This is a genomic window from Enterobacter sp. Res13-Sevr-PEC09-46, from assembly GCF_015672585.1.
Lineage (GTDB): Bacteria > Pseudomonadota > Gammaproteobacteria > Enterobacterales > Enterobacteriaceae > Enterobacter > Enterobacter hormaechei_C.
On sequence record NZ_JADABR010000010.1, the window covers coordinates 115,344 to 170,174 of the forward strand.

Annotated in this window: 57 protein-coding genes (1 of these 57 cut by a window edge); 33 read left to right on the forward strand and 24 right to left on the reverse strand. The window is 58.5% G+C overall.

Features of this window, described 5'->3' with window-relative positions; translation table 11 throughout:
* From IMQ56_RS06010 to ftsY, 5 genes are all read right to left on the reverse strand, one after another.
* Positions 1 to 700, reverse strand: partial view of a 4-aminobutyrate--2-oxoglutarate transaminase gene (locus tag IMQ56_RS06010; protein WP_017693844.1) — the 5' portion only. 566 nt of this gene lie to the left of the window's left edge; 700 of the gene's 1,266 nt are visible here — the first part of the coding sequence; its start codon is at positions 698 to 700; the stop codon falls past the left edge of the window.
* Positions 701 to 836: 136 nt separating this feature from the next.
* On the reverse strand, positions 837 to 1,694 hold the full coding sequence (gene rpoH / locus IMQ56_RS06015; RefSeq protein ID WP_000159624.1) for an RNA polymerase sigma factor RpoH: 858 nt from the start codon (positions 1,692 to 1,694) through the stop codon (positions 837 to 839).
* 250 nt (positions 1,695 to 1,944) lie between these two features.
* Positions 1,945 to 3,000, reverse strand: coding sequence for a permease-like cell division protein FtsX (gene ftsX / locus IMQ56_RS06020; RefSeq protein ID WP_017384126.1), 1,056 nt, complete (start codon positions 2,998 to 3,000; stop codon positions 1,945 to 1,947).
* Complete coding sequence (ftsE, locus tag IMQ56_RS06025) at positions 2,993 to 3,658, reverse strand: cell division ATP-binding protein FtsE (protein ID WP_006812284.1); 666 nt, start codon at positions 3,656 to 3,658, stop codon at positions 2,993 to 2,995. The genes ftsX and ftsE overlap by 8 nt, the downstream gene beginning before the upstream one ends.
* A gap of 2 nt (positions 3,659 to 3,660) precedes the next feature.
* Positions 3,661 to 5,121 (reverse strand): signal recognition particle-docking protein FtsY, encoded by a 1,461-nt coding sequence (gene ftsY / locus IMQ56_RS06030; RefSeq protein WP_196063591.1) that lies wholly within the window; start codon positions 5,119 to 5,121, stop codon positions 3,661 to 3,663.
* A 127-nt stretch (positions 5,122 to 5,248) separates the two neighbouring features.
* Between ftsY and rsmD the strand changes: the two genes are divergently transcribed.
* A complete protein-coding gene (gene rsmD, locus IMQ56_RS06035) occupies positions 5,249 to 5,851 on the forward strand; it encodes a 16S rRNA (guanine(966)-N(2))-methyltransferase (RefSeq protein WP_015571477.1) in 603 nt (200 codons plus the stop codon).
* Entirely contained in the window at positions 5,835 to 6,116 is a 282-nt protein-coding gene (locus IMQ56_RS06040) for a DUF1145 family protein (protein WP_015571478.1), read from the forward strand. Before rsmD ends, IMQ56_RS06040 begins: the two co-directional genes overlap by 17 nt.
* A gap of 83 nt (positions 6,117 to 6,199) precedes the next feature.
* On the opposite strand, the gene IMQ56_RS06045 is transcribed toward IMQ56_RS06040, so the two are convergent.
* The gene (locus tag IMQ56_RS06045; protein ID WP_032103644.1) at positions 6,200 to 6,559 is read right to left on the reverse strand and encodes a DUF2500 domain-containing protein; all 360 of its coding nucleotides are present in this window, start codon (positions 6,557 to 6,559) and stop codon (positions 6,200 to 6,202) included.
* A gap of 129 nt (positions 6,560 to 6,688) precedes the next feature.
* On the opposite strand from IMQ56_RS06045, the gene IMQ56_RS06050 reads away from it, so the two are divergent.
* Positions 6,689 to 7,315, forward strand: a complete 627-nt coding sequence (locus tag IMQ56_RS06050; RefSeq protein ID WP_003861515.1) for a lysoplasmalogenase — start codon at positions 6,689 to 6,691, stop codon at positions 7,313 to 7,315.
* Between the two features lie 76 nt (positions 7,316 to 7,391).
* Complete coding sequence (gene zntA, locus IMQ56_RS06055; protein WP_196063592.1) at positions 7,392 to 9,563, forward strand: Zn(II)/Cd(II)/Pb(II) translocating P-type ATPase ZntA; 2,172 nt, start codon at positions 7,392 to 7,394, stop codon at positions 9,561 to 9,563.
* A 99-nt stretch (positions 9,564 to 9,662) separates the two neighbouring features.
* Here zntA and IMQ56_RS06060 read toward each other — a convergent pair whose 3' ends face one another.
* The 4 genes from IMQ56_RS06060 to tusA all read right to left on the reverse strand — a co-directional run bounded on the left by IMQ56_RS06060 (position 9,663) and on the right by tusA (position 12,929).
* Positions 9,663 to 10,949 (reverse strand): TRAP transporter large permease, encoded by a 1,287-nt coding sequence (locus tag IMQ56_RS06060; protein ID WP_015571481.1) that lies wholly within the window; start codon positions 10,947 to 10,949, stop codon positions 9,663 to 9,665.
* A 10-nt stretch (positions 10,950 to 10,959) separates the two neighbouring features.
* Positions 10,960 to 11,469 carry a TRAP transporter small permease gene (locus IMQ56_RS06065; protein WP_003861278.1) on the reverse strand — a complete coding sequence of 170 codons (510 nt, stop codon included), beginning with the start codon at positions 11,467 to 11,469 and terminating at the stop codon, positions 10,960 to 10,962.
* Positions 11,470 to 11,481: 12 nt separating this feature from the next.
* Positions 11,482 to 12,453, reverse strand: coding sequence for a TRAP transporter substrate-binding protein (locus tag IMQ56_RS06070; protein WP_196063593.1), 972 nt, complete (start codon positions 12,451 to 12,453; stop codon positions 11,482 to 11,484).
* A 233-nt stretch (positions 12,454 to 12,686) separates the two neighbouring features.
* The gene (gene tusA / locus IMQ56_RS06075) at positions 12,687 to 12,929 is read right to left on the reverse strand and encodes a sulfurtransferase TusA (RefSeq protein ID WP_000130627.1); all 243 of its coding nucleotides are present in this window, start codon (positions 12,927 to 12,929) and stop codon (positions 12,687 to 12,689) included.
* A 169-nt stretch (positions 12,930 to 13,098) separates the two neighbouring features.
* Here tusA and IMQ56_RS06080 point away from each other — a divergent pair, with 169 nt between their 5' ends.
* The 20 genes from IMQ56_RS06080 (at position 13,099) to acpT (ending at position 29,750) form a co-directional block, all read left to right on the forward strand.
* Positions 13,099 to 13,764, forward strand: a complete 666-nt coding sequence (locus tag IMQ56_RS06080) for a 7-cyano-7-deazaguanine/7-aminomethyl-7-deazaguanine transporter (RefSeq protein ID WP_003861274.1) — start codon at positions 13,099 to 13,101, stop codon at positions 13,762 to 13,764.
* 72 nt (positions 13,765 to 13,836) lie between these two features.
* Positions 13,837 to 14,394 carry a DcrB family lipoprotein gene (locus tag IMQ56_RS06085; protein WP_003861272.1) on the forward strand — a complete coding sequence of 186 codons (558 nt, stop codon included), beginning with the start codon at positions 13,837 to 13,839 and terminating at the stop codon, positions 14,392 to 14,394.
* A 135-nt stretch (positions 14,395 to 14,529) separates the two neighbouring features.
* Positions 14,530 to 15,579, forward strand: a complete 1,050-nt coding sequence (locus tag IMQ56_RS06090) for an AI-2E family transporter (RefSeq protein WP_003861270.1) — start codon at positions 14,530 to 14,532, stop codon at positions 15,577 to 15,579.
* A 125-nt stretch (positions 15,580 to 15,704) separates the two neighbouring features.
* Entirely contained in the window at positions 15,705 to 16,427 is a 723-nt protein-coding gene (locus IMQ56_RS06095; RefSeq protein WP_015571484.1) for a beta-ketoacyl synthase chain length factor, read from the forward strand.
* Positions 16,424 to 17,239, forward strand: coding sequence for a lysophospholipid acyltransferase family protein (locus IMQ56_RS06100; RefSeq protein WP_196063594.1), 816 nt, complete (start codon positions 16,424 to 16,426; stop codon positions 17,237 to 17,239). Before IMQ56_RS06095 ends, IMQ56_RS06100 begins: the two co-directional genes overlap by 4 nt.
* Positions 17,220 to 17,477 (forward strand): phosphopantetheine-binding protein, encoded by a 258-nt coding sequence (locus IMQ56_RS06105; RefSeq protein ID WP_003861263.1) that lies wholly within the window; start codon positions 17,220 to 17,222, stop codon positions 17,475 to 17,477. Before IMQ56_RS06100 ends, IMQ56_RS06105 begins: the two co-directional genes overlap by 20 nt.
* A gap of 11 nt (positions 17,478 to 17,488) precedes the next feature.
* Positions 17,489 to 17,740, forward strand: a complete 252-nt coding sequence (locus IMQ56_RS06110) for an acyl carrier protein (protein ID WP_003861262.1) — start codon at positions 17,489 to 17,491, stop codon at positions 17,738 to 17,740.
* The gene (locus tag IMQ56_RS06115; RefSeq protein WP_023304569.1) at positions 17,712 to 18,311 is read left to right on the forward strand and encodes a hypothetical protein; all 600 of its coding nucleotides are present in this window, start codon (positions 17,712 to 17,714) and stop codon (positions 18,309 to 18,311) included. The genes IMQ56_RS06110 and IMQ56_RS06115 overlap by 29 nt, the downstream gene beginning before the upstream one ends.
* The gene (locus IMQ56_RS06120) at positions 18,304 to 19,650 is read left to right on the forward strand and encodes an AMP-binding protein (protein ID WP_063151679.1); all 1,347 of its coding nucleotides are present in this window, start codon (positions 18,304 to 18,306) and stop codon (positions 19,648 to 19,650) included. Before IMQ56_RS06115 ends, IMQ56_RS06120 begins: the two co-directional genes overlap by 8 nt.
* Positions 19,637 to 19,987: a hydroxymyristoyl-ACP dehydratase gene (locus tag IMQ56_RS06125; RefSeq protein WP_017693835.1), complete on the forward strand. Its 351-nt coding sequence runs from the start codon at positions 19,637 to 19,639 to the stop codon at positions 19,985 to 19,987. The genes IMQ56_RS06120 and IMQ56_RS06125 overlap by 14 nt, the downstream gene beginning before the upstream one ends.
* Complete coding sequence (locus IMQ56_RS06130) at positions 19,978 to 21,669, forward strand: glycosyltransferase (RefSeq protein ID WP_196063595.1); 1,692 nt, start codon at positions 19,978 to 19,980, stop codon at positions 21,667 to 21,669. Before IMQ56_RS06125 ends, IMQ56_RS06130 begins: the two co-directional genes overlap by 10 nt.
* A gap of 3 nt (positions 21,670 to 21,672) precedes the next feature.
* The gene (locus IMQ56_RS06135; RefSeq protein WP_006812302.1) at positions 21,673 to 22,095 is read left to right on the forward strand and encodes a thioesterase family protein; all 423 of its coding nucleotides are present in this window, start codon (positions 21,673 to 21,675) and stop codon (positions 22,093 to 22,095) included.
* Positions 22,092 to 22,697, forward strand: a complete 606-nt coding sequence (locus IMQ56_RS06140) for an outer membrane lipoprotein carrier protein LolA (protein ID WP_063931884.1) — start codon at positions 22,092 to 22,094, stop codon at positions 22,695 to 22,697. The genes IMQ56_RS06135 and IMQ56_RS06140 overlap by 4 nt, the downstream gene beginning before the upstream one ends.
* Positions 22,666 to 24,987 carry an MMPL family transporter gene (locus IMQ56_RS06145; RefSeq protein WP_196063596.1) on the forward strand — a complete coding sequence of 774 codons (2,322 nt, stop codon included), beginning with the start codon at positions 22,666 to 22,668 and terminating at the stop codon, positions 24,985 to 24,987. Before IMQ56_RS06140 ends, IMQ56_RS06145 begins: the two co-directional genes overlap by 32 nt.
* Complete coding sequence (locus tag IMQ56_RS06150) at positions 24,984 to 25,562, forward strand: DUF3261 domain-containing protein (protein WP_180249435.1); 579 nt, start codon at positions 24,984 to 24,986, stop codon at positions 25,560 to 25,562. The genes IMQ56_RS06145 and IMQ56_RS06150 overlap by 4 nt, the downstream gene beginning before the upstream one ends.
* Position 25,563: 1 nt before the next feature.
* Complete coding sequence (locus tag IMQ56_RS06155; RefSeq protein ID WP_196063597.1) at positions 25,564 to 26,730, forward strand: beta-ketoacyl-[acyl-carrier-protein] synthase family protein; 1,167 nt, start codon at positions 25,564 to 25,566, stop codon at positions 26,728 to 26,730.
* A complete protein-coding gene (locus IMQ56_RS06160) occupies positions 26,730 to 27,203 on the forward strand; it encodes a 3-hydroxy-fatty acyl-ACP dehydratase (RefSeq protein WP_196063598.1) in 474 nt (157 codons plus the stop codon). The genes IMQ56_RS06155 and IMQ56_RS06160 overlap by 1 nt, the downstream gene beginning before the upstream one ends.
* A complete protein-coding gene (locus IMQ56_RS06165; RefSeq protein ID WP_196063603.1) occupies positions 27,197 to 27,928 on the forward strand; it encodes a 3-ketoacyl-ACP reductase FabG2 in 732 nt (243 codons plus the stop codon). Before IMQ56_RS06160 ends, IMQ56_RS06165 begins: the two co-directional genes overlap by 7 nt.
* On the forward strand, positions 27,925 to 29,154 hold the full coding sequence (locus IMQ56_RS06170; RefSeq protein ID WP_015571495.1) for a beta-ketoacyl-ACP synthase: 1,230 nt from the start codon (positions 27,925 to 27,927) through the stop codon (positions 29,152 to 29,154). Before IMQ56_RS06165 ends, IMQ56_RS06170 begins: the two co-directional genes overlap by 4 nt.
* Positions 29,155 to 29,156: 2 nt before the next feature.
* On the forward strand, positions 29,157 to 29,750 hold the full coding sequence (gene acpT, locus IMQ56_RS06175) for a 4'-phosphopantetheinyl transferase AcpT (RefSeq protein WP_015571496.1): 594 nt from the start codon (positions 29,157 to 29,159) through the stop codon (positions 29,748 to 29,750).
* Here acpT and arnF read toward each other — a convergent pair.
* The 8 genes from arnF to IMQ56_RS06215 form a co-directional block, all read right to left on the reverse strand.
* Positions 29,722 to 30,105, reverse strand: coding sequence for a 4-amino-4-deoxy-L-arabinose-phosphoundecaprenol flippase subunit ArnF (arnF, locus tag IMQ56_RS06180; protein ID WP_017693827.1), 384 nt, complete (start codon positions 30,103 to 30,105; stop codon positions 29,722 to 29,724). The two genes, acpT and arnF, sit on opposite strands and share 29 nt — an antisense overlap.
* Entirely contained in the window at positions 30,102 to 30,425 is a 324-nt protein-coding gene (gene arnE / locus IMQ56_RS06185; protein WP_015571497.1) for a 4-amino-4-deoxy-L-arabinose-phosphoundecaprenol flippase subunit ArnE, read from the reverse strand. The genes arnF and arnE overlap by 4 nt, the downstream gene beginning before the upstream one ends.
* Positions 30,425 to 32,068: a lipid IV(A) 4-amino-4-deoxy-L-arabinosyltransferase gene (gene arnT, locus IMQ56_RS06190; protein WP_023295562.1), complete on the reverse strand. Its 1,644-nt coding sequence runs from the start codon at positions 32,066 to 32,068 to the stop codon at positions 30,425 to 30,427. Before arnT ends, arnE begins: the two co-directional genes overlap by 1 nt.
* Positions 32,065 to 32,967 carry a 4-deoxy-4-formamido-L-arabinose-phosphoundecaprenol deformylase gene (arnD, locus tag IMQ56_RS06195; RefSeq protein WP_023295563.1) on the reverse strand — a complete coding sequence of 301 codons (903 nt, stop codon included), beginning with the start codon at positions 32,965 to 32,967 and terminating at the stop codon, positions 32,065 to 32,067. The genes arnT and arnD overlap by 4 nt, the downstream gene beginning before the upstream one ends.
* Positions 32,964 to 34,946, reverse strand: coding sequence for a bifunctional UDP-4-amino-4-deoxy-L-arabinose formyltransferase/UDP-glucuronic acid oxidase ArnA (gene arnA / locus IMQ56_RS06200; protein ID WP_015571500.1), 1,983 nt, complete (start codon positions 34,944 to 34,946; stop codon positions 32,964 to 32,966). Before arnA ends, arnD begins: the two co-directional genes overlap by 4 nt.
* Positions 34,943 to 35,926 (reverse strand): undecaprenyl-phosphate 4-deoxy-4-formamido-L-arabinose transferase, encoded by a 984-nt coding sequence (arnC, locus tag IMQ56_RS06205; RefSeq protein WP_045348748.1) that lies wholly within the window; start codon positions 35,924 to 35,926, stop codon positions 34,943 to 34,945. Before arnC ends, arnA begins: the two co-directional genes overlap by 4 nt.
* 1 nt (position 35,927) lies before the next feature.
* Positions 35,928 to 37,067 carry a UDP-4-amino-4-deoxy-L-arabinose aminotransferase gene (arnB, locus tag IMQ56_RS06210; protein ID WP_196063599.1) on the reverse strand — a complete coding sequence of 380 codons (1,140 nt, stop codon included), beginning with the start codon at positions 37,065 to 37,067 and terminating at the stop codon, positions 35,928 to 35,930.
* Between the two features lie 324 nt (positions 37,068 to 37,391).
* The gene (locus tag IMQ56_RS06215; protein ID WP_048219367.1) at positions 37,392 to 37,898 is read right to left on the reverse strand and encodes a phenolic acid decarboxylase; all 507 of its coding nucleotides are present in this window, start codon (positions 37,896 to 37,898) and stop codon (positions 37,392 to 37,394) included.
* 99 nt (positions 37,899 to 37,997) lie between these two features.
* Between IMQ56_RS06215 and IMQ56_RS06220 the strand changes: the two genes are divergently transcribed.
* From IMQ56_RS06220 to IMQ56_RS06230, 3 genes are all read left to right on the forward strand, one after another.
* The gene (locus IMQ56_RS06220; RefSeq protein ID WP_017384098.1) at positions 37,998 to 38,879 is read left to right on the forward strand and encodes a LysR family transcriptional regulator; all 882 of its coding nucleotides are present in this window, start codon (positions 37,998 to 38,000) and stop codon (positions 38,877 to 38,879) included.
* A 32-nt stretch (positions 38,880 to 38,911) separates the two neighbouring features.
* Positions 38,912 to 39,706 (forward strand): SDR family NAD(P)-dependent oxidoreductase, encoded by a 795-nt coding sequence (locus tag IMQ56_RS06225; RefSeq protein ID WP_017384097.1) that lies wholly within the window; start codon positions 38,912 to 38,914, stop codon positions 39,704 to 39,706.
* Positions 39,707 to 39,812: 106 nt separating this feature from the next.
* The gene (locus tag IMQ56_RS06230) at positions 39,813 to 40,475 is read left to right on the forward strand and encodes an HAD family hydrolase (RefSeq protein ID WP_003861228.1); all 663 of its coding nucleotides are present in this window, start codon (positions 39,813 to 39,815) and stop codon (positions 40,473 to 40,475) included.
* 60 nt (positions 40,476 to 40,535) lie between these two features.
* Here the strand turns inward: IMQ56_RS06230 and IMQ56_RS06235 are convergent, their stop codons facing one another.
* Positions 40,536 to 41,561 carry a TerC/Alx family metal homeostasis membrane protein gene (locus tag IMQ56_RS06235; protein ID WP_015571505.1) on the reverse strand — a complete coding sequence of 342 codons (1,026 nt, stop codon included), beginning with the start codon at positions 41,559 to 41,561 and terminating at the stop codon, positions 40,536 to 40,538.
* An 87-nt stretch (positions 41,562 to 41,648) separates the two neighbouring features.
* On the reverse strand, positions 41,649 to 42,848 hold the full coding sequence (locus IMQ56_RS06240; protein WP_045338634.1) for an NAD(P)/FAD-dependent oxidoreductase: 1,200 nt from the start codon (positions 42,846 to 42,848) through the stop codon (positions 41,649 to 41,651).
* Positions 42,849 to 43,076: 228 nt separating this feature from the next.
* Between IMQ56_RS06240 and pitA the strand changes: the two genes are divergently transcribed.
* A complete protein-coding gene (pitA, locus tag IMQ56_RS06245) occupies positions 43,077 to 44,576 on the forward strand; it encodes an inorganic phosphate transporter PitA (RefSeq protein WP_003861225.1) in 1,500 nt (499 codons plus the stop codon).
* 54 nt (positions 44,577 to 44,630) lie between these two features.
* On the opposite strand, the gene uspB is transcribed toward pitA, so the two are convergent.
* Positions 44,631 to 44,966, reverse strand: a complete 336-nt coding sequence (gene uspB / locus IMQ56_RS06250) for a universal stress protein UspB (RefSeq protein ID WP_003861224.1) — start codon at positions 44,964 to 44,966, stop codon at positions 44,631 to 44,633.
* A gap of 283 nt (positions 44,967 to 45,249) precedes the next feature.
* Here uspB and uspA point away from each other — a divergent pair, with 283 nt between their 5' ends.
* Positions 45,250 to 45,687 (forward strand): universal stress protein UspA, encoded by a 438-nt coding sequence (gene uspA, locus IMQ56_RS06255; RefSeq protein ID WP_003861223.1) that lies wholly within the window; start codon positions 45,250 to 45,252, stop codon positions 45,685 to 45,687.
* Positions 45,688 to 45,778: 91 nt separating this feature from the next.
* Here the strand turns inward: uspA and rsmJ are convergent, their stop codons facing one another.
* Both rsmJ and prlC read right to left on the reverse strand, forming a co-directional pair.
* Positions 45,779 to 46,531, reverse strand: a complete 753-nt coding sequence (gene rsmJ / locus IMQ56_RS06260; RefSeq protein WP_169811561.1) for a 16S rRNA (guanine(1516)-N(2))-methyltransferase RsmJ — start codon at positions 46,529 to 46,531, stop codon at positions 45,779 to 45,781.
* A gap of 7 nt (positions 46,532 to 46,538) precedes the next feature.
* Positions 46,539 to 48,581: an oligopeptidase A gene (prlC, locus tag IMQ56_RS06265; RefSeq protein WP_017693817.1), complete on the reverse strand. Its 2,043-nt coding sequence runs from the start codon at positions 48,579 to 48,581 to the stop codon at positions 46,539 to 46,541.
* Between the two features lie 208 nt (positions 48,582 to 48,789).
* Here prlC and IMQ56_RS06270 point away from each other — a divergent pair, with 208 nt between their 5' ends.
* From IMQ56_RS06270 to IMQ56_RS06285, 4 genes are all read left to right on the forward strand, one after another.
* The gene (locus IMQ56_RS06270) at positions 48,790 to 49,632 is read left to right on the forward strand and encodes a 23S rRNA (adenine(2030)-N(6))-methyltransferase RlmJ (RefSeq protein ID WP_196063600.1); all 843 of its coding nucleotides are present in this window, start codon (positions 48,790 to 48,792) and stop codon (positions 49,630 to 49,632) included.
* A 70-nt stretch (positions 49,633 to 49,702) separates the two neighbouring features.
* Positions 49,703 to 51,055, forward strand: coding sequence for a glutathione-disulfide reductase (gene gorA, locus IMQ56_RS06275; protein WP_017384179.1), 1,353 nt, complete (start codon positions 49,703 to 49,705; stop codon positions 51,053 to 51,055).
* A gap of 171 nt (positions 51,056 to 51,226) precedes the next feature.
* Complete coding sequence (locus IMQ56_RS06280; RefSeq protein ID WP_015571509.1) at positions 51,227 to 51,514, forward strand: hypothetical protein; 288 nt, start codon at positions 51,227 to 51,229, stop codon at positions 51,512 to 51,514.
* Between the two features lie 241 nt (positions 51,515 to 51,755).
* Positions 51,756 to 53,405 (forward strand): alpha,alpha-trehalase, encoded by a 1,650-nt coding sequence (locus IMQ56_RS06285; RefSeq protein ID WP_023304590.1) that lies wholly within the window; start codon positions 51,756 to 51,758, stop codon positions 53,403 to 53,405.
* Positions 53,406 to 53,462: 57 nt separating this feature from the next.
* Here the strand turns inward: IMQ56_RS06285 and IMQ56_RS06290 are convergent.
* Positions 53,463 to 54,831, reverse strand: a 1,369-nt coding sequence (locus tag IMQ56_RS06290; protein WP_196065226.1) for an STY4199 family HEPN domain-containing protein, incomplete at its 5' end; no start/stop codon positions are given.

The window sequence follows — 54,831 nt, forward strand, 5'->3', positions numbered from 1 at the left end:
AAATCCCGTGGGTATCGCACAGGGCACGCAGCGCCTGCATAAAATCAGCGGGCGCGACGTTGAACCCGCCCTCGCCCTGAACCGGTTCAATAATGATTGCCGCCACCTGATCGGGCGCGATATCGGCTTTGAAGATGCGCTCCAGGCTTTTTAGCGCTTCGGCGGTACTAACCCCGTGCAGGCTGTTGGGGAATTGCGCGTGGTACACCGAGCCGGGGAACGGGCCGAAGCCGAGCTTATAGGGCGCCACTTTGCCGGTCATCGCCATGGTCATAAAGGTACGGCCGTGGAACGCGCCGCCGAAGGTGATAATGCCGGGACGTCTGGTGTACGCGCGGGCGATTTTCACCGCGTTTTCGACCGCTTCCGCCCCCGTTGAGAAGAAGGCGGTTTTGGCTGGCCCCTCTATGGGTACGCGCTGGTTGATGCGCTCGGCAAGCGCCACATAACCTTCATAGGGGACGATTTGATAAGCGGTATGGGTAAAGGCGTGAAGCTGTTTTTCGATGGCGGCGATAACTTTAGGATGGCGATGCCCGGTATTCAGCACGGCGATCCCGGCGGCAAAATCAATATACTCGTTACCTTCCACGTCCCACACCGTGGCGTTTTCGGCTTTATCGGCATAGAAGTTACACATGACGCCGATACCGCGCGGCGTCGCCTGTAAACGCCGGTCGTTCAGTTCGTTATTTTTCACCCTGTCACCCTCTGAAAGTCGCCTGCTTAGCGCATCAGTAAGTGTTTGCCAGGGGGAAGAAATTCGCCAGAGCGGGCGCTAAAAAAACAAAACCCCCGAATTTGCATTCGAGGGTTCTCGGTGTACTTCGCGGAAATTACGCTTCGATAGCGGCGCGAAGTTTTTTCATGGCGTTTTTCTCAAGCTGACGCACACGTTCAGCGGAGACGCCGTAGCGGTCGGCCAGTTCCTGCAACGTGGACTTGTTATCTTCGTCCAGCCAGCGGGCACGGATAATATCCTGGCTACGCTCGTCGAGGCCTTCCATCGCGAAGGTCAGCTTGTTCGCCGCCTGGTCTTCCCAGTTATCCTCTTCAATGCCGTCAGCAAAGTTAGAGGTTTTATCCTGTAGATACAGAACCGGGGCCATCGGCTGGCTGTCGGACGCGTCGTCGTCGGCAGACATATCAAACGTCATGTCCTGCGCGGCCATACGGGATTCCATCTCGCGGACGTCTTTGCTGGAAACGCCCAGCTCGCGCGCCACCATTTCCACTTCATCCTGATTGAACCAGCCCAGACGCTGCTTGGTTTTACGCAGGTTGAAGAACAGTTTGCGCTGCGCTTTCGTCGTGGCGACTTTCACAATACGCCAGTTACGCAGGACGTATTCGTGAATTTCCGCTTTGATCCAGTGCACGGCGAAGGAGACGAGTCGCACACCCACTTCCGGGTTAAAGCGACGTACCGCCTTCATCAGGCCAATGTTACCTTCCTGAATCAGGTCCGCCTGCGGCAGGCCGTAGCCCGCATAATTACGAGCAACGTGAACAACAAAGCGCAGGTGAGACAGGATCAGCGTTTTAGCTGCTTCCAGATCGCCCTGGTAATGCAGCTTTTCAGCAAGCTCCTTTTCTTCCTCAGCCGTTAACATCGGCCAGGTGTTCGCAGCCCGGATGTAAGATTCCAGGTTACCAACAGGGGCTAAAGCTAAAGTTTGCATTTCTTTGGTCATTCATTCCTCTCAATGTTTCTTCTGGTCCAGGTTGTCCCCGTCAGGCAACAACCATGCCAAAGCGTTTGAGCAACGAGATTAGCATTCACTCTTTTATCAGACAGTGATTTTATCCACAAGTTCCAGGTGCAACAGTGAATAAATTACGCACAAAATGTGACATGAAGATGATTACAGGGGAAGAGACAACAGGGACGCTTTCCCTGCAAGCGAACATCTCGGTGCAGGGAAAGATTATATCACGCTTTTATTAGTCGGGAGTAAAGTGGCGTAAATGTTGAACCGTTGCCAGCCATGCCGCCACCCAGCCGATCATGGAGCACACCAGCAGCAACAGCAGGCACTCATCGAACCCTAAGCCACTGATATCAAACTTAGTTCCGAAAACCTGCGCCACTTCAGTCACGGCAGACGACAGCCGCATCACCAAAATTTCTGACAATATCAATGAAAGAAATGCACCAGAAAAACCTAATAACGCGCCGCCGTAAAGGAACGGGCGGAGGATGAAACCATCCGTTGCGCCAATCAGTTTCTGCACGTTGATGGTATCGCGACGAGCGAAGATGCTCAGGCGCACGCTGTTACCAATGACGAGGAACACCGCCGCCACCATCAGCACGCCGATCATCGCCGACACGCGTCCTACCAGCCCGGTCAGGGCGGCAAGACGGGCAAACCAGCTGTCGTCCATGCGCACTTCATCAATCCCGTTGATGCGGGTAATGCGGTCGCGCAGGGTGTTGAGCGAATCCGTGCCCTGGAAATCGAGTTTCGGGATCACCACCGCCACGGCGGGCAGCGGGTTCTCTTCAAGCATATCCAGCGCGCCGCCGAATCCGGACCAGTTGCGGAACTCACCCAGCGCTTCATCGCGGGAAAGATAGTTCACCTTCTCCACGCCCTGCTCGGCCTGAATCTGCCCCACCACCTGAGCCGCCGCGTTATCGTCGAGGGCTTTATCCAGATAAACGGTGATCTGCGGCGACGGATAGTACTGGGACGCCGCCTGGTTTACGTTTTTGTAAACCATGTAGCAGACGCTGGGCAGCGTCAGGGAGATGGCAATCACCATCACCGTCAGGAACGTCGCCAGCGGTTTGCTTTTCAGATCCTGCAACGCGCCCTGGAAGGCGTACCGCACCTGCTCGTTAAAGACGTTGGTTTTGCGGGAGTTCGGTTTCGGTGCCGCTTTGGCACGCTTAGGCGCATTGCGATTGCCGTCCCCGCCGCCCTGAGGCTTGCGGAAACGGTCAAACCGGTTGCTGAACTGCCGAATCTGGTTCATTGCATCACGCTTATTCACCGTGGCCTCCGTGCAAATGCCCGTCGCTCAGGGTCAGCATGCGGTACGAACGGCGGGAGATCAGCCCCATGTCGTGCGTCGCCATCAGTACCGTGACCCCCACGCGGTTAAATTCCTCAAACAGACGCAGGATCCCTTCAGAGAGGGCATCGTCCAGGTTACCGGTCGGTTCATCCGCCAGCAAAACGGCAGGCTTGTTCACTACCGCGCGGGCGATACCCACGCGCTGCTGCTCACCGCCGGAGAGCTGGATCGGGAAGTTCTTCGCTTTGTCCAGCAGCCCGACCTTATCCAGCGCCGCCGAAACGCGACGGCGGATATCATCGTAACTGGCGCCAGCAATAATCAGCGGGATCGCGACGTTATCGAAAACCGTGCGATCCATCAGCAGGTGGTGATCCTGGAAAATCATGCCAATCTGACGACGCAGGAACGGCACTTCACGGTTCTTAAGACGGCTAATTTCATGGCCGCTGAACCAGATTTTCCCGGCGCTTGGCCGCTCGATCCCACAGATCAGCTTGAGCAGGGTACTTTTCCCCGCGCCGGAATGGCCGGTCAGGAATGCCATCTCGCCTGGCTGGAGGTGGAATGTCACCCCCTGTAGCGCTTGTCTCCCGCCGAGATAGGCCTTGCTGACGTGTTCAAAGCGAATCATTGTTAGTCCTCTCGGGCAAATAGTGCCTCAATAAAGTCGTCCGCTTTAAACGGACGTAAATCCTCAATACGCTCGCCCACACCGATGTAACGGATAGGAATGCCGAACTGGTCGGCCACGGAGAAGATCACCCCGCCTTTCGCGGTACCGTCCAGCTTGGTCAGCGCGATCCCGGTCAGTCCTACCGCTTCATGGAACAGTTTCGCCTGGCTGATGGCGTTCTGTCCGGTGCTGGCGTCGATAGTCAGCATAATTTCATGCGGTGCATCTTCGTCCAGCTTCTTCATGACGCGAACGATTTTCTTCAGCTCTTCCATCAGGTGCGATTTGTTCTGCAAACGCCCTGCGGTATCCGCAATCAGCACGTCCACGTTACGCGACTTCGCCGCCTGGATGGCATCGAAAATCACGGACGCGGAATCCGCGCCGGTGTGCTGAGCAATAACCGGAATATTGTTGCGCTGGCCCCACACCTGAAGTTGTTCCACCGCTGCCGCACGGAAGGTATCGCCCGCCGCCAGCATCACCGATTTGCCCTGCTGCTCAAACTGGCGCGCCAGCTTGCCGATGGTGGTGGTTTTGCCCACGCCGTTGACGCCAACCATCAGGATAACAAACGGCATTTTGCCTTCAATATTAAGCGGTTCGTCAACTTTTGCGAGAATTTCACCCATCTCGTCTTTCAGCAGGCCGTACAGCGCCTCGGCGTCACGCAGCTGTTTGCGGCTCGCCCCTTCGGTCAGGTTGGCGATGATCTTCCGGGTGGTTTCCACGCCCACGTCCGCAATCAGCAGTTGCTCTTCCAGCTCCTCAAACAGATCGTCGTCGATCTTTTTGCCGCGGAACAGACTGATAAATCCGGAACCTAAGTTTTCTTTGGTTTTGAGCAGGCTGCGCTTCAGGCGCGCGAAGAAACCTTCTTTAGTCGGTTTTTCTTGCTCCTGAACGATCTCTTCTTCGGCCTGCGCTTCCACCGGCACGACGATGGCCGCTTCTTCAGCCGCTTCCGCCGCCAGCGCCTGGGCTTCCAGCTCTTCGTCGGTCAGCTCTGGCTCAAGGGCCGCTTCTTCTTCCACCGCCTCAACAATTTCAACGGTTTCCGCTTCGGCCTGCCACTCTTCGGCAGAAACCTCTTCAGCTTTCACCTCTTCCGGCAGCGGCAGCTCTTCGTGTTCGATAGCGGCCTGCGGCGCTTCGGTAAGGGTTTCAACGATAACCGGCTCTGGTTTTTCGCTCTCCTGAACCTGTTCAGTAACCTCAACCACCTCTTCGGCAAAGGATTCAATCTCTTCTTTGCTGTGGGCTGGCTCTTCCGCTTCGACAACCGCAGCGGTTTCGACAGGCGTTTCAGGCTGTGACGGCTCTTCTACAACCTGCTGTTCTTCGGTTTTCTGTTCTGTTTCTTGCTCTTTTTCACCGAAACCCAACCAGGAAAAGAAGCCACGTTTTTTTTGTTTTGCCATCTGCGACTACACTCCTCGCGGCGCTATATACAGGGAAGCTAAAAAAATGATGAAATAGTCTAACACTTTACTTAATTGACATCACCGCCCGCAATCGCAGGGCAATGGTTAACAGAGCTTTCCTGAGATGAAGAAACCCACCCGCGCCCCGGCCGGTCAAATTCGCATTATCGGCGGTCAGTGGCGAGGCCGGAAATTACCGGTGCCGGACAGCCCCGGTTTACGCCCCACCACGGACCGCGTTCGCGAGACGCTGTTTAACTGGCTCGCCCCGTCTATGGTAGACGCCAACTGCCTGGACTGCTTCGCCGGAAGCGGTGCATTAGGGCTGGAAGCGCTGTCGCGTTATGCCGCCAGCGCCACGCTGCTGGAGATGGAGCGCGGCGTCGCGCAGACGTTGCAGCAAAATCTGGCTACGCTGAAGGCAACCAACGCGAAAGTGGTGAATACCAACACGCTGAGCTTCCTCGCCCAACAGGGGACACCCTTCAACGTGGTGTTTGTTGACCCGCCGTTCCGTAAAGGGCTGCTGGAAGAGACATTATCGTTGCTGGAAAAAAATGGCTGGCTGGCAGACGACGCGCTGATTTACGTTGAAAGCGAAGTGGAAAATGGCCTGCCGCCCGTTCCCGTTCACTGGGATCTACACCGCGAGAAGGTCGCCGGCCAGGTGGCTTATCGTCTGTATCACCGTCAGGCACAAGGAGGATCCGATGCCAGTACTGATTAACGTAGGGCGCGTACTGATGCTGGGCGTCTGGGCATTTTTGATTTTGAATCTGGTGCACCCGTTCCCGCGTCCGCTGAATATCTTTATTAACGTGGCGCTGATTTTTACCGCGTTCATGCATGCCTTGCAGATGGTGATGCTGAAAAACGGTCTGCCGAAAGATGGCCCACCGATGACCGGCTGGCAGCAGCTGCGGGTGTTTATTTTCGGCGTGTTTGAGCTGCTGGTGTGGATGAAGAAGTTTAAGGCGCAGGTGAAGAAGTAGGCCCCTCACCCTAACCCTCTCCCAAGGGGAGAGGGGACGATTACACCCTCTCCCCTTGGGAGAGGGCCGGGGTGAGGGGAAAATTACAGCTCCGGTTCAAATCCTTCAAACCGCGATCCTTTGTAGCTCAGCGTGCCTTTCTCCCCCACCGTCAACTGGTGGTACTGCTGCGCCTCCAGGCGGAAGGTCATCTCCAGCCCGCCGGTTTCCGGCTTAAAGCTCGCTTCATAGCGTATCGTTGTGCCCGCAGGTGTCACCTGCTGCTGGCGGGAGCGGCGGTCGTTAAGCGGCTTCTCACGCTTGTTCGTCACCACCACGCGCTTTTGCATCAGCGGCGCGGCGTCATTGTCGGCCTTCTCACGGCGCTGCTGCACGAAGCGAAACGAGGCGGCAATGACGATAATCGCCACCACGATAATGAAAAACAGCGGCATCTTGCTCATTGAAAAATCCCATCAGATTATGCGGAATTCAGGATACCTCGCCTGCCCCGGCATTGCCAAACGCCCGCTCGCGTCACTACACTGGATCAGGAACTGATCATTCAGCCTCAACAGTTACAGGGAGTTAATATGCTTTGGTCATTTATCGCTGTCTGTTTTTCCGCATGGCTTTACGTCGATGCGTCTTACCGTGGCCCAGCCTGGCAGCGCTGGTTGTTTAAACCCGTCACGCTATTACTCCTGCTGTTGCTTGCCTGGCAGGCCCCGATGTTTAACGCCGTTAGCTATCTTGTCCTCGCGGGGCTGTGTGCTTCCCTGATTGGCGATGCCTTAACCCTGCTGCCGCGCCAGCGCCTGCTGTACGCCGTGGGGGCATTCTTCCTGTCGCATCTGCTCTATACCATCTACTTTGCCAGCCAGATGACGCTCTCCTTCTTCTGGCCGCTGCCGCTGGTGCTGCTGGTGATTGGCGCCCTGCTGATCGCGGTGATCTGGTCGCGTCTGGAAGAGATGCGTCTCCCGGTCTGTACGTTTATCGCCATGACGCTGGTGATGGTGTGGCTGGCGGGCGAGCTGTGGTTCTTCCGTCCGACCGCTCCGGCAATGTCTGCGTTCTTCGGTGCCGCACTGTTGCTGTTGGGTAATATCGTCTGGCTGGGCAGCCACTATCGTCGCCGCTTCCGTGCGGATAATGCGATTTCCGCCGCCTGTTACTTTGCCGGACACTTCCTGATTGTGCGTTCGCTGTATATCTAAATAACGCTTGACTCTGGAGTCGACTCCAGAGTGTATGCTGCGGTTAATGAGAAAATTATCATTACCGGAGACTGCCATGTCGACTCCAGAAATACCTAAAAAAGTTCCCCAATTCTCGGCACTTAAGCTCAGCCCGGTTCCGCCAAAAGAGGACTGCTGCTGCGAGGGCGCGTGCGAAACCCGGACCGAAGCGCTGCCTGAAAACGGCAATCACTACAGCTGGGTGGTCAACGGCATGGACTGCGCGGCCTGCGCCCGCAAAGTGGAAAATGCAGTGAAGCAGGTGCCGGGTGTGAACCACGTTCAGGTGCTGTTCGCTACCGAAAAGCTGCTGGTCAGCGCCGAAAACGACGTCAGCAGACAGGTTGAAGCCGCCGTCAGCAAAGCGGGTTATACCCTGCGCAGCGAAACGGCGCCCGCAGAAAAAACGTCCCCGCTAAAAGAAAACCTGCCCCTTATCACCCTCATCATCATGATGGCCCTGAGCTGGGGGCTGGAGCAAATCAACCACCCGCTCGGCAGCCTGGCGTTTATCGCCACCACGCTGGTTGGCCTGTTCCCGATTGCGCGTCAGGCGCTGCGTCTGATGAGAAGCGGCAGCTGGTTTGCCATCGAAACGCTGATGAGCGTGGCGGCTATCGGGGCGCTATTTATTGGCGCGACGGCGGAAGCGGCGATGGTGCTGCTGCTGTTCTTAATTGGCGAACGCCTTGAGGGCTGGGCGGCGAGCCGGGCGCGTAAAGGGGTGAGCGCGCTGATGGCGCTAAAGCCGGAAACCGCCACTCGCGTGATAAACGGTACTCGTGAAACGGTCGCCATCAACACCCTGCGCCCGGGCGACGTGATTGAAGTGCCCGCAGGCGGACGTCTGCCAGCCGATGGGACCCTCATTACCGCCACCGCGAGCTTTGACGAAAGCGCCCTGACCGGGGAATCCATCCCGGTAGCGCGCGCGGCAGGTGAAAAGGTGCCTGCGGGCGCCACCAGCGTCGACCGACTGGTGCTGCTGACGGTCCTTTCCGAACCGGGCGACAGCGCCATCGACCGCATCCTCAGGCTGATAGAAGAAGCCGAGGAGCGCCGCGCGCCGGTAGAACGCTTTATCGATCGCTTCAGCCGGATTTACACCCCCGCCATCATGCTGGTGGCGCTGCTGGTCACCGTCGTCCCGCCGCTGTTCTTCGGCGCGCCGTGGGAGGGCTGGATTTACAAAGGGCTGACGCTGCTGCTGATCGGCTGCCCGTGTGCGCTGGTGATATCCACCCCGGCGGCGATTACCTCAGGGCTGGCGGCGGCGGCGCGGCGCGGGGCGTTGATTAAGGGCGGCGCGGCGCTGGAACAGCTGAGCCAGATTCAGCACATCGCCTTCGATAAAACCGGCACGCTGACGGTTGGCAAGCCGCAGGTGACCGGCGTGTATCCGCAGGACATTAGTGAAGACGAGTTGCTTATACTGGCCGCCGCCGTTGAACAGGGCTCCACCCACCCTCTGGCGCAGGCGATTGTGCGTGAAGCGAAGGGGCGCGGGCTGAACATCCCTCCGGCAACCGCCCAGCGAGCGCTGGTCGGGTCGGGGATTGAGGCTGTGGTCGAAGGCAAAAAAGTGCTGATCGCCGCGGCAGGCGCGTACCCGAATCCACAGGTTGAGGCATTAGAGCAGGCCGGGCAGACGGTCGTTGCCGTGATGCAGGACGGTGTACCGATGGGCATGCTGGCGCTGCGCGACACCCTGCGTGACGATGCGAAAGACGCCGTCGACGCGCTGCACAGGCTGGGGGTACAGGGCGTGATCCTGACCGGTGATAACCCGCGTGCGGCGGCGGCGATTGCCGGCGAGCTGGGGCTGGAGTTTAAGGCCGGATTGTTGCCTGCGGATAAAGTCAGCGCGGTAACCGAGCTGAACGGTCATGCCCCGCTGGCGATGGTCGGGGACGGGATAAACGACGCCCCGGCAATGAAGGCTTCCACCATCGGCATTGCGATGGGCAGCGGTACCGACGTGGCGCTGGAGACCGCCGACGCGGCGCTGACGCACAACCGCCTGACCGGGCTGGCGCAGATGATAGATCTTGCGCGGGCGACGCGGGCTAATATTCGGCAAAACATCGGCATTGCGCTGGGTCTGAAGGGGATTTTCCTGGTCACCACGCTGCTCGGCATGACCGGACTGTGGCTGGCGGTACTGGCGGATACGGGGGCGACGGTGCTGGTTACGGCGAACGCGTTGCGGCTGTTGCGCCGTCGGTAAAAATGCCCGGTGGCGGCTACGCCTTACCGGGCCTACAACATCTCTGAACCGTAACCGTAGGCCGGGTAAGGCGTAGCCGCCACCCGGCATAAAACGGCGTCACTGCATCCCTAGCACCCCCGGCAACCACAATGATATCGCCGGGATGTATGTCACCATCCCCAGCACTACCAGCAACATACCGTAAAACGGCAGCATCGCCCGCACCACGTGCTCGATCTTCTGCTTACTCACCGCGCTCGCCACGAACAGCACCGACCCGACCGGCGGCGTGATCAGCCCAATCCCCAGGTTCACCATCATGATCATTCCGAAATGCACCGGATCGATCCCCAGCGAGTTGGTCACCGGCAGCAGTACCGGGGTCAGGATCAGGATGATCGGCGCCATGTCCATTAGCGTGCCAATCAACAGCAGCATGATATTGAGGTACATGAGGATCACGTATTTGTTATCGGAGAGCGACGTGAAGAATTCGGTGATGCGCATCGGCAGCTGCATGTAGGTCATTACCGCGCCAAACGCCGCGGCAAAGCCAATCAAAATCATCACGATGGTGACGGTTTTCACCGTGCGACACATCAGCTTCGGCAGTTCATTCCACTTGTAATCGCGGTAAATGAACATGGTGACGAAGAACGCCCACAGGCAGGCCACGGCGGCAGATTCGGTCGCCGTGAATATCCCGGACAAGATCCCGCCGAGGATAATCACCACCGTCATCAGCCCCCACAGGGCATCGAGCATGATTTTCAGCGCCTGCCTGAACGGGATTTTGTCCCCCTTCGGATAGCCGCGCTTGCGGGCGAAGCACAGGCAGAGCACCATCAGGCTCACGCCCAGCAGCAGGCCCGGCAGCACGCCCGCGATAAACAGCGTGGCGATGGAGACCGTTCCCCCCGCCGCCAGGGAGTAAATCACCGAGTTGTGGCTGGGCGGGATCAGGATCGCCTGCACCGACCCGCTGGCCGTCACCGCCGCCGCGTATTCGCGCGGATAGCCCTTCTTCTCCATCTCCGGGATCATCACGCTGCCGATAGACGCCGTATCCGCCACCGACGAGCCGGAAATCGCGCCGAAGAACGTTGATGCCACAATGTTCACCAGCGACAGCCCGCCGCGAATAAAGCCGACAAAAACGTACGCGAAGTTAACCAGCCGTCGGGCAATGCCCCCTTCCGCCATGATCGCCCCGGCAAGAATGAAGAACGGGATCGCCAGCAGGGTAAATTTATTCACCCCGCTGGTGATCTGGATCATCAACGCCTCCAGCGGCAGGTCAATCCACAGCGCGCCCGCCACGGCGCTTAAGCCGACGGCGAAGGCCACCGGCATCCCCAGCGCCAGCAAAATGGCGAGGGTGAATAACAAAACAAACGCATCCATTGTTCACCCCTTAACTGTGATTGCCGATCAGCACGACCGGACGGTTTTCCTGCGAGCCAAACAGCAGGCGTTCAAGCACAAACAGGATCAAAATGGCCGACCCGACAGGCAGCGGCAGATAGCTTTCGCCGGAGGTCAGGAGCGGAAACTCCGCCACCGGCTGCTCCCACAGCTCGACGCACAGCCAGTAGCTGTACCAGCACATCAGGCCTGAAATCAGTAGCATCAGCAGATCCACCACCCGCGCGCACACTCTTTGCAGCGACGCGGGCAGGCGGTCGGTGAGCATGTTGACCGCAATATGCGACCCGGCGCGGTAGCTCACCGCCGCGCCGATAAAGGTAAACGTCACCATGCAGATAATGGCGATCGGCTCCGGCCAGGATTCGCCGCGATTGAGCACATAGCGAGAGAAGATGCCAATGGGGATGACAATCGTCATCACCAGTAGCGAGAGACCCGCCACCACCATGGCGAGCAGGTACAGACGGTCCATCCACTTCAGGTAGAGTTCGGACATACGTACTCCGGCTTACTGAACGTCAGCGATGGCTTTCATCAGATCCTGATGCTTGTCGCCATACTGCGCACGCACCGGCTCTGTCGCCTTGATAAACACCGTTTTATCGATGTCGTGGAACTGCACGCCACCGGCCTTCATTTTCGCCAGCGCCTGGTCGTTATACGCATTCCACAGCTTGCGCTGCTCGAACTGCGCTTCGCGGGCCAGCGTCAGGATCTTTTGCTGTTCGTCAGCGCTCAGTTTGTCCCATTTCACTTTGGAGTAGAGCAGCATTTCCGGGGTGATGAAGTGGCCGCTCAGCGTGTAGTTTTTGGCGACCGGCATGTAGTTGTGGGCGATAAAGGTTGGCGGGTTGTTCTCCGCGCCGTCGATCACCCCGGTCTGCATGCCGCTGTAAACCTCGCTGACGCCCATCGCCACCGAGTTCGCCCCCATCGCTTTCAGCGTGGCCAGCGCCACCGGGCTGCCCTGCACGCGGATTTTCTTCCCTTTCAGATCGTCCGGTTTGACGATCGGCTCTTTGGTGATCAGGTTACGGGTGCCGGAATCCATCCAGCCAAGGAAGACCAGACGCGTTTTCGGGTTGGCGGTGAGTTTGTCGCCAATCTGCTTGCCGATATCCCCGTCGATCACCTTGTGCATGTGGTCTTCATCGCGGAATACGTAGGGCAGCGTAAACACTTCGATATCCGGCAGGATGGCGGCCACCGGCGCCATAGAGACGCGGATCATGTCGATCGCCCCCATCTGCGCCTGCTCAATCATCTGCTTTTCATCCCCCAGCACGCCGCCGGGGAAGACCTTAATCTCCAGCTTGCCATCGGTTTGTTGTTTGAGTTTTTCACCCATGTGCTGAACCGCCACCACGTTCGGGTAGCCTTCGGGATGCACATCGGCGGCTTTGATGGTCTGGGCAGAAACGGTGCAGGCAAAAGCAGACAGGCACAGCGCGGCCAGTAACGGCTTGAGGGTCGTTTTCATTAAGTCAACTCCAGGGTAGTGAGATAAGCATTAAAACGGTGTTTTAGTTTTTGACGCTTAAAAATTAGACTACGGCTGGAAAAGGGAGGGTGAAGCGCCTCACAAAAGCGCGAAATTTTGAAACGATGGTTCGAAATTGTGATGAGTACTTGTCGGGTGGCGGCTGCGCCTTACCCGACCTACTACACCCGTAGGCCCGTGCAAGCGAAGCGCCGCCGGGCATCAGGCCGCACTTACCCCTTACGAATCAAATACCGGTACGGCAAGGTCTCGGTTTGCTGCGCCACCAGTTCATGTTCCATAAAGGTACAAAAGCCGGGGATATCACGGGTGGTAGCCGGGTCATCGGCGACGATCAGCAGCGTTTCGCCGCTCTGCATGTTACGGACGGTTTTACGCACCATCATTACCGGCTCCGGGCAACGGAGGCCCTGAGCATCAAGCGTGTGGTCTGGGCTGGAAAACAGGTCGGTCATTTTCTTCTCGTTCAGGTAAAAACGGCTGTAGTTTACGCCCCGCTATCGCCAATGCAAACCAGGTTAACGATTGCGTGAAAATTAGCCATTGCAAAGTGTCGTCAAAGCAGTATCATGCGGCGGCTTTATTGGGTTCCCTCACCCCAAATATTAATCAAAAAGGTACAATATGAACTCCTTTACACAATCGCAGCGCGTCAAGGCGTTGTTCTGGCTTTCGCTATTTCATCTGCTGGTGATCATCTCCAGTAACTATCTGGTACAGCTCCCCATCTCCATTTTTGGTTTCCATACCACCTGGGGCGCGTTCAGTTTCCCGTTTATTTTCCTTGCGACGGATTTAACCGTGCGTATTTTTGGCGCACCGCTGGCGCGGCGGATTATTTTTGCGGTGATGATCCCGGCACTGTTTGTCTCCTACGCCATCTCCTCGCTGTTTTACATGGGCAGCTGGCAGGGCTTCGAAGCGCTGACGCACTTCAACCTGTTCGTCGCGCGTATTGCCACCGCCAGCTTTATGGCTTATGCCCTGGGGCAGATCCTCGATGTCCATGTGTTTAACCGCCTGCGTCAAAACCATCGCTGGTGGATGGCACCAACGGCCTCCACGCTGTTCGGTAACGTGAGCGATACGCTGGCCTTCTTCTTCATCGCCTTCTGGCGCAGCCCGGACGCCTTCATGGCAGAACACTGGATGGAAATCGCTCTGGTGGACTACGCCTTTAAGGTGCTTATCAGCCTGGTCTTCTTCCTGCCGATGTACGGCGTACTGTTGAATATGCTGCTGAAAAGGCTGGCAGATAAATCTGAAATCTCCGCATTGCAGGCAGGTTAAGGGTTCGCTTTATCAGTTGTGATAAGATGAACGAATGAGCCGTTATGGCCGTTTATCGAAAGGAAGAAGTCAATGCGCAATCTGGTTAAATATGTCGGGATTGGCCTGCTGGTTGTTGGCCTTGCAGCCTGTGATAACAGCGACACCAAAACGCCTGCTCAGGGCGCGTCAGCAGAAAGCAACGCCACCGGTCAGCCGGTGAGCCTGATGGATGGCAAACTCAGTTTCTCTCTGCCCGCGGACATGACCGACCAGAGCGGTAAGCTGGGCACCCAGGCGAACAATATGCACGTCTATTCCGATGCCACCGGCCAAAAAGCGGTGATTGTGATCGTCGGTGACGATACCAGCGAAGATCTTGGCGTGCTGGCCAAACGCCTGGAAGATCAGCAGCGCAGCCGCGACCCGCAGCTTCAGGTGGTCACCAACAAGTCTGTTGAACTGAAAGGCCACACGCTGCAACAGCTGGACAGCATCATCTCTGCCAAAGGCCAGACCGCCTACTCCTCCGTGGTGCTCGGTAAGGTGGACAATAAACTGCTGACCATGCAGATCACCCTGCCGGCAGACAATCAGCAGAAAGCGCAGACCGCCGCTGAAAACATCATTAACACCCTCGTGATCCAGTAATCGTTCACCAGGATGCCGTGGCCTCCGTCGCTTGCGCCGGGGGCCATTTTTTTGCCACGACTTTCAGACTAACACGCCAGACGAAGCCCATCCGGCGCACTACAATTAACACGCCCCCCGGAAAAAGGAATTCTTATGACTGCCAGCCCGCCCGACAAAGCCGGACTTCATATTTTATTAAAACTTGCCTGCCTGGTGGTTATCCTTGCGGGTATCCACGCGGCGGCGGATATCATTGTTCAGCTTCTGCTGGCGCTGTTTTTCGCCATTGTGCTCAACCCGCTGGTGACATGGTTTTTACGCCGGGGCATCAGCCGCCCGGTCGCGATTACCATTGTGGTGATGGTGATGCTGGTTGTCCTGACGGCGCTGTTCGGCGTGCTCGCCGCCTCGCTGAGCGAATTTTCCACCATGCTGCCGCAGTACAATAAAGAGCTGACGCGCAAGCTGGTCGATCTTCAGCGCATGTTGCCGTTCGTGAATCTGCATATCTCACCGGAACGGATGCTGCGTCGGATGGATTCCGAGAAGGTGATGACCTACGCCACCACGTTGATGACCGGGCTTTCCGGGGCAATGGCCAGCATTCTGCTGCTGGTGATGACGGTGGTGTTTATGCTGTTCGAAGTACGCCACGTGCCGTATAAACTGCGTTTTGCCCTGAACAATCCTCAGATCCACATTGCCGGCTTGCACCGTGCGCTGAAGGGCGTATCCAAATATCTGGCGCTGAAAACGCTGTTAAGCCTGTGGACCGGCGTGATCGTCTGGCTGGGGCTGGTACTGCTGGACGTGCAGTTCGCGCTGATGTGGGGCGTGCTGGCCTTTTTACTGAACTACGTACCCAATATCGGCGCGGTGCTTTCCGCCGTTCCGCCGATGATCCAGGCGTTCCTGTTTAACGGTTTTTATGAGTGCATGCTGGTAGGGGCGCTGTTCCTTGTCGTGCATATGGTGCTGGGTAACATTCTCGAGCCGCGCATGATGGGCCATCGTCTGGGCATGTCGACGATGGTGGTGTTTTTATCGTTACTGATCTGGGGATGGCTGCTGGGTCCGGTGGGCATGCTGCTCTCCGTGCCGCTCACCAGCGTCTGTAAAATCTGGATGGAAACCACGAAAGGAGGCAGTAAACTCGCCATTCTTCTGGGTCCGGGTCGGCCAAAAAGCCGTTTGCCGGGATAACCGGGTGGAAAGGGTCAAAAGTGACGTTTATTCGCCAGCGCGACGACAACATTGTACGATGTGCGCAGCAAATCGCGCTGGCGAAGAAAAAGTCACAGAAACAGGTTTATCGCGGACGCGCGTAGATGAAATTTACACTTACCCTTATCGACTGGCAGGCAAGAGCGCCAGGACTCAGCGATGCCGACGAATGGCAGGCATGGTCACGCCGGTCTGACGCCATCGATCCCGCTGCACCGCTGGCGAAACTGACCGATCTGCCGATGATGACCGCCCGCCGCCTGAATTCAGGCAGCAGGCTGGCCGTCGATCTTGGCCTGATGATGCTGCGCAAACACCGCATCGATGCCGTCGTCTACAGCAGCCGTCATGGGGAGCTGGAGCGCAATTTCCGTATTCTCCAGGCCCTGGCGGCAGAACAGCCCGTTTCCCCCACCGATTTTGCCATGTCGGTACACAACTCGGCGGTCGGCAATCTCACTATCGCCGCGCGTCAGCCTGTTGTCTCTTCGTCGGTTTCCGCCGGTATGGATACCTTCCAGCAGAGCTTGTGCGACGTGCTGAGCCTGCTGCATGCGGGCTACTCCCGCGTGTTGCTGGTGGATTTCGACGGTCTGCTGCCTGATTTTTATCACGCCGGGCTGCCGCCGCAGATGCCCGTCTGGCCCTACGCGCTGGCGCTGGTGATTGAGGCGGGAAATACGCTCAGTTGCGAAACGCACGTCAACCGCGCGCCTGAAGAGCCCGCGCTGCCGCAAAGTCTCCAGTTCCTGCGCCATTACCTGCGGGACGAGCGCCAGTTTACCCTGCCGGGCGAGCGCCTGCTGTGGCAATGGACGCGCCAATGAGAGGGTTACGTTCCCGCCTCGATCGGATATGGCGCATGCTGATGACCGGATTGTGCTTCGTCCTGTTCGGCCTCGGCGGGCTGACGCTGTCGCTGGTGTGGTTTAACCTGCTGCTGATTTTCCAGCGCGACCGCACTCAACGTCGCCGCCTGGCACGCCGCACTATTTCTGCCAGTTTTCGCCTGTTCCTCGCGGTGGTACGCGGTGCAGGGGTACTGGATTACCGTTTCAACAACCTGGACGTTCTGCGCGCCGAGCGGGGCTGTCTGGTGATTGCGAATCATCCCTCGCTGCTGGACTACGTTCTGCTGGCGTCGGTGATGAACGAAACCGACTGTCTGGTGAAAAGCGCGTTGCTGCGTAACCCGTTCGTCAGCGGCGTGATCCGCGCGGCTGACTATCTGATTAACAGCGAAGCCGACACGCTGCTTGCCGCAAGCCAGCTGCGTCTGGCCCAGGGCGACACCCTGCTTATCTTCCCTGAAGGCACCCGCACCCGGGTGGGGGAAGCCGTGACCCTGCAACGTGGGGCGGCGAATATCGCCGTTCGCTGCAACAGCGCCGTGCGCGTGGTGGTGATCCACTGTAGTGAACGGATGCTGGATAAACAGAGCAGCTGGTATAACGTGCCCCCCAACAAACCTGTTTTCACCGTGGATGTTCGCGAACGCATCAACATTCATGATTTTTATGATGCGAGTCAGCACGAACCCGCGCTGGCAGCAAGGCAGTTAAACCGGCATATGCAGCATCAGTTAACAACCGGTCTTCAATCTTTGTCAGGAACGAAAGATGCAAGCGCTCTATCTTGAAATTAAGAATCTCATTATCTCTACGCTGAATCTGGAAGAACTTACCCCAGAGGATATTGATACAGACGCCGCGCTCTTTGGCGACGGCCTCGGTCTGGACTCAATCGACGCCCTTGAGCTGGGGCTGGCGGTAAAAAATCAGTACGGCGTAGTGCTTTCTGCCGAAAGTGACGAGATGCGTCAGCACTTCTATTCCGTTGCCACGCTCGCGGCTTTTATCCATCAACAACGCGCCTGAGAATGACCGCTATGACAGAACAACAAACGATTTATCAGGAAGTCTCTGCGCTTCTTATTACGCTGTTTGAAATCGCCCCGGAGGATATTACCCCTGAGGCACGTCTTTACGAGGATCTGGACCTCGACAGCATTGATGCCGTCGATATGGTGGTGCACCTGCAAAAGAAAACGGGCCATAAAATCAAGCCTGAAACCTTCAAAGCGGTGCGCACGGTGCAGGACGTCGTGGACGTTGTGGAACAGCTTCAGCGCGACGCGTAACGTGCGTTCGATTCCAGTTCTTCCCGCCCTGACGGGGCTGATGCTGCTGGCATGGCCGTTTTTGATCGGCTTCGGGCTGGCGAATAATAGCCTGCACGGGATACTGCCCGTGATGGCGCTGGTGCTGCTGTTGCGCGTCTGCCAGGCCCGTCGGCAGGGCGGCCCCCTGCGTTATCTGTTCGTGAGCGTGGCGCTGGCTGGCATAGCGCTTTGCGCGGCGAGCTACGTCCTGCACGCGCACCAGTGGGTGCTGTTATATCCAGTGGTGGTGAATCTGGTGATGCTGGTGGTGTTTGGCGGTTCGCTGTGGACGGCAATGCCTGTCGTTGAACGGCTGGCGCGCCTGCGTGAACCGGATCTCTCCCCCGTCGGGGTACGTTACACGCGCCGGGTTACCCAGGTCTGGTGCGGCTTTTTTATTATCAACGGGGCGATCGCGCTGTTTACCGTATTACACGCCGATATCCGTCTGTGGACGCTGTGGAATGGGATGATTGCCTATCTCCTGATGGGCACGCTGATGGCTGGCGAGTGGGTGGTGCGACAACGGGCGATGAAAAACGATGCTTAACCCTCTTCCGCTTAGCCAGTGGCTCAGTGCGCCCCGCCCTGACGACACCCCTGTCGCCTGGCAGGACGACCATCTCTGGACGCTTGGCGATCTGCGCCACGACGTCACTCAGCTGGTCGACACGCTGCGTCGTGAAGATGGCGAGCGCTGGGCGTTGTGCATCGAAAACGGTTATCTGTTTATTGTCGCGCTGCTGGCGACGCTGCATGCGGGTAAAACGCCGGTCCTCCCCGGGCACAGCCGGGCGGCGCAGCTTAACGAACAGCGGGCGCTGTTCAGCGGCGTCCTGAGCGACACCACGCTCGATTTTCAGGGGCGACAGCTGCGGGTGGCTTCCGCGCAGCGGGCAGGCCATCCCTTTTCACCGCTGCCTGCCATCGGTGAGATGCGCACGATCGAGCTTTACACCTCCGGCTCGACCGGCACGCCGCAGCGGGTAAGTAAGCCGGTGGTCAGCCTTGATCGTGAGGCTCGTCTGCTGGCGGCGCATTTTGGCGAGCGTCTGGCGGGCTGTCACGTCGTGGCTTCCGTGGTGCTGCACCACCTGTATGGCCTGACGTTTCGTGTCGTCTTACCCATGGCGCTCGGCCTGCCGCTGCATGCCAGCCTGCTCAACTATGCCGAGCAACTCTCTGCCCTTCCCGACGATAAACGCTACCTTTTCATCAGCAGTCCGGCGTTTCTCAAGCGGCTGGACGCGTCGCTGACGCCGCCCCCCGTTAACCTGCTCGTCTCCGCCGGCGGCGCGCTGCCCTGGCAGGAGGTCGCCGCGGTTCAGGCCTGGCTCAACGTCTGGCCGGATGAAATATACGGCAGCACGGAAACGGGCGTAATGGCCTGGCGCTACCGTCAGGAGGAAAGCACGCGCTGGCAGCCTTTTCCCGGCGTGACGTTTCACGGCGATCGCGTGACGTCGCCGCTGATCCCCGAGGCGGAGGGAATCGTGCTGGATGATATCCTGCACTTCACGGCTGACGGGCAGTTCAGCCTCGTCGGGCGTCGCGGTCGGGTGGTCAAAATTGAAGATAAGCGCATTTCACTCGATGACATTGAGCACCGCCTGCTGGCGCTGGACGGCATCCGCGAGGCCGCCGCGCTGACGGTGACACGCGGCGGGCGTCAGGGCATTGGCGTATTGCTGGTGCTGAATGAAGCGGTGCGTCAGCAACACGAACAGAGCAAAACAGCGCAGGAGCTCGCCTGGCGACGCGCCCTTCGCCCCTGGCTTGAACCGGTTGCCGTACCGCGCTACTGGCGGATCGTTGATGAAATCCCGGTCAACAGCATGAACAAGCGCGTGACTGCGCAGCTACAGGAGTTGTTTCATGAAGATCCCTGAAATCGGGCGCCTCCAGCCCGATCCACAGCATCTGGAGATAACCTTTTATCTTGATCCTGACCTGCTCTGGTTTAAGGGACATTTCGCCGTACAGCCGCTGCTGCCGGGCGTGGCGCAGCTCGACTGGGTGATGCATTACGCCGCCGCGCTGGCGTCGGGCTACCGTTTTCACAGTATTCAGAACGTGAAGTTCGCCGCCCCGCTGTTGCCGGAGAACACGGTCACGCTGCTCCTTGCCTGGCAGCCTGAACGCCAGTTGCTGACCTTTAGCTACCAGCGCCATGCGGGTAACGAGCGCCACACCGCCAGCAGCGGGAAGATTCGCTTATGTCAGTAACCTTCCGCCCCTGCGTGCTGATCCCCTGCTACAACCACGGGGCGATGATGGCTTCGGTGCTGGCGCGCCTGGCGCCTTTCGATCTGCCCTGTCTGGTGGTGGACGACGGCAGCGATGAAACCACGCGCCGCACGCTTGAAGCGCTGGCGGCGGATCGTCCGCAGATCACACTGCTGCGGCTGGCCGAAAACAGCGGCAAAGGCGCGGCGGTGATGCTGGGGCTGAAAGCCTGCGCCGATCGCGGCTTCACCCACGCCGTTCAGGTGGACGCTGACGGCCAGCACGCTATCGAGGACATTCCCAAACTGCTGGCGCTGGCCGGGCGTCATCCCGATGCGCTCATTTCCGGGCAGCCCGTTTACGATGACTCAATCCCCCGTTCGCGCCTGTACGGGCGCTGGATAACGCACGTCTGGGTCTGGATTGAAACCCTCTCCCTGCAACTGAAAGACAGTATGTGCGGGTTTCGCGTTTACCCGATAGCCCCGGTTCTGCGCCTTGCAGCAACCACGCCGCTCGGCAGGCGAATGGATTTTGATACCGAAGTGATGGTGCGCCTCTACTGGCAGGGCAACACCAGCTATTTTCTGCCCACCCGCGTAACCTATCCGCCGGACGGGGTATCCCATTTCGATGCCCTGAAAGACAACGTGCGCATCTCGTTGATGCATACCCGTCTGTTTCTCGGCATGCTGCCGCGCATTCCTTCCCTGCTGATGCGTCGCCGCTCGCAGCACTGGGCGCAGCAGCAGGAGGTAAAAGGATTATGGGGCATGCGCCTGATGCTGCGCGTCTGGCAGTTGCTGGGGCGTAAGGCGTTTACCGCCCTGCTGTGGCCGGTTACCGCCGTCTACTGGCTGACCGCCCGCTCTGCGCGTCAGGCGTCGCAGCAGTGGCTGGCGCGGGTTAAAACGGTGATGGCACAGCGGCAAATGCCGCCCCTCGCGCGGCTTAACAGTTTTTCCCACTTCCTGCGCTTCGGTCATGCCATGCTGAATAAAGTGGCCAGCTGGCGCGGCGAAATGAAACTCCATCGCGATCTGGTCTTTGCGCCAGGCGCGCAGGAGGCGCTGGGGCTCGACGATCCTCAGGGCAAACTGCTGCTCGCGTCGCATCTTGGCGATGTGGAAGCCTGCCGGGCGCTGGCCCAGCGCGAAGGGGCAAAAACCATCAACGCGCTGGTCTTTAGCGACAACGCCAGACGTTTTAAGCAGGTGATGGAGGAGATGGCGCCGCAGGCGGGCATTCACCTGATGCCGGTCACCGACATTGGCCCGGAGACTGCGATCCTCATTAAAGAGAAGCTGGATCGCGGCGAATGGGTGGCGATCGTGGGCGATCGCATCGCCGTCACCCCGCAGCGCGGCGGTAGCTGGCGGGTGATATGGAGCGAATTTATGGGCCAGCCCGCGCCGTTCCCGCAGGGGCCGTTTATCCTGGCGTCCATTTTGCGCTGCCCGGTGGTGCTGATTTTTGCCCTCTGTCAGCAGGGAAAGCTGACCCTGCACTGCGAGCCGTTTGCCGACCCGCTGCTGCTGCCGCGCGGCGAACGCCAGCAGGCGCTACAGCAGACCGTCGACCGCTATGCGCAGCGGCTGGAGCATTACGCGCTCTTGTCGCCGCTCGACTGGTTTAATTTTTTCGATTTCTGGCAGCTGCCAGAGGTCAACGAGAAGGAGTAAAGGGTGCTGACCGATCCCCGCTTTACGGCTGAAGTTGAAATCACCGTTCCGTTCCACGACGTCGATATGATGGGCGTGGTGTGGCACGGCAACTACTTCCGCTACTTTGAGATTGCCCGCGAAGCGCTGCTCAACCAGTTTGATTACGGCTATCGCCAGATGAAAGCGTCCGGCTACGTCTGGCCGGTGGTGGATACCCGGGTGAAATACCGCGACGCGGTGACCTTCGAGCAGCGCATTCGCGTCCGCGCCCACATTGAAGAGGTTGAAAACCGTCTGCGCATCGCCTATCAAATCTTCGACGCGCAAACCGGGAAACGCACCACCACCGGCTACACGATTCAGGTGGCGGTGGAAGAAGCAAGCCGGGAGATGTGCTTTGTCAGCCCGGCCATTCTGTTCGAACGCATGGGGATCGCGCCATGAAATGGATAACGCTACTCGCGCTGCTGGTAAGCCCGCTGGTGAACGCGATCACGCTGGATGAACTGCAACAGCGGTTTGCGGAGCAACCAGTGGTACGCGCACACTTCGAACAGACCCGCACGATCAAGGACATGCCTCAGCCCCTGCGCTCGCAGGGGGAGATGCTGATCGCCCGTGACAATGGCCTGCTGTGGGATCAAAAAGCGCCGTTCCCGATGACGCTGCTGCTGGATGACAAACGGATGGTGCAGATCGTCAACGGTCAGTCGCCGCAGACCATTACCGCCGACACTAACCCGCAGATGTTCCAGTTCAACCATCTGCTGCGGGCGCTGTTCGAGGCCGACCGCAAGGTGCTGGAAGAGAACTTCCGCGTCGATTTCAAAGACCTGGGCGAAGGCCGCTGGTCGCTGGTGCTGACGCCCGTCACCACGCCGCTGGACAAGATTTTCTCTACCCTTGATTTGAAGGGCGCGATCTATCTGGAATCCATTCGCCTGAACGATAAGCAGGGCGACACGACGGATATCGCCCTCTCCCGCCACCAACTGACGCCCGCCCGCCTGACCGATGCAGAACGCCAGCGCTTTGCCGCACCGTAACGCCCTGCGCCCGGCGCTGCTGTGGGCCGCGGTATGCCTGATCCTGCTGGGCGTGCTGCTGTCGCTGCTGCCCGGCGCGCGGCTGAACAGCAGCGTGCTCGCCATGCTGCCGAAACAGACGCTCGGCGCGATCCCTCCCGCTCTCAACGACGGATTTATGCAGCGCCTCGACCGCCAGCTCATCTGGCTGGTCAGCCCCGGCAAACAGCCGGACCCGCGCGTGGCGCAGCAGTGGTTAACCCTGCTGCAACGCAGCCAGGCGCTGAGTGTCGTAAAAGGTCCGCTGGATGCCGCCGGGCAACAGGCCTGGGGAGATTTCTTCTGGCAGCACCGCAATGGTCTGGTCGATCCGGCCACCCGCGCCCGCCTGCAAAACGGCGGTGAAGCACAGGCACAGTGGGTCCTGTCCCAGCTCTACTCCGCCTTTTCCGGCGTGAGCGGCAAGGAGCTGCAAAATGATCCGCTGATGCTGATGCGCGGCGCGCAGCTCGCACTGGCGAAAAACAGCCAGAAGATGCAGCTGATGGACGGCTGGCTGGTGACAAAAGACGCGGCCGGGAACTACTGGTATCTGCTGCACGGCGAGCTGGCGGGCTCGTCGTTTGATATGCAGCAAACCCACCAGCTGGTGACCACCCTTAACGCGTTGCAGCAGACGCTGAAAAGCCAGTATCCACAGGCGCAGCTGCTCTCGCGCGGGACGGTGTTCTACAGCGATTACGCCAGCCAGCAGGCTAAAAACGATATTTCCACGCTTGGCGTCGCCACGGTGCTCGGGGTGATCCTGCTGATTGTGTCGGTGTTTCGCTCCGTGCGTCCGCTGCTGCTGAGCCTGCTCTCCATTGCCATCGGCGCGCTGGCGGGGACGGTCGTGACGCTGCTGCTGTTCGGTGAACTGCACCTGATGACGCTGGTGATGAGCATGAGCATTATCGGCATCTCGGCGGACTATACGATTTACTACCTCACGGAGCGGATGGTGCACGGCGCGGAACACTCGCCCTGGCAAAGCCTGGCGAAAGTACGTAACGCGCTGCTGCTGGCGCTGCTGACCACCGTCGTGGCGTATCTCTTCATGATGCTGGCCCCCTTCCCCGGCATTCGTCAGATGGCGGTGTTCGCCGCCGCAGGGCTGAGCGCCTCGTGCCTGACGGTAATGTTCTGGCATCCGTGGCTGTGCCGGGGCATGCCGGTCCGCCCGGTCCCCCTGAGAGGGATGATGCAGCGCTGGCTGAACGCCTGGCGCGACGGTAAAGCCCTCTCTGTCGGGCTGCCGGTAGCGCTGGCGCTGCTCTCCGCCATCGGGATCGCCAGCCTGCGGGTGGATGACGATATCGCCCGGCTTCAGGCGCTGCCGCAGGACATTCTGGCGCAGGAAAAAACCATCACCGCCCTGACCGGGCAAAATGTCGATCAGAAGTGGTTCGTGGTGTACGGCGCGTCGGCTCAGGAAACGCTGGAGCGGCTGGAGGCGTTTACCCCGGCGCTGGCGCAGGCGCAAAAAGCCGGTGAATTAACCCGCTGGCGCACCCTGCCGCTGAACTCGCTGGCGCGGCAGAACAGCGATCTGCATCTTCTGCGTAACGCCGCACCGACGGTGATGAAAATGCTGCAAAGCACGGGGCTGAACGCCGTCCCACCGAACCTGAACGCCATGCCTGTCAGCGTGGAAGCGTGGCTCGCCAGCCCGGCCAGCGAGGGCTGGCGTTTGCTGTGGCTGACGTTGCCGGACGGCAAAAGCGGTGTGCTGGTCCCGGTCGATGGCGTCAGAAACAGCGCCGCGCTCGGTGAGCTGGCCGCCCGCCATCCCGGGGTCGTCTGGGTTGACCGTAAGGCCAGCTTCGACAGCCTGTTTGCGCTCTACCGCTCGCTGCTGACGGGGCTGCTGGGCGTGGCGCTGGCGGTGATTGCCTGCGGCGCGATGCTACGCCTCGGCTGGCGAAAAGGGCTGGTGGCGCTGGTGCCGTCCGTGCTGTCGCTGGGCGGCGGGCTGGCGGCGCTGGCCGTGACGGGCCATCCGGTGAACCTGTTTTCCCTGCTGGCGCTGGTGCTGGTCCTCGGCATTGGCATTAACTACACGCTGTTTTTCAGCAACCCGCGCGGCACGCCGCTGACCTCCATGCTGGCGATTACCCTCGCCATGATGACTACCCTGCTGACGCTGGGGATGCTGGTGTTCAGCACCACTCAGGCCATCAGCAGCTTTGGCATTGTGCTGGTGAGCGGTATCTTCACCGCGTTCCTGCTCGCCCCGCTGGCGATGCCGTCTAACAAAGAGAACTTACCATGACCCGTTTCATTCGCCTGGCGGCAGTGATGATGGCCCTGTTGCTGGCGGGGTGTAGCCATACGACGAACCGCGATGACGCGCGCCCTCAGGCCTGGCTCCAGCCCGGCACCCGCGTCACGCTGCCCCCGCCGGGCATCACGCCTGCCATCCGCGCGCAGCAGTTGCTTACCGGCAGTTTTAAAGGCCAGACCCAGTCGCTGCTGGTGATGCTGAACGCCGATGGAAATAAAGTGGCGCTTGCCGGCCTCTCCTCCGTCGGGATCCGCCTGTTCCTCGCCACCTACGACAACACCGGGATCCACACCGAGCAGTCGGTTGTGATGCCGCAGCTGCCGCCCGCCAGCCAGGTGCTGGCCGACGTGATGCTGAGCCACTGGCCGCTCAGCGCCTGGCAGCCGCAGTTGCCGAAAGGCTGGACGCTGAACGATACTGACACCAGACGCGAACTGCGCAACCCCGAGGGCAAGCTGGTCACGGAAATTGTCTACCTGAACCGTAACGGCAGGCGCGATCCGATTAGCATTGTGCAGCACGCTTTTCACTACCACATCACCATTCAATATCTGGGTGACTGAGATGATTTACCTTTCTGCCGTTGGCATGGTCAACGCGCTCGGCAACTCGGCTGATGAAATAGCGGCGAACCTGATCGCTGGTATGGCCCCCGGGATGCGCCAGCGTGCGGGCTGGCTACAGGGCTTACCCGAGGCCGTGCTGGGGGGCGTGGAGGGTGAACTTCCCCCTGTCCCCGAGTCTTTTTCTGCGCATCGCAGCCGCAACAACCAGCTGCTGCTGGCGGCGCTGGCGCAAATCCGGCCCGCCATCGATGCGGCCATTGCGCGCGTGGGGCGCGACCGCGTGGCGGTTGTTCTGGGCACCAGCACCTCCGGGCTGGACGAGGGTGATGAGTACGTGCGCCGCGCGCAGAACGGCGAGAGCAGCCCGCAGTGGCAATATCCGCAGCAGGAGCTGGGCGATCCGTCGCGCTTTCTCGCCCGCTGGCTTGCGCTGGACGGCCCGGCGTATACCATCTCAACCGCCTGCTCCTCCAGCGCGCGGGCGATCATCAGCGGTCGGCGCCTGATTGACGCCGGGCTGGTGGACGTCGCCATCGTCGGCGGGGCCGACAGCCTGAGCCGCATGCCGGTCAACGGCTTCAACAGCCTGGAGTCCTTCTCCCCGACCCTGTGCGAACCGTTTGGCCGCCACCGTCGGGGGATCACCATTGGCGAAGCGGCGGCACTGATGGTGCTGACCCGCGAGCCGGGCGAGGTTGCGCTCCTGGGCGCGGGGGAATCCAGCGATGCGTACCATATTTCCGCCCCGCATCCGCAGGGCGAAGGGGCGATCCGCGCCATCAACCAGGCGCTGAACGAGGCGGGCATGACGGCGGCGGACGTCGGTTATATCAACCTGCACGGCACCGCCACGCCGCTGAACGATCGCATTGAGGCGCAGGTGATCCACGATCTCTTTGGCGACCGCGTGCCGTGCAGCTCCACGAAACATCTTACCGGCCACACGCTGGGCGCAGCGGGGATCACCGAGGCCGCCCTGAGCTGGCTGATCCTGACCCGAGACCTGCCGCTGCCGCCGCAGGATTTTTCCCGCTACGCACCAGACGACACCCTGCCCGCCTTCGGCCTGCTGCACCAGAGCGCACCGCTGAATAAACCGGCGATCCTGTCAAACTCCTTCGCGTTTGGCGGCAACAACGCCAGCCTTCTGCTGGGGAGGGTATGATGCGCTACTTACCTCCCGGGGATTATCTTCCTCACGACACGCCGATGCTGCTGCTTGAGAGCGTGGAAAACGTCACCGATGATCGCGCCGTTTGCAGCGTGACGGTGAACGATCGGGGCGTTCTGGCTCCGTTCCTGGACGCGGACGGCAACCTGCCTGGCTGGTTTGCGCTGGAGCTGATGGCCCAGACCGTGGGCGTCTGGTCTGAATGGCACCGGATGCAAAAAGGGCTGCCGCACTGTGCGCTGGGCATGGTGCTGGGCGCGCGCGAGCTGGTGTGCGACGCAGGGCATTTTGCCGCAGGCAGCACGCTGATCATCACCATCGAACGTCTGATGCAGGATGAACGCTTTGGCAGCTTCGAGTGCACCATTCATGCGGATAATGTCTCCCTCGCCACGGGCCGCGTGAACACCTTCCAGCCGAGCGAGGATGAATTAACCACACTTTTCAACCAGGGAACACCATCATGAGATCCGTACTGGTCACCGGCGCCAGCAAAGGCATTGGCCGCGCTATCGCCCTTCAGCTTGCGGCGGACGGTTTCACCGTCGGCGTGCATTACCATCGTGATGAAGCGGGCGCGCAGGAGACGCTGGAAGCGATTGTCCAGGCAAGCGGCGCGGGCCGTTTACTCACCTTCGACGTGGGCAACCGCGAGCAGTGCCGCACGGTGCTGGAACAGGAGATCGCTGACCACGGCGCGTGGTATGGCGTGGTCAGTAACGCCGGTATTACCCGCGACGGTGCTTTTCCGGCGCTCAGCGACGATGACTGGGACAGCGTGATCCACACCAATCTCGACAGTTTTTATAACGTCATTCATCCCTGCATTATGCCGATGATCGGCACCCGCAAGGGCGGGCGGATCATCACCCTGTCGTCGGTGTCAGGCATTATGGGCAACCGTGGGCAGGTGAACTACAGCGCGGCGAAAGCCGGGATCATCGGCGCCACCAAAGCGCTCGCCACCGAGCTGGCAAAACGCAAAATCACCGTCAACTGCATCGCGCCGGGGCTGATCGATACCGGCATGATCGAGATGGACGAAGCCGCGCTGCACGCGGCGATGTCGATGATCCCGATGCAGCGTATGGGCCAGGCCGAGGAGGTCGCCGGGCTGGCGAGTTACCTGATGTCGGATAAAGCAGGCTATGTGACGCGTCAGGTGATTTCGATTAACGGAGGCATGCTATGACCCGCCGGGTAGTGATTACGGGCATGGGCGGCGTCACCGCGTTCGGCGAGGACTGGCCGACCATCTCGCGCCGTCTGCGCGAGTATGAAAATGCGGTGCGTACCATGACGGAGTGGCAGGCGTATGACGGCCTGCAAACCCTGCTCGCCGCGCCGATTGAAGATTTCACTCTCCCCGCTCACTATACCCGTAAGCGCATTCGCGCCATGGGCCGGGTGTCGCTGCTCTCTACCCGCGCCACCGAGCTGGCGCTGGAGCAGGCGGGACTGATCGACGACGCGGTGCTGACCAACGGTCAGACCGGCATCGCCTACGGCTCGTCGACCGGCAGCACCGGGCCGGTCAGCGAGTTTGCCTCTATGCTCACCGAAAAGCACACCCACAACATCACCGGCACCACCTACGTGCAGATGATGCCGCACACCACGGCGGTGAATACCGGGCTGTTCTTTGGCCTGCGCGGACGGGTGATCCCCACCTCGAGCGCCTGTACCTCTGGCAGCCAGGCGATTGGCTACGCCTGGGAAGCGATTCGTCACGGCTACCAGACGGTGATGGTGGCAGGCGGCGCGGAAGAGCTGTGCCCGTCGGAAGCGGCGGTTTTCGATACCCTGTTTGCCACAAGCCAGCGTAACGACGCGCCAAAAACCACGCCGTCGCCGTTTGACGTTCAGCGCGATGGCCTGGTGATTGGCGAAGGGGCGGGCACGCTGGTGCTGGAAGAGCTGGATCACGCCAGAGCGCGCGGGGCGACAATCTATGGCGAGATCGTGGGCTTTGCCACCAACTGCGATGCGGCGCACATCACCCAGCCCCAGCGTGAAACCATGCAGGTGTGTATGGCGCAGTCGCTGGCGATGGCGGGCCTTGGCCCTCAGGAGATTGGCTACATTTCTGCCCACGGCACGGCAACCGATCGCGGGGATATCGCCGAAAGTCAGGCGACCGCCGCCATTTTCGGCGACAGCGTGCCCATCTCTTCCTTAAAGAGTTATTTCGGCCATACCCTGGGTGCCTGCGGCGCGCTGGAAGCCTTGCTGAGTCTGCACATGATGCGGGAGGGTTGGTTCACGCCAACGCTCAATTTAAGACAACCGGATGAGCAATGCGGCGCTTTAGATTATATTATGGGGGAAACCCGCCCGATTGATTGCGAATTTATTCAGAGCAATAACTTTGCCTTTGGCGGCATCAATACCTCGATAATCATTAAACGCTGGGCGTAACTATGTACCAGTTTGTACTGGGAAAGATCTCCACCCTTAGCGCGGACCCGCTGGCGTCAACGCTCGCAGACATGGCACCTCAGGGTGCACGACACGCTTCCTGGCTTGCAGGCCGGACGCTGCTCGCCAGAACCTTATCCCCCTCACCGCTTCCCGAGATAATTTACGGCGAGCAGGGAAAACCGGCCTTCGCTAACGGCCATCCGCTGTGGTTTAACCTGAGCCACAGCGGGGACGACATTGCCCTGCTGATGAGCGATGAAGGTGAAGTAGGCTGCGATATCGAAGTGATCCGCCCGCGGGAGAACTGGCAGGCGCTGGCGAATGCCGTTTTCAGCCTCACCGAACATGACGAGCTGGAACGTGAAGCGCCGGAAGAGCAGCTTTCCGCATTCTGGCGCATCTGGACGCGCAAAGAGGCGATCGTCAAACAGCGTGGCGGCAGCGCGTGGCAGATTGTCAGTATTGACAGCACCGCCCAGACCCTCCCGGTCAGTCAGCTACGCTTCGGCTCGCTGAGCCTGGCGGTCTGTACCCCTACGCCTTTCACCTTAACGGCGGAAGCGGTTACTTACTCCGGTATTTCTGCGGCATAAAAATGACCAGCACACCGAGTATAATCAAGCCGACGCCCGCCAGCCCGCGCCAGGAAAAGTATTCTCCCCAGCCGGGCAGTAAAATTGCAGCACTCCACACCAGGATGTAACTGAGGCTCAGCAAGGCATACGCTTTGCTGAGCGCCATACGATGCAATGCCAGATACCAGCAGCCCATTGAGGCGCAATAGCCTGTCAGCCCCAGCATCAGCGCGCCCGTACCGGGGGCTATATGCCAGAGGGCTGCCCAGAAAGCGTCGCTCATCGGGGGCAGCGTCACCATCGCATGACGCAGCAGCAGCTGCGCCACGCTGACTAACACTACGCTGCATAACGCCCAACACGCACCGTTCACAGGCTTCCTCCCAGCAAAATAACCCCGACGATAATCAACCCGACGCCCAGCCAGTGACGTAGCGGGACAGGCTCATGCCAGACGATTTTTGCCGCCAGCGTTACCCAGACAAAGTTAAGGCTCAGCATGGGGTACGCCACCCCGACGGGCAGATGCTGCAATACCACCAGCCAGGCAACCATCCCGCCACCCAGCATCAGCAGGGCCAGCCCAAGCCACAGGGCGACCTGCTGACCGCCGCCTGCCCGTGTCGCCTGTTTCTGGCACAGTTGACCTGCGCAGCTCAACAGGCTTGCCAGCACCAGCCAGATCCAGGCCATCACTGCGGCAGATATTGCAGGTAAGCCAGACGCCCCTGAATCGTCAGGTTGTCCGGTTTTGGCAGCCCGGCGCGGGCCAGGTCGTCGTTTTTCGACAGCAGGATCACCAGCGACACCGGTCCCTGCTGACGATGCGCTTCAAGCCAGTGCGCGATATCATCTTTGCTCACAAAACGCCCCTTAGCGTCCGGATAATCCAGGCCATATTTCAGCTCACCGCTCTGCCCATACAAAATGATGTCATTACGCTGAAGCTCCCACGCCAGCCCGGAGGCTATACCAACGTTGTTCGCCAGGACGAATTTACTCATCTGCAATGGCTCGCGAACGGAATCCACCAGCGACTGCGGCTGTTTGGAATCCACTACCCGGTCCGGGATCGCAAAACCCACCAGCAGGGCCAGCCCGGCAGGGCAAAGCGCCGCCAGCCACCAGCGCTGCGGATTTTTAAGGGTAAACCAGCCCACCGAGGCCCAGACCAGAAACGCCACCACGGCACAGAAGACTTTGTACAATTCGACCGGTGTCCAGACTGGATGTTTAGCAAGCCCCCATGGCGATACCACCAGCGCCGCCAGCATGCCAAGCACGCCAAACGCGATATTGATCCCACCGTTAATACGTAACGCTTTTTCGGCGACGGTGCAGGCGTAGCGCGCCATCAGGATCGCCAGCGGCGCAAAGCACGGCAGGATATAGGTCGGCAGCTTGCCTTTGGCGATGCTGAAGAACAGCAGCGGCATCACTATCCAGCCCAGCAGATAAAGCCCCGCCCTCTCGTTTTCTCTGTCTCGCCATCCCAGGCGCAGCGAGCCCGGCAGCATCGCCAGCCACGGCAGACTTCCCGCGATGAGGAACGGCAGATAGTACCAGAACGGCGCTTTATGCTGGGCATCGCTCCGGGCAAAGCGCTGGATATGCTCCACCCAGAAGAAGTAACGCCAGAAATCCGGCTCACGCTGAGCAATCGCCAGCCCCCAGGGCAGGACGATAAGTACGCAGCTGAGGATCGCCAGCCAGCCGAAAACCAGCACCTCCTTCCAGCGTCGTTGCGCAATCACCCACGGCAGCACGCCAATCACCGGTACCGCCAGCGCCAGGAAGCCTTTGGTCATGACGCCCATGCCGCAGGCCAGCCCCAGCAGAATGTAGCCCCCCGCTTTTCCGGCTATCGTTTTCGCCTGCGAAGCCAGCCAGAAGCTGCACATAGCCGCCACCAGCCAGAGGGTGATAATGGGATCCAGCACGGCGTAGGTGCCGATGCCATAGACCAGGAACAGGGTTAAGAAGATCAGGCCGGAGAAGATCGCCACCCGCTTATCCTGCCAGAGACGCCAGGCCAGCCAGATCACCAGCAGCGCCGTCAGCCCGGTGCAGAATATCGCCCCCGCGCGAACGGCAAAATTGGTGTGTCCAAATAGCCATTGCCCGATGCTGTTCACCCAGTAACCGGCAATGGGTTTTTCAAAGTAACGCAGCCCGAGGAAATGCGGGACCACCCAATCGCCTGAGGCCAGCATTTCGCGGCTGATTTCCGCATAGCGCGTTTCATCAGGCTGCCATAACAGGCGAAGGTTGACCGGAAGGAGGTAGTAAACGACAAACAGGGCGATAAGCGTCAGGCCATAGCGGGTTGTTTTCATAGTGCCGGGCTCACGGTTTGTTGATAGCCAAGCCAGCCTTCCCGGCCAGCCATTTCACGACGGACGATTTTTCCCAGGGGCAGCGTGCCAGGATCCTCCGGCAACAGCTGGCTTAACGGGCAGAACTGAATGCCCTCCTGCGCCGCCAGCGCAAGCAACGCGTCAAAATCCTGCTGATACGCAATGCCTTCCACTTCGGCATGGATGGTATAAACCGGCGTACCGGCATCGCGGTGCATCGCATCCAGAATGTAACGGTTAAACCTGTCGGCACTCACCTCGCGCCCGACCACTTCATCCCACGTCGGAAGGGTGACCGGAATCTGCACCGTGCCGGTTCGGTTTTCCCCCAGCAGCGGTAAAAACGGTCCGGTGCCCCGGCAATCGCTGTTGTAGCGAAAGGCGAAGCGCTCTTTGGCCTTCACCACGCGCTGGTCGGCCCGCCATCCCGCCACGGCGGAACAGCGCACAGGCTGGCCGGTAATGGCTTCCAGCTCCAGCACGCCGCGCTCAACCTCACGCGCCAGGCGGGGGATATCCCACACGCCCGCCCAGGCCTGCCAGGCATGATGATCCCAGGCGTGCAGCCCCACTTCATGATGCTGCGCGGCCTTGCAGATGATCGCTTCATTTTCCGCGCCGATGCGCCTGCCGGGCCATGCGGTTCCGGCCAGCAGGATATCCCAGCCGTAGAGCGATGCCGCGCGCGAGCGCAGCATTTTGAACAGAAAGGCCGGTTTAACCAGACGCCACAGATGACGCCCCATGTTGTCTGGCCCGACGCTGAAGAAAATGCTGGCACGCACGTCGTGCTTGCTCAGCAGTTCCAGCAGCCGCGGCACACCCTCACGCGTGCCGCGAAAGGTGTCGACGTCAATGCGTAAACCGACCTTTTTCATGATGCCTGTTCCGACAGCTCCACGGTGCGCAGGAAGAAGTCGAGCGTTTCATCAATGGTCTGCTCCATCTTCACCGTCGGCGTCCAGTTCAGGCAGCGCTTCGCATTGCGGATGCTCGGCTTGCGGTGCTCAACGTCCTGATAACCCTTGCCGTAGTAGCTGCTGCTCTCCACTTCGCGGAAACCGGCAAACGGCGGGAACTGGCTGCGCAGCGGGTGACGTTCAAAGCTTGCCAGCAGCATTTCCGCCAGCTCGCGGATGCTCGCTTCGTTGTCCGGGTTACCGATGTTGATGATCTCTCCGTTACAGCGGCCGTCTTTGTTTTCGATGATGCGGAACAGCGCTTCAATACCGTCGCTGATATCGGTGAAGCAACGTTTCTGTTTGCCACCTTCAATCAGCTTAATGGGCGAACCTTCCACCAGGTTGAGGATCAGCTGGGTGATGGCGCGGGAACTGCCGATACGCGCGGCGTTCAGGTTGTCCAGGCGCGGCCCCATCCAGTTAAACGGACGGAACAGGGTAAAGCGTAGCCCCTCTTTCTCGCCGTAGGCCCAAATCACGCGATCCAGCAGCTGCTTGGAGACGGAGTAGATCCAGCGCTGCTTGTTAATCGGCCCGACCACCAGACTAGAGGTGTCTTCATCGAAGTTATTGTCGGTACACATGCCGTACACTTCCGACGTCGACGGGAAGATGATGCGCTTATCGTATTTCACGCAGTCGCGGATAATCTTCAGGTTCTCTTCGAAATCGAGTTCGAACACGCGCAGCGGGTTACGGGTGTATTCAATCGGGGTGGCAATCGCCACCAGCGGCAGCACCACGTCACATTTTTTGATGTGGTACTCGATCCATTCGGAATGGATGCTGATGTCCCCTTCAACGAAGTGGAAACGGGGATTAGTGAGGAATCGACCGATCGCATCGGATCCGATATCGAGACCGTAGATCTCGTAATTGTCGTCTTCCAGCAGCCGTTCGGTCAGATGGTTACCGATAAACCCGTTTACGCCGAGGATTAAGACGCGCGTGCGGCGTTTGATCGCCACCACCGGCGCGCTGGTGATCAGCGCCCCCGCCACCAGCCCCAGAGACTGCGCCAGCTGTGCCCCCTGCACGTACAGCCCGTTGTCCGTTTGTCCGGTGACGATCTCCAGCGCCTGCTCGCCGCAGCTCACAATCAGCGGAGAGACGGAGATGACGGTGCCCGGTTTTGCCGCCGGAATGTCCTCACGCACGCGGGATTTCCAGACGATAAATTTACTGACCCCGGCGAAGCTGTACGCGCCCGGCCACGGGTCGGTCACGGCGCGCACCAGGTTATGCAGCTGACGCGCCGGTTTCGCCCAGTCCAGACGCCCGTCCTCCGGCGTGCGGCGACCAAAACTGCTTGCCTTGCTTTCGTCCTGCGCGGTTTCGGTAAAAGTCCCCTGACGGATCGTCGGCAGCGCGTCGCGAAGCAGGCTTTGCGCGGCGATGCAGAGCTTGTGGTGCAACTCCAGCGCCGTTTCATCAGCGCCAATGCCCACTTTCAGCTGTGCCACGATACCGCCCGCATCGGCACGGCGTACCATTTTGTGCAGCGTTACGCCGGTTTCCGTTTCACCGTTAACCAGCGCCCAGTTCAGCGGCGCACGGCCACGGTAGGCAGGCAGCAGCGAGCCGTGCAGGTTAAATGCGCCTTTTGTCGCCACGCTCAGGATGTCGTCGCAAAGCAGATTGCGGTAGTAGAAAGAGAAAATCACGTCCGGCGCAAGCTTCTGAATACGATCCACCCACAGCGGATGGTTCACATCGTCCGGGGCGTAAACCGGAATACCGTGTTCAGCCGCAATACGCGCCACCGAGCCGAAGAAGTGGTTTTCCCCGGCAACATCCGGATGGGTGAAGATGGCGGTAATGTCGAAGCCTGCGTCCAGCAAGGCTTGCGTGCCCGTGCAACCCATATCGTGATAGGCAAAGACGACGGTTTTCATGGGTGGTTTTCCTCTTGAGATGCCAGGTGCTCCTGACGGACAACACGTTGAATAAAATAGCGCGGACGCGCGCGAACATCGTTGTAAATACGGCCAATGTACTCACCCAGCAGACCCATACCGATGAACTGGGCGCCAATGAACGTGAACAGCACGGCAAACAGCATAAAGACCCCTTCCGCCGCCCACTGGGGACCAAAGACCAGCCGCAGAACGACCAGCAGAACGGAAAGCGCAAACCCGGCCAGCGCGATAACGCTGCCGAACACGCTCAGCAGGCGCAGCGGCGTGGTGGTCAGGCAGGTGATCAGGTCGTACATCAGGTTGATCAGACGCATAAAGCTGTATTTTGACTCCCCGTGCTCGCGCTCGGCGTGCAGCACCGGGATCTCCGTCGCTTTACGGGCAAAGGTGTTCGCCAGAATCGGAATGAAGGTGCTGCGCTCATGGCAGTGCAGCATGGCGTCGACGATGTGGCGGCGATAGGCGCGCAGCATGCAGCCGTAGTCGCCCATCGCTTTACCGGTGGTGCGCTGGATCAGACGGTTGATGGTGCGAGACGCCAGCTTACGGAACAGGCTGTCCTGGCGGTTTTGCCGCACGGTGCCGACCACGTCGTAGCCTTCGTCGGCTTTGGCGACCAGACGCGGGATCTCTTCCGGCGGGTTTTGCAGATCAGCATCCAGGGTAATCACCAGATCTCCCGTAACGTGGCTGAACCCGGCCATAATTGCCGAGTGCTGGCCGTAGTTACGGTTGAGCAGTACGGCAACAATGTGGCTGCCCTCCGCCTGCGCGGTGTCGGTCAGCATCCGCGCGGAATTGTCGCTGCTGCCGTCGTCCACCAGCAGAATTTCATAAGCTTTGCCGAGCGTCTCGCAGGCGGCAGTCGTGCGGCGGATCAGTTCCGGCAGGCTCTCCTGCTCGTTATAGACCGGGATCACCACGGAAACTTTTTGTACAGGCGGCGCACTGAACATATCAATGTCCTGCAAGCTGATGGAGCGCGGTAATGACGCGGGTTGTGTCGTCATGGGTCATGTCCGGGAAAAGAGGGAGAGAACAAATACGCGCGCTGTTCCATTCAGAGTTCGGAAGCGACACATCAGGGAAACGCTCGCGGTAGTATTTTTGCGTATGTGCCGCACGGAAATGCAGGCCCGTACCGATGCCCTGCTCCTTCAGCGCGGCCATCAGGGCATCACGCGAGAGGCCGCACCGGGCCTCATCCACGCGAATGATAAACAGGTGCCAGGCGTGCAGATGCGGCCAGGACGGAATGCACAGCGGCTGGAAAGGGGTATCCGAGAGTTCAAGCAGGTAGCGGTCGGCAATGTCGCGACGGCGCCTGTTGGCTTCGCCCAGCTTGCCGAGCTGCACCAGCGCCAGCGCGGCGTTGATATCCGCGAGGTTGTATTTAAAACCCGGGGTGATGACCTCGGCCTGCGGCGCGCGGCCATGGGTTTGGCGGTCATAGGCATCAACGCCCAGACCGTGGAATTTCAGGCTACGGATGTTTTGCGCCAGCTGCTCGTCATCCGTCACCACCAGCCCACCTTCGGCGCAGGTCATGTTTTTGATGGCATGGAAGGAGAAAATTGCGGTGCCCCGCCAGCCCACATGACGGCTGTGGTAGTACGTTCCGGCGGCATGGGCCGCGTCTTCAATGACAGGAATACCGTGACGTTCACCGACGGCGCGGATGGCGTCAATATCGCACGGCGCACCCGCATAATGAACCGGCACAATGGCTTTGGTGCGAGGCGTAACGGCGGCGTCGACCGCTTCAGGCGTCACCATCAGCGTGTCTCTGTCGACGTCGATCATCACCGGTATGGCACCCAGCAGCACGATCATATTCAGCGTCGATATCCAGGTCAGGGAGGGCGTAATCACCTCATCGCCGGGACCAATCCCCATCGCCATCAGGGTGACGTGCATCCCCGCCGTGGCAGAGGAGACGGCAATCGCATGACGGTTTCCCGTCAGCGTACAGAACGCCTCTTCAAGCATCTGATTTTTCGGCCCGGTGGTGATCCAGCCGGAGGTTAATACCTCCTGTACCGCGGCGATTTCCTCCGCGCCCATTGAGGGCCGGGAAAAAGGCAAAAAATCACGCATTATTAATTTCCTTGAGTTATGCATGGCAACTTTTTGATATTAACCAAATGCCGATGCGTTTATTTCAACGAACCATAAACTCATCTCAAGGTAACGTTCATTTCTTAGGGAAAAATTAAGATGGTGATAAAAAGGAGGAATGAATTGATATAAATTTATTATTAAACAATAGGTTAAGTAATTATGAATTATTTATTATGTGATTCCGCTCACCGTATTAAAGTCAATTATCTAAACCAAACATCAACAAATAAAAAAATCCCCGACCATTTCCAATAAATATGAAATGAGTCGGGAACTTTTCTTTTTAGTTAATTGTCGCGCTTATTTTAAATTATCAGGAAAGTTTTTTGGCAACTCGCTGGCCGCGCACGCAATAACGCTGTCGTCATTCGCACCGCAGTCGCGCACGAAGGTGATGGTGGCAAATTCATCAATCACTTCGGTTGGATACGCTGGCCCGGCATCACGGTAGCTATTCATCAGTGGAATGTGATCGTTCTGGAAGCAGACGGTTTTTTCCGGATTATTCATGACCCAGCGCGGGAAGAAGATGGTGCCGTGGAACAGGCTGTCTTCCAGGTTCACGATCAGGCTCACGTCGGTACCGGTTGGCTCCGTCCAGGAAATTTTATAGATGCTCTCCCCAACGCGAACAATGTAGGCCTGCTGATCTTTCACCCAACGGTTGCCCACCAGGCCGCTGTGAATACGGTAGTCCAGGGTGTTTTCGTTTTTAACGTAAATTTCGTAATTCCAGCCATTATCGTAGGTATATACCAGATGTTTGCCGACGAAGCCGCTTAAATCATGTTTATCGAAGGTGCTCATACGATGTCTCCTTTGTTTTGATGAGACGATCGTACCCCTTCAAAAAATGAATAAATAACGCTATGTTTGAATCAAATTCATCCAAAATTTAGATTAATTATGCACAAGACGACGCTCGAACAGTGGGCCTTGCTGGAGAGAGTCATCGAGGCTGGCAGCTTCGCTAAGGCGGCGGAAGAGACCCACCGCAGCCAGTCCTCGGTCAGCTATAACCTGTCGCTGTTGCAGGAGCGGCTGGGCGTGGCGCTCCTGATGACAGAGGGACGGCGTGCCGTGCTGACACCGGCGGGTGAGCTGTTGCTGAATCAGGTTAAACCGCTGCTGAAAGCCTTCGCCTATGTTGAAACGCGCGCTGCGACCCTGCGCAGCGGGATGCGAACCCGTATCGACCTGATGGTAGACAGTATTTTTCCGCGCAGCCGGCTGTTCGCGATTTTGCGCCAGTTTCAGCAGCTGTACCCGCAAACGCAGGTGCGGCTTACCGAGGTGCTGGAAAACAGCCGCGCGGATGCGCTCAATGATGAAGCCGACGTGATGGTCTTAACCCGCCGCCAGGACATTACCGGCCTGGGGGAATGGCTGATGAATATCGATTTTGTTGCCGTCGCGCATCACGCTCACCCGCTGTTTGCGCTGGATACACCGCTTAACGACGAGATGCTACGACCGTGGCCGCGCATTCAGATCGCAGACAGCCAGCCCACCGCTCACCCCACCGGGGAGTCGTGGACCTTCTCCACCATCGATGCCGCGATCGAAGCGGTGATGTATCAGGTTGGATACGGCTGGTTACCGGAAGAACGCATTCAGACCCCGCTCCAGCAAGGCATCCTTAAAACGCTGCCGCTCAGCCACGGCGTACGTCGCGCCACGCCGCTGCACCTCATCGTCAAACGCACCCTCAGCCCGCTGGACGAGCAGGTTGAGACGCTGTTGCGCCTTTTTAAACAGGAGCCGTCATCGTCAACTGCTACGCTTTAAGTTTTGAACCATAAGATGACAAGGAGCGAATGATGAAAATTGATTTAACGGGGAAAGTAGCGCTGGTGACCGCGTCCACCGGCGGTATTGGGTTTGCCATCGCCCGCGGGCTGGCGGAGAGCGGTGCGGAAGTGATCGTGAACGGGCGCAGCGTCGACTCGGTGAACAAAGGCATTCAGGCGCTACAGCAGGTGGTGCCGGGCGTACAGGTCCGTGCCGCCATAGCCGATCTAAGCTCGCAGGAGGGCGTTGACGAACTGCTCAGGGTCGCCTCGCACGTCGATATTCTGGTGAATAACGCCGGGATCTATGGCCAGCAGGATTTTTATTCCACCGACGACGAGACCTGGGAACGCTACTGGCAGACCAACGTGATGTCCGGCGTGCGCCTCTCCCGTGCCCTGCTGCCCGGCATGGTACAAAAGGGCTGGGGTCGGGTAGTGTTTATCTCGTCAGAATCGGCCTGCAATATTCCTGCGGATATGATCCACTATGGCGTGACAAAAACCGCCCAGCTCTCGCTGGCGCGCGGTCTGGCGAAGTTCGTGGCAGGCAGTGGCGTGACGGTGAACAGCGTGCTGCCGGGCCCGACAATGTCGGACGGTTTTGCCGCGATGATGAAAGACGAGATCGAAAGAACCGGTAAATCGCTGGAACAGCTGGCGAAAGAGTTCGTGATGGCGAATCGCCCCAGCTCGGTGATCCAGCGCGCCGCCACGGTGGAAGAAGTGGCAAATATGGTGGTATATGTCTGTTCCATGCAGGCCTCCGCGACTTCCGGCGCGGCGCTGCGCGTTGACGGCGGCGTGGTGGATGACATTGTTTGACCCGTCAGGCCACAGGTTCAGGAAAAAATGCGACCTGATATAAGGACTGTGAAGGTAAAGCAGGTAAACTAGTGAACAGAATGTGTATTTCAGCTAAGACGTATTTATGACCAATATGATTGCCGACGAAGCCGTGGCGAAGTCCAGCGTGCTCTCTGTCTTTGACTTTGATGGTACGTTGACGCACCACGACAGTTTTATCCCGTTCCTGCGCTTTGCCTTTGGCAAGCGCTACTTTGCTGGCCGACTGGTGCGCATGGCCCTGCCTACGCTGCACTGTGTGCGCCGCAAGCTGACGCGAGATGAGCTGAAAGAGGTGTTGATCAAAACCTTCCTGACGGGGGTGGATGAGCACTGGTTACGTCAGCAGGCGGAAGCCTTCTGTGAAAAATACTGGAACAAGCTGATGCGCCCGGAAGGTGTGCTGGCCGTCGCCAACGAGGTCAATTCCGGTGCGGAAGTGACGATTTGCTCTGCTTCCCCGGCGCTGGTATTGCAGCCGTGGGCCGATAAGCTCGGCATTAAGCTGATTGGCACGCAGCTGGAAGTGAAAGACGGCAAGCTGACCGGGCGGATCACCGGCCACAACTGCCGTTGTGCCCAGAAGGTGGCGAGGCTGGAGAAGGTGTATGGGGATTTGAACGCGTATCACCTGCGCGCCTGGGGCGACACGCGTGGCGACCACGAGTTGCTGGCGGCGGCGCAGGATCCGCACTGGCGGCATTTTCATCATCCGAGCAAGCGCCGAAATTCACCAATTAAGGGTTAGGTGCGGCCCGGTGCCCTCACCCCGGCCCTCTCCCACAGGGAGAGGGAGAAAAGCGGTACATCAGGCCTCACGTTTTCCCGGGAACATCACGCTCGCAATAATCCCCAGCGCCAGTACCCCCAGCACCACAAACAGGCTTGCCGTGGCGCCGATGTTATAACCGTGATGCCAGAAGTGGTCGGTCGCATTCAGCCCCAGCTTGAACGCCACGAAGAACAGCAGTAACACCACCGCTTTCTCCAGATGCACCAGATACTGCTTCAGCGCTTCCAGCACGAAGTAGAGGGTACGCAGGCCGAGGATCGCGAACATCATGGCGCTGTAGATGATCAGCGGCTCACGGCTGACGGCGATGATTGCGGGTACGGAATCGAAGGCGAACATCACGTCGGACAGCTCCACCACCGCGACGCAGAGCAGCAGCGGCGTCGCGTAGCGCTTCGCCTTCTTCACGCGGCCTACCATCACATCCTTGTTTTCAGGCTTCTCCAGTTCGGCATCCACCTCTTTCTGGGTCAGGATAAACGCATGGCTGCTGATTTTTGGCCACACCGGGTAGAAGCGTTTCACCAGGCGGTACGCCAGATGGTTGGAGTAATCTTCTACTTCATCGCTCTCTTCATTGCGTTTCAGCATCATCACCGCCGTCCAGCCGACGACCAGCGCAAAAATGACCTCAACATACGGTCCCAGGCTCAGCAGGCTGGTGCCAATGGCAACAAAAATACCACGGAACACAATCGCCCCGAGCACGCCCCAGTAGAGCACGCGGTGACGATATCTATCCGGCACGCCAAACCAGGCGAAGATCGCCATCATCACAAACAGGTTGTCGACGGAGAGCACCTCTTCCAGCGCATAGCCGGTCAGGAACAGACTGGCCATCTCCGCGCCGTGGTGCACGTATAAGAATCCGGCGAAGGCCATCGCCATCATGACCCAGAAGATGGACCACATGACCGCGCTTTTCAGCGAGATCGGTTTATCGTGACGGTGCATGAAGAGGTCGATAAACATCGCCCCAACGGCCATCACCACGAAGACAACAACGGTTTCCGTCGGGAAACCGAGATGAGCAGCAGACATAGACAACCCTTTTAAGAAGACAAAACACCATGCACACAATAAAAAGCGTGGACCCGTTAAGGACGCAGCACGCTAAAAAAATAAATATTAACCGTTCTTTTCAGCGAGTGCCTGCGCGCATGCCCAGGCACTGGCCCACGCCCACTGGAAGTTATACCCGCCGAGCCAGCCGGTCACGTCCATCACTTCACCAATGAAATAAAGACCCGGCACGTTGCGGGCTTCCATCGTGCGGGATGAGAGTTCGTTTGTATCCACGCCGCCCAGCGTCACTTCCGCCGTGCGGTAGCCTTCGGTGCCGTTTGGCTGTACGCGCCAGTTCGTCAGCGTCTCCACCAGCGCTTCCTGCTCGCGGCTGTTGAGCTGCTTGAGCGCGACATCCGGAATTTGCCCTAATACCTGCAAGCACTCCACGAGACGCTTCGGCAGCTGCATCGCCAGGGTATTTTTCAGGCTTTGATTCGGATGCGCGGCGCGTTGCTCGTTAAGGAAGGCGTCCAGATCGCAGTCCGGCACCAGGTTTACGGAGACAAACTCCCCCGGCTGCCAGTAGCTGGAGATCTGCAATACCGCCGGGCCCGAGAGTCCGCGATGGGTAAAGAGCAGATTTTCGCGGAACACCGTGCCGTCTTCGGCCGTAATGACCGACGGCACAGACACGCCGGAGAGCGTCTGAAGCTGTTCCAGCAGCGGCTTATGCAGCGTGAACGGTACCAGCCCGGCGCGGGTGGGCAGTACCTTCAGGCCAAACTGCTCGGCAATTTTATAGCCGAACGGTGAAGCGCCCAGCCCCGGCATCGAGAGGCCGCCGCTGGCGATCACCAGGTTATCGGCGCTGACGGTTTCACCGTTGAGTTGCAGCGTGTAGCCCTGCTCGTCACGGGCGACGTCCAGCACTTCGGTGCGCAGGCGCATAACTACGCCGCCTTTCTCGCACTCGGCCACCAGCATATCGACAATTTGCTGCGCGGAGTCGTCGCAGAACAGCTGCCCCAGCGTCTTCTCATGCCACGCGATACCGTGTTTACCCACCAGCTCGATAAAATCCCACTGGGTGTAGCGCGCCAGCGCAGATTTGCAAAAATGACGGTTCTGGCTCAAATAGGCCGCAGGCTCGACATAAAGATTAGTAAAGTTGCATCGCCCGCCGCCAGACATCAGGATCTTGCGGCCAGGCTTTTTTCCGTTATCCAGCAGCAGCACGCGACGACCGGCTTGTCCGGCCATCGCCGCACAAAACATACCCGCCGCACCGGCGCCAATTACTACGGCATCAAACCTTTCCACGTCAAAATCCTCTTCGTTAACTGCCGCGGATTGTAAAGTTTCCTCAGTGGTCGCACCAGCGTAAAAAGATATTACAAAGCCATTTCATTGATATTTAAAGATTATCCTTTCAGGCACATTTCTCAAATCAGGTGGTATGTCAAAAAAAGTCTATATTTCACTTTGCCCGTTGCGCATTTGTCCTGGATAATGCGCCGCGTTCATGTCCTCAAAATGGCGTAACGTCCTATGCTACATTTGTTTGCCGGCCTGGATTTACATACCGGGCTTTTATTATTGCTTGCTCTGGTTTTTGTGCTGTTTTACGAAGCGATCAACGGCTTCCACGACACTGCAAACGCAGTAGCAACGGTTATCTACACTCGCGCAATGCGATCGCAGCTTGCGGTCGTGATGGCGGCGGTATTTAACTTTTTTGGTGTCCTCCTGGGCGGACTGAGCGTTGCGTATGCCATTGTGCATATGCTGCCAACGGATCTGCTGCTTAACGTGAGTTCCGGTCATGGCCTGGCCATGGTGTTCTCAATGCTGCTTGCTGCGATTATCTGGAACCTCGGTACCTGGTATTTCGGCCTGCCGGCATCCAGCTCTCACACCCTCATCGGCGCGATTATCGGTATCGGGTTAACCAATGCCCTGATGACCGGGACCTCCGTCGTTGATGCGCTGAATATCCCGAAAGTTCTCGGTATTTTCGGCTCTCTGATCATCTCCCCTATCGTCGGTCTGGTGGTGGCGGGTGGCTTGATTTTCATCCTGCGTCGCTACTGGAGCAACACGAAAAAACGTGCGCGTATCCATCTGACGCCAGCAGAGCGTGAGAAGAAAGACGGCAAGAAAAAGCCGCCGTTCTGGACGCGTATCGCGCTGATCATTTCCGCTATTGGCGTCGCCTTCTCTCATGGCGCGAACGATGGTCAGAAAGGTATCGGCCTGGTGATGCTGGTTCTAATTGGCGTCGCACCGGCGGGCTTCGTGGTTAACATGAACGCCTCCGGTTACGAAATCACCCGTACCCGTGATGCGGTAAACAACGTTGAGACTTACTTCCAGCAGCATCCTGATTTGCTGAAGAAAGCGACCGGCGTGGACCAGCTGATTCCTTCTCCGGAGTCAGGCGCAACGACGGCACCGGGCGAGTTCCATTGCCATCCGGCAAACGCGATTAACGCGCTGGAACGTGCGAAAGGTATGCTGGCCGATATCGAAAGCTATGACAAACTGGCTGTTGAACAGCGTGGTCAACTGCGTCGCATCATGCTCTGTATCTCCGACGTGACGGATAAAGTCGCGAAGCTGCCAGAGGTTAATGCTGACGACCAACGTCTGCTGAAGAAACTGAAAGGCGATATGCTCAACACCATTGAGTACGCGCCAATCTGGATCATCATGGCGGTCGCGCTGGCGCTGGGTATCGGTACGATGATTGGCTGGCGTCGTGTGGCGACCACCATCGGTGAAAAGATCGGTAAGAAAGGCATGACCTATGCGCAGGGTATGTCCGCGCAGATGACGGCAGCGGTATCTATCGGTCTGGCGAGCTACACCGGTATGCCAGTCTCCACCACCCACGTACTCTCTTCGTCCGTGGCAGGTACCATGATTGTTGACGGCGGCGGTTTGCAGCGTAAAACCGTGACCAACATTCTGATGGCCTGGGTGTTCACCCTCCCGGCGTCCATCCTGCTGTCTGGCGGTCTGTACTGGATTTCGCTGAAGCTGATTTAATCGGCTGAAGGCGACAAAAAAGCGGGTCAGGAAACTGGCCCGCTTTTTTTATGCTCAGTGCCAAATCATGAGCGCAATCATACTCACCACAACCAGACCACACAGGGCGCTGGTCAAAATGAACTGACGACGCAGGCGCTCGCAGCGACGGATAAACTCTTCATCGTGGTGATCGCGGTAGCGTTGGTAGTAGATATACCCCACCAGACGCATCTGCTTGCTGGGCTGTCCGTGCGAGGTGAAGAACCCTCCACCGTCCACATACTGATAAAGCAACGGATCGCAACCACGAAGTACCACTAACAGCGCACGTAACGATGAGAAGTAGCGCGCCATATTCACTATGCAAACCACGCATAACGCCCAAAACAATGCGACGGTGCTAATCATACATCCTCCCCGGCGTCCGCCCACGAAGCAAGGCTCCTGAGCTACCGCACCCCAATGCCCTGACAGACAGTTCAGTGAAAGAATGACCAAAAGTCGATCCGGTTCGCGTTTTAATATCCGAACGGCTCATTAAATAGTGTAGGAGATCCGTTAATTTTTTTGCCACAAGGTTAATCGTTATCAACACCAAAGCTTGAAAAATATGTTTAACTGGGCCGTAATGAAAGCATCAGACGACGGCTTTCCCATTTAGTCATCGATAACTTAAGGAAGGAGTAACACTATGGCTTACAAACACATTCTCATCGCGGTAGACCTCTCCCCGGAGAGTAAAGTGCTGGTTGATAAAGCAGTATCCATGGCACGTCCCTACAACGCGAAAGTTTCGCTGATTCACGTTGATGTGAATTACTCCGACCTCTACACCGGTCTGATCGACGTGAATCTCGGCGATATGCAGAAACGCATCTCCGAAGAGACTCATCACGCGCTGAGCGAGCTTTCTACCAACGCGGGCTATCCAATCACTGAAACCTTAAGCGGTAGCGGCGATCTGGGCCAGGTGCTGGTTGATGCGATTAAGAAATACGATATGGACCTGGTGGTATGCGGTCATCACCAGGACTTCTGGAGCAAGCTGATGTCTTCCGCGCGCCAGCTGATTAACACCGTACACGTGGATATGCTGATTGTTCCACTGCGTGACGAAGAAGACGAGTAAGTGCAAAAAAGCCCGGTGGCGCTAACGCTTACCGGGCCTACAAGCGGCACTGAATGTAGGCCGGGTAAGGCGAAGCCGCCACCCGGCTTTTTTATTCTGGCGTTCCCGAATAAATATCAAATCGGTGTCCTTTGGTGGTCACCGCGTTAGTGGTCGCAACGTCCGCCAGCGGCGGCGCATAGTCCGGCCGCTTCACCACCACCCGCTTCGTCGCCAGCTGACGAGCCGGCTCCAGCAGGCCATCGGCATCTAAATCTGGCCCCACCAGAGACTGAAACACCCGCATCTCTTTCTTCACCAGCGCGCTTTTCTGCTTATGCGGGAACATGGGGTCGAGATAGACCACCTGCGGGCGCGGGGTGATATCGGTCAGCGCCGTCAGGCTGGAGGCATGAATAAGTTGCAAACGTTCCTGTAACCACGGGCCGATTTCCGGGTCCGCGTAGCCCCGCGTCAGCCCGTCGTCGAGCAGCGCGGCGACAACCGGATTACGCTCCAGCATCCGCACCCGACAGCCGACAGACGCCAGCACAAAGGCATCGCGCCCCAGCCCCGCCGTGGCATCCACCACGTCCGGCAGATAGCTGCCTTTAATGCCGACCGCTTTGGCCACCGCTTCACCGCGACCGCCGCCAAACTTACGCCGGTGCGCCATCGCGCCGCCGACAAAATCGACAAAAATCCCGCCAAGCTTTGGCTCATCGAGCTTGCGCAGCTCCAGATGTTCCGGCGTCATCACCAGCGCCATCAGGCTGTCTTCATCATGTTCCAGCCCCCAGCGGGCCGCCAGAACAGATAAGGCGCCGTCCCCGGCGCCTGTTTCATCTACTAAGCAGATCTTCACGTAGCAATCAGCCTTTGATTCCGTAATGCTCCAGCATCGCATCCAGCTGCGGCTCGCGGCCACGGAAGCGTTTGAACAGCTCCATAGGCTCTTCTGAACCGCCGCGCGTCAGGATGTTATCAAGGAACGACTGACCGGTTTCGCGGTTGAAAATCCCCTCTTCTTCGAAGCGCGAGAAGGCATCCGCCGCCAGCACGTCGGCCCACAGGTAGCTGTAGTAGCCTGCGGCGTACCCGCCTGCGAAGATATGGCTGAACGCGTGCGGGAAGCGTCCCCAGGTCGGGCCTGGAATAACCGCGACCTGCTTTTTAATCTCAGCCAGGGTTTCGAGGATTTTCGCCCCCTGCTCCGGGCTGAACTCGGCGTGCAGGCGGAAGTCGAACAGGCCGAACTCCAGCTGACGCAGGATGAACATCGCCGCCTGGTAGTTTTTCGCCGCCAGCATTTTATCCAGCAGTTCTTTCGGCAGCGGTTCGCCCGTTTCGTAATGGCCGGAGATAAATGCCAGCGCGTCCGGCTCCCAGCACCAGTTTTCCATAAACTGGCTTGGCAGCTCGACCGCATCCCATGGCACACCGCTGATACCGGCGACGCCAGCGGTTTCGATGCGGGTCAGCATGTGGTGCAGGCCGTGACCGAACTCGTGGAACAGGGTGATCACTTCATCGTGGGTAAACAGCGCAGGTTTGCCGCTCACCGGGCGGTTGAAGTTACAGGTCAGGTAGGCGACCGGTTTTTGCAGGGAACCATCCGCTTTACGCATCTGGCCCACGCAGTCGTCCATCCACGCCCCGCCACGTTTGTTTTCACGCGCGTAAAGATCCAGATAGAAGCTGCCGCGCAGCTCGTTTTTCTCGTCATACAGCTCGAAGAAGCGCACGTCCGGATGCCAGACGTCGATGTCGGTACGCTCTTTCGCGGTAATGCCGTAGATGCGTTTCACCACCTCGAACAGGCCGTTAACGGCTTTGTTTTCCGGGAAGTACGGACGCAGCTGTTCGTCGCTGATGCTGTAGAGATGCTGTTTCTGTTTTTCGCTGTAGTACGCGATATCCCACGGCTGAAGCTCGTCCACGCCGAACTCCGCTTTCGCAAAGGCGCGCAGCTGAGCCAGTTCTTTTTCACCCTGAGGACGGGCGCGTTTCGCCAGATCGGTCAGGAAGTCGAGCACCTGCTGTGGGTTCTCGGCCATTTTGGTGGCAAGGGATTTATCGGCATAGCTGTCGAAGCCCAGCAGCTGTGCCAGCTCGTGGCGCAGGGCGAGGATCTCCGCCATCACCGGGCTGTTATCCCACTTACCGGCATTCGGCCCCTGATCGGAGGCGCGGGTGCTGTAGGCGCGGTACATCTCTTCGCGCAGGGCCTGGTTGTCGCAGTAGGTCATCACCGGCAGATAGCTTGGGATATCCAGCGTTAACAGGAAGCCTTCCTGCTCTTTCGCTTCGGCCTGGGCTTTTGCCGCCGCCAGCGCGCTTTCCGGCATACCCGCCAGTTCAGATTCATCGGTAATCAGCTTCGTCCAGCCCATGGTGGCGTCGAGGACGTTGTTGCTGTACTGGTTGCCCAGCTCGGACAGGCGCGCGGCGATTTCGCCGTAGCGAACCTGTTTTTCTTTTGGCAGGCCAATCCCGGACAGTTCGAAATCACGCAGGGCGTTATCGACCGATTTTTTCTGCGCCGTGTTCAGTTCGGCATAGTGGTCGCCGTCGCGCAGGTCGCGGTAGGCTTTGTAGAGCCCCTCATGCTGACCGACCCAGGTGCTGTACTCAGAGAGCAGCGGCAGGGTCTGTTCGTAGGCCTCACGCAGCTCCGGGCTGTTTTTCACCGAGTTCAGGTGACTCACCGGGGAGAAGATACGCCCCAGCACGTCGTCCACTTCGGCCAGCGGCTGACACAGATTTTCCCAGGTGTACGGCACGCCCTGCGCGACCACGTTTTCTACCGCCGCACGGCAGTTGTTCAGCGACTGGGTAACGGCCGGAACCACATGCTCAGGGAGGATTTTAGAAAACGGTGGCAACGAAAAAGGCGTCAGTAATGGATTGGTCATAAACGCTGTCCTGTTGAAATAGATGAATGAAGCGCGCATCCGGCGCTGTGCATATTGTTTTCAGTAATGGGGTTAAGTGTAGAGGATTTCAATGCCGAAGGTTGTCGAAAAACGCCCGGTGGCGCTGCGCTTACCGGGCCTGCGGGTAATCTGTGCCGTTCTGCTGTAAACTGTGGCAAATCGTCAATTCAGCGGAATATCATTACCCATGCTCAGTTATCGCCACAGCTTCCACGCAGGCAACCACGCCGACGTCCTCAAACATACCGTTCAGAGCCTGATCATCGAATCGCTTAAAGAAAAGGATAAACCGTTCCTTTATCTGGACACCCACGCGGGCGCGGGCCGTTATCAGCTGAGCGGCGAGCATGCCGAGCGTACTGGTGAATATCTGGAAGGGATTGCGCGTATCTGGCAGCAGGACGATCTGCCTGCCGAGCTGGAGCCGTACATTGGCGTGGTGAATCACTTCAACCGCAACGGCCAGCTGCGTTACTACCCGGGTTCACCACTTATTGCCCGCCAGCTGCTGCGCGAGCAGGACAGCCTTCAGCTGACAGAGCTGCACCCGAGCGACTTCCCGCTGCTGCGTTCTGAGTTTCAGAAAGATAACCGCGCCCGCGTGGACAAAGCCGATGGCTACCAGCAGCTGAAAGCCAAACTGCCGCCGGTTTCCCGTCGCGGCCTGGTGCTGATCGACCCGCCGTACGAAATCAAAACCGACTATCAGGCGGTGGTGACCGGCATTAACGAAGGTTACAAACGCTTTGCGACCGGCACCTATGCCCTGTGGTATCCGGTAGTGCTGCGCGCGCAAATTAAACGCATGCTCAAAGACCTCGAAGCGACCGGCATTCGTAAAATCCTGCAAATTGAGCTGGCGGTGCGCCCTGACAGCGACCAGCGCGGCATGACCGCGTCCGGCATGATCGTCATTAACCCGCCGTGGAAGCTCGAAGCACAGATGAACAACGTGCTGCCGTGGCTGCACAAAACGCTGGTGCCAGCCGGTACGGGTCACGCCACCGTGAGCTGGATCGTGCCGGAGTAATCGCAGCCATCGGTGGAAACTATTGATTTCAGGTATACAATCGCGGCAATTCACGATTAAGGACAACGCTATGACTAAGCATTATGACTACATCGCAATCGGCGGCGGCAGCGGCGGCATCGCCTCCATCAACCGTGCAGCCATGTACGGCCAGAAGTGTGCGCTGATTGAAGCCAAAGAACTCGGCGGCACCTGCGTGAACGTGGGTTGTGTACCGAAGAAAGTGATGTGGCATGCCGCGCAAATCCGTGAAGCTATCCATATGTATGGCCCGGACTACGGCTTTGACACCACCATCAACCACTTCGACTGGGATAAACTGATCGCCAGCCGTACCGCCTACATCGACCGTATTCACACCTCGTACGATAACGTACTGGGCAAGAATAACGTCGACGTGATCCGCGGCTTCGCCCGTTTCGTGGATGCGAAGACGATCGAAGTGAACGGCGAGACGATCACCGCCGATCACATCCTGATCGCCACCGGTGGCCGTCCGAGCCACCCGAACATTCCGGGCGCGGAATACGGTATCGACTCCGACGGTTTCTTCGAGCTGCCTGCTCTGCCAGAACGCGTTGCCATTGTGGGCGCAGGTTACATCGCGGTTGAGCTGGCCGGCGTGATTAACGGCCTGGGAGCGGAAGCGCACCTGTTCGTGCGTAAACACGCGCCGCTGCGCAGCTTTGACCCGCTGATCGTCGACACGCTGGTCGAGGTGATGAACGCCGAAGGCCCAACCCTGCACACCAACGCCGTGCCAAAAGCGGTGGTGAAAAATGCGGACGGTAGCCTGACTCTGGAGCTGGAAGATGGTCGCAGCCAGACCGTTGATTGCCTGATCTGGGCGATTGGTCGTGAACCGGCCACCGACAACTTCAATCTGGCCGCAACCGGGGTGAAAACCAATGAAAAAGGCTACATTGTCGTTGATAAATTCCAGAACACCAGCGTACCGGGCATTTATGCCGTCGGTGATAACACCGGCGCCGTAGAGCTGACGCCGGTTGCCGTGGCGGCGGGGCGTCGTCTTTCCGAGCGTCTGTTTAATAACAAGCCGGACGAACATCTGGACTACAGCAACATCCCGACCGTGGTCTTCAGCCACCCGCCAATCGGTACCGTCGGCTTAACCGAGCCGCAGGCGCGTGAGCAGTACGGCGATGACCAGGTGAAAGTGTATAAATCGGCGTTTACCGCGATGTATACCGCGGTCACCTCGCACCGTCAGCCATGCCGCATGAAGCTGGTCTGCGTGGGCCCGGAGGAGAAGATCGTCGGCATCCACGGCATTGGTTTCGGCATGGACGAGATCCTGCAAGGCTTCGCGGTGGCACTGAAGATGGGCGCAACGAAGAAAGACTTCGATAACACCGTGGCGATCCACCCGACTGCGGCGGAAGAGTTTGTGACTATGCGCTGATCCGTCTGATCCGCAACAAAACCGGCCAGCTGGCCGGTTTTTTTATGCCCTGGGCAGGTAAACCCAACGGCTGTACAAACGGTAACAAAATAACCCGGTACCCGCGGTGGAATTAACTAATCTTAGAAAGCGCTACGCGTTCGCCTGTTACTACGGAAAAAGATTAGAGATATGAAAATGCACGTAAAGATCACCGCAAAACTGATGGCCAAAATGCACCTTGTACTCGCGCTGGTATGGGCGATACTGACTATTCCTACCCTGCTGTGGTGGAAAAACAGCATTCTGTGGGTGTCGTTAATGAGCATTTACGCCATCGTGATTTCCCATCTGGCTGCGTACAGCGCCGCCCATGCGGAAAAAGCGGCCAGCAAAGCGATGGATAAAAGCGAAGGCGCCAGCCAGAAAGCCAATCAAACCGCCAACAGCCTTCAGGGCGATGCGCGTCAGGCACATTAATCCGTGCTTATATGCAGAATACCGAATGCTCTGAATTTTATTCCTGCTCTGTTTCCAAAGATTCTGATTTAATAATTTCATAATCAAAGGGATATCTGACTTTCAGCGTGTTTAAATCCATTTTGAAAGCGTGATCTACCGCACACTTCGCACCGCATTAACCGAAGCGAATGTCTACGCTTTAAAGATAGCCGGGAAAAACCCGTATTGGTTACGACAAAAACCGGAGGTCCTGAACACCATGTTCAACCAGAAACTACAGACTGCCGAGGATATCGAGTTCGAGATTGCAGAAGAGCTGCGCTACGAAACCGATCCCTGTGAGTTAAAACTGGATGAGATGATCGAGGCAGAGCCGGAACCGGAAATGATTGAAGGGCTGCCGGCGTCCGATGCCCTTACGCCCGCAGACCGCTACCTTGAACTGTTTGAACACGTCCAGTCGTCGCGGCTGTTTGCGGACAGCAAAACCTTTCCCGACTGCGCGCCGAAGATGGATCCGCTGGATATTTTGATCCGCTATCGCAAGGTGCGTCGTCACCGTGATTTTGACCTGGCGCGCTTTGTGGAGAATCACTTCTGGCTGCCGGAGGACTACAGCAAAGAGTACGTCTCTGACCCCGGCCTGTCCCTGAAAGAACATATTGATAATCTGTGGCCGGTGCTGACGCGTGAGCCGCAGGATCACATCCCGTGGTCGTCGCTGCTGGCGCTGCCGCAGGCCTATATTGTGCCCGGCGGGCGATTCAGTGAGACCTACTACTGGGACTCTTACTTCTCCATGCTGGGGCTTGCTGAAAGCGGTCGTAACGATCTGCTGAAATGTATGGCCGATAACTTCGCCTGGCTGATAGAGCGCTACGGCCATATCCCGAACGGCAACCGTACCTACTATCTCAGCCGCTCCCAGCCGCCCGTTTTTGCCCTGATGGTGGAGCTGTTTGAAGAGGACGGCGTGCGCGGGGCGAAGCGCTATCTTGAGCATCTTAAGATGGAGTACGCCTTCTGGATGGACGGGGCGGAATCGCTGCTGCTCAATCAGGCCTATCGCAGTGCGGTTCGCATGCCGGATGGCTCATTGCTCAACCGCTACTGGGACGATCGCGACACGCCGCGAGATGAATCGTGGATTGAGGACGTGGAAACCGCCCGTCATTCCGGTCGTCCGCCGAACGAGGTGTATCGCGACCTGCGCGCCGGGGCAGCCTCAGGATGGGATTACTCATCCCGCTGGCTGCGCGATCCTGCGCGGCTGGCCAGCATCCGCACGACACAATTTATCCCCATTGATTTGAACGCATTCCTGTTCAAACTGGAGAGCGCTATCGCCAATATCTCCGCGTCGAAAGGGGATAAAGAGACGGCTGATCTGTTCCGCCAGAAAGCCAGCGACCGGCGCGCGGCGGTGAACCGCTATCTGTGGGACGAAGAGAACGGCTGTTATCGTGATTACGACTGGCGGCGTGAAGCCCTGGCGCTGTTCTCTGCGGCCAGCATTGTGCCGCTGTATGTGGGCATGGCGACGCATGAGCAGGCTGAACGGCTGTCCGATGCCGTTAAAGCCCGTCTGCTCACGCCGGGCGGTATTCTCGCCACCGAATATGAAACCGGGGAGCAGTGGGATAAGCCGAACGGCTGGGCGCCGCTCCAGTGGATGGCGATCCAGGGGTTCAAGCAGTACGGCAACGACTCGCTGGGAGATGAGATCGCCTGGAGCTGGCTGCACACGGTGAACCATTACTACAAAACCCATTATAAGCTGATTGAGAAGTACCACATCGCCAGCAGCACGCCACGCGAAGGTGGCGGGGGTGAGTATCCGTTGCAGGATGGCTTCGGCTGGACGAATGGCGTGGTGCGGCGGTTGATTGGGCTGTATGGGGAGCCCTGAGCCTCACCCCTCACCCTGCCCCTCTCCCCTGAGGGGCAGGGTGAGGGGGAAAAATAATCAGCGGATCACCTCATAAATGGCAGTCTGGATGGACTGCCATTTTTTTGTGCTGGCATCGGGCTGCGTCTTCGCGCGGCGCGTTGCCATATCGGCGTCGTGCTGCTGGCGTTTCACCACCGCGGGAACGGTACAGAATGCTTCCAGGTACTGCTTACGCATAGGCGTCAGCGATTCGCCGTTCGCCATCGCATGGCTAAGCGTATTAATAAAGCGTCGGCAGGGCTTTTGCTCTGTCATTTGCAGGCGGTAGCGCAACATTACTTCCAGCACATCGTCGTAGCCTGCCGACAACGCCTCCTCCGTCCATGACATTTTCCAGTCCATCCCGCCCTGCAAAAACAGGAGCGCCACGCGGGTGTCATTGCGATTGATGGCCGAGCGGAAATTATTCTCATCCCAGGTAACACCCATGCGGGTTAACGTCTCGCGCGAGGAAGGCGTCTCGCGCATCTCCTGCACCGGCGCGGGAGATGCCGTACTGGCCACAGCCGGCTGCGGTTTACTGCTGGTCACCAGCCAGAATCCCCCCACGACAATCGCGATAACCATCACGCCAACCGCTCCCCACAGCACGCCGGAAATCAGCTGTTCGCGCTGCTCTGGCGTACGCGCGGCGCGCTGAGTCGGTTTTTCTATGCTGTCGCGTACTTCAAAAAGATCGCCGCCTGTGGTGCGGTCCATTTTTTGCGCCTTTTCCCAGAACGCGTGCAGCTCGCTTTCGTCCACCGCCATCAGCGCCGCCGGGTTAACGCGTGTCCGCCCTTCCTCAAACGCGCGCTGAACGGAGCGGGTGATCTGCGTGTAATAGCAGTCGAGCAGCTGGATTTGCGCCCCGCTTAACGGCTGCTGCACGGTGATGCTGTTGCGGATTTGTCGAATATCTTCGAGGAAGGTTTGCAGGGTTTTGCGGGGCTCTACCAGCAGCGTCAGCATGTCCGGAGCGTTAAACAGCGGCGCGTAGTAGCGGCTAAATTCTTTTTTATCCACCAGCAGCTGGGCCAGTTCGCTGAACAACATGCCGCTCAGAACATCATTAATCTCACCGTTTTTCAGCCAGCGACGCACGCGTTCAGCGTTAAACAAGGTCTTAAGATGATTATTCAGCCGCACCGGATCGGGCCACGCCTGCTGTATCAGCCCTTTAATCATCAGCTCAATGGCACGCACCTGTTTCTGCGCCTGAAGCTGGCTCTCCTTCTCTGGCACCCTCCCGGTTTCGTAGGTCAGGAGGGGCTGTTGCAGACGCAGATATTCAAGGGAGGTGACGAAGCGCATCGCCGCAATCAGCTGATTTTCGCTGACATCCTGCCCGCTTTCATACTGGGGAACACGCTGCTGAAGCAAGCGTAATTGCAGCGTAAAGGCC

Bases quoted from the DNA above. Each gene is read 5' to 3' on its own strand.
- rpoH (WP_000159624.1), bottom strand. From the start codon at position 1,694: ATGACCAAAGAAATGCAAACTTTAGCTTTAGCCCCTGTTGGTAACCTG.
- ftsE (WP_006812284.1), bottom strand. From the start codon at position 3,658: ATGATTCGCTTTGAACACGTCAGCAAGGCCTATCTCGGCGGGAGACAA.
- ftsY (WP_196063591.1), bottom strand. From the start codon at position 5,121: ATGGCAAAACAAAAAAAACGTGGCTTCTTTTCCTGGTTGGGTTTCGGT.
- rsmD (WP_015571477.1), top strand. From the start codon at position 5,249: ATGAAGAAACCCACCCGCGCCCCGGCCGGTCAAATTCGCATTATCGGC.
- IMQ56_RS06040 (WP_015571478.1), top strand. From the start codon at position 5,835: ATGCCAGTACTGATTAACGTAGGGCGCGTACTGATGCTGGGCGTCTGG.
- IMQ56_RS06045 (WP_032103644.1), bottom strand. From the start codon at position 6,559: ATGAGCAAGATGCCGCTGTTTTTCATTATCGTGGTGGCGATTATCGTC.
- IMQ56_RS06050 (WP_003861515.1), top strand. From the start codon at position 6,689: ATGCTTTGGTCATTTATCGCTGTCTGTTTTTCCGCATGGCTTTACGTC.
- zntA (WP_196063592.1), top strand. From the start codon at position 7,392: ATGTCGACTCCAGAAATACCTAAAAAAGTTCCCCAATTCTCGGCACTT.
- IMQ56_RS06060 (WP_015571481.1), bottom strand. From the start codon at position 10,949: ATGGATGCGTTTGTTTTGTTATTCACCCTCGCCATTTTGCTGGCGCTG.
- IMQ56_RS06065 (WP_003861278.1), bottom strand. From the start codon at position 11,469: ATGTCCGAACTCTACCTGAAGTGGATGGACCGTCTGTACCTGCTCGCC.
- IMQ56_RS06070 (WP_196063593.1), bottom strand. From the start codon at position 12,453: ATGAAAACGACCCTCAAGCCGTTACTGGCCGCGCTGTGCCTGTCTGCT.
- tusA (WP_000130627.1), bottom strand. From the start codon at position 12,929: ATGACCGACCTGTTTTCCAGCCCAGACCACACGCTTGATGCTCAGGGC.
- IMQ56_RS06080 (WP_003861274.1), top strand. From the start codon at position 13,099: ATGAACTCCTTTACACAATCGCAGCGCGTCAAGGCGTTGTTCTGGCTT.
- IMQ56_RS06085 (WP_003861272.1), top strand. From the start codon at position 13,837: ATGCGCAATCTGGTTAAATATGTCGGGATTGGCCTGCTGGTTGTTGGC.
- IMQ56_RS06090 (WP_003861270.1), top strand. From the start codon at position 14,530: ATGACTGCCAGCCCGCCCGACAAAGCCGGACTTCATATTTTATTAAAA.
- IMQ56_RS06095 (WP_015571484.1), top strand. From the start codon at position 15,705: ATGAAATTTACACTTACCCTTATCGACTGGCAGGCAAGAGCGCCAGGA.
- IMQ56_RS06100 (WP_196063594.1), top strand. From the start codon at position 16,424: ATGAGAGGGTTACGTTCCCGCCTCGATCGGATATGGCGCATGCTGATG.
- IMQ56_RS06105 (WP_003861263.1), top strand. From the start codon at position 17,220: ATGCAAGCGCTCTATCTTGAAATTAAGAATCTCATTATCTCTACGCTG.
- IMQ56_RS06110 (WP_003861262.1), top strand. From the start codon at position 17,489: ATGACAGAACAACAAACGATTTATCAGGAAGTCTCTGCGCTTCTTATT.
- IMQ56_RS06120 (WP_063151679.1), top strand. From the start codon at position 18,304: ATGCTTAACCCTCTTCCGCTTAGCCAGTGGCTCAGTGCGCCCCGCCCT.
- IMQ56_RS06125 (WP_017693835.1), top strand. From the start codon at position 19,637: ATGAAGATCCCTGAAATCGGGCGCCTCCAGCCCGATCCACAGCATCTG.
- IMQ56_RS06130 (WP_196063595.1), top strand. From the start codon at position 19,978: ATGTCAGTAACCTTCCGCCCCTGCGTGCTGATCCCCTGCTACAACCAC.
- IMQ56_RS06140 (WP_063931884.1), top strand. From the start codon at position 22,092: ATGAAATGGATAACGCTACTCGCGCTGCTGGTAAGCCCGCTGGTGAAC.
- IMQ56_RS06145 (WP_196063596.1), top strand. From the start codon at position 22,666: ATGCAGAACGCCAGCGCTTTGCCGCACCGTAACGCCCTGCGCCCGGCG.
- IMQ56_RS06150 (WP_180249435.1), top strand. From the start codon at position 24,984: ATGACCCGTTTCATTCGCCTGGCGGCAGTGATGATGGCCCTGTTGCTG.
- IMQ56_RS06155 (WP_196063597.1), top strand. From the start codon at position 25,564: ATGATTTACCTTTCTGCCGTTGGCATGGTCAACGCGCTCGGCAACTCG.
- IMQ56_RS06160 (WP_196063598.1), top strand. From the start codon at position 26,730: ATGCGCTACTTACCTCCCGGGGATTATCTTCCTCACGACACGCCGATG.
- IMQ56_RS06170 (WP_015571495.1), top strand. From the start codon at position 27,925: ATGACCCGCCGGGTAGTGATTACGGGCATGGGCGGCGTCACCGCGTTC.
- acpT (WP_015571496.1), top strand. From the start codon at position 29,157: ATGTACCAGTTTGTACTGGGAAAGATCTCCACCCTTAGCGCGGACCCG.
- arnE (WP_015571497.1), bottom strand. From the start codon at position 30,425: ATGGCCTGGATCTGGCTGGTGCTGGCAAGCCTGTTGAGCTGCGCAGGT.
- arnT (WP_023295562.1), bottom strand. From the start codon at position 32,068: ATGAAAACAACCCGCTATGGCCTGACGCTTATCGCCCTGTTTGTCGTT.
- arnD (WP_023295563.1), bottom strand. From the start codon at position 32,967: ATGAAAAAGGTCGGTTTACGCATTGACGTCGACACCTTTCGCGGCACG.
- arnA (WP_015571500.1), bottom strand. From the start codon at position 34,946: ATGAAAACCGTCGTCTTTGCCTATCACGATATGGGTTGCACGGGCACG.
- arnC (WP_045348748.1), bottom strand. From the start codon at position 35,926: ATGTTCAGTGCGCCGCCTGTACAAAAAGTTTCCGTGGTGATCCCGGTC.
- arnB (WP_196063599.1), bottom strand. From the start codon at position 37,067: ATGCGTGATTTTTTGCCTTTTTCCCGGCCCTCAATGGGCGCGGAGGAA.
- IMQ56_RS06215 (WP_048219367.1), bottom strand. From the start codon at position 37,898: ATGAGCACCTTCGATAAACATGATTTAAGCGGCTTCGTCGGCAAACAT.
- IMQ56_RS06220 (WP_017384098.1), top strand. From the start codon at position 37,998: ATGCACAAGACGACGCTCGAACAGTGGGCCTTGCTGGAGAGAGTCATC.
- IMQ56_RS06225 (WP_017384097.1), top strand. From the start codon at position 38,912: ATGAAAATTGATTTAACGGGGAAAGTAGCGCTGGTGACCGCGTCCACC.
- IMQ56_RS06230 (WP_003861228.1), top strand. From the start codon at position 39,813: ATGACCAATATGATTGCCGACGAAGCCGTGGCGAAGTCCAGCGTGCTC.
- IMQ56_RS06235 (WP_015571505.1), bottom strand. From the start codon at position 41,561: ATGTCTGCTGCTCATCTCGGTTTCCCGACGGAAACCGTTGTTGTCTTC.
- pitA (WP_003861225.1), top strand. From the start codon at position 43,077: ATGCTACATTTGTTTGCCGGCCTGGATTTACATACCGGGCTTTTATTA.
- uspB (WP_003861224.1), bottom strand. From the start codon at position 44,966: ATGATTAGCACCGTCGCATTGTTTTGGGCGTTATGCGTGGTTTGCATA.
- uspA (WP_003861223.1), top strand. From the start codon at position 45,250: ATGGCTTACAAACACATTCTCATCGCGGTAGACCTCTCCCCGGAGAGT.
- prlC (WP_017693817.1), bottom strand. From the start codon at position 48,581: ATGACCAATCCATTACTGACGCCTTTTTCGTTGCCACCGTTTTCTAAA.
- IMQ56_RS06270 (WP_196063600.1), top strand. From the start codon at position 48,790: ATGCTCAGTTATCGCCACAGCTTCCACGCAGGCAACCACGCCGACGTC.
- gorA (WP_017384179.1), top strand. From the start codon at position 49,703: ATGACTAAGCATTATGACTACATCGCAATCGGCGGCGGCAGCGGCGGC.
- IMQ56_RS06280 (WP_015571509.1), top strand. From the start codon at position 51,227: ATGAAAATGCACGTAAAGATCACCGCAAAACTGATGGCCAAAATGCAC.
- IMQ56_RS06285 (WP_023304590.1), top strand. From the start codon at position 51,756: ATGTTCAACCAGAAACTACAGACTGCCGAGGATATCGAGTTCGAGATT.